Genomic DNA, 56,952 nt, shown 5'->3' on the forward strand with positions numbered 1-56,952 from the left:
CGGTCCGGCTGACCGACCTGGGCTCCGACGCCACAGCCGATCTCCAGTACGTCGGCAACCAGTCCATCGGCAACAACGCAGCCGGGAACCCGAACGTGCGCACGGTCGTCCTCGTCGTTCACGGCGACGGGCGGGACGCGGCAGGCTACGCCGACAGCACGCTCAAGGCGGCCGTGTCCGCGGGCAAGGTCGGAACCACCGCGGTGATCGCCCCCCACTTCCTCTCCGAAGCCGACGGCCACAGCGGGCGGATGTACTGGACCGACGGCGGGTGGAAGATCGGCGACCCGTCGCTCGACTCCAGCCGCCTCTCCTCGTTCGACGTGCTGGACCGGCTCATCGCGCGGGTACAGGACGGCCGGTTCCCGAACCTCGATCGCCTCGTCGTCGCCGGTCACTCCGCGGGCGGGCAGTTCGTCCAGCGGTTCGCGGCCGGGTCGGACGCCGCCGGAGTCGACGAATACGTGGTCGCGAACCCGTCGTCCTACCTCTTCCTGTCCTCCGCCCGGTGGTCGGGGTCGAGGCTGCGCGAGCTGACCAGCTCGGAGAAGTCCGCCTGCCGGGACTACAACGACTACAAGCACGGGCTCAACGCCCGAAACGCCTACATGGACCGCGTGCCGGCCGACGCTCTGAAGGCGCGCTATGCGTCCCACCCGGTGACCTACCTGCTCGGCACGTCCGACACCTCGCGTGTCGACAACCTGGACACCAGCTGCGCCGCCGACTGGCAGGGCAAGAACCGCCTCGAGCGCGGACGCAACTTCTTCTCCTACGAGAAGAGCGTCTGGGGCTCGACGCCGTCCGGGCACCGCAAGGTGGAGGTCCCGAACATCGGGCACTCCTGGGCGGGCATGGTGAAGTCCAGCCAGGGCACGCAGGCGCTCTTCGGCTGACGCGGGCGCCGGAGACGACCGGTGTCCGACATCCTTCGCGATGCGCAGCGGGGGCGGCTGCTCGGCCGTTCCCCGCTCCGCGTCGCAGACCGGAGACTCCCCATGCTTCCTCAAGAGACGGCCACCGCGGCCTGCGGGACCTTCGCCTCTCCCGCCACCGCCCGGAACCGGGCGATGCTCCCGGCCCGGGTAACGTCGATACACATGACGGAGCTCTCACCGACCGCCCCGCCCGCCTGCCCGGGTCGCGCCGCCCAGTCTCTCGCAGGCGCTGGAAGGAACGGTCGGTGACCGCTCGGATCCAGGACGAGCGGGTCTCCCCGCCGGTCACCTTGCCCGGTGTCGCGACGGTGCCTGCGAAGGCGGCCCCCTCGCGGCGGCGTCGGCAGGCGCCCGAGTGGCTGGTGACGCTGGGCGTCGGTCTGCTCGTGTGGCTGCTCGGCTGCATCCCGCAGTGGCGCGGCAGCTTCTTCTACTACAACGGCGACGCCAACGAGCAGGTCACTCCCCTGTGGCATGCGCTCGGCGACCGCCTTCGTGCCGGCGAGTGGGTGCTCATGGACCCCGCGAGCTGGATGGGCGGCAACTACGCCGGCGAGGCCCTGATCGGGCTGCTCAACCCGGTCGCCCTCGCCAACATGGTGCTCGTCTCCTTCTTCGACAACCTGTCGGTCGCCTCGTTCGTCGTGATGGTGGAGTTCCTCGGCCTGCTCGCGATGGGCGTCTACCTGCTCACCCGCAGCTACGGAGCGCGCCGCTGGGCCGCCGTCGCCCTGGCGGTCGCCATCCCGTTCTCCGGCTTCACCCTCTGGTACGACGCAGCCGGCTGGATCTACCACCTCATGGCCTTCACCTGGGTGGCGTGGTTCTGGTGGGCGTCGCACCGGCACACCCGCCGGCGCCTCACCCCGATCCTGCCCTTCGTGTTCGGCGCCCTCGCCATGACGACGGGCAGCCCCTTCGGCGCGCTCGGCGTCGTCGTCGTACTCGCCGCGCTCGGCGTGGAGCTGCTCGCCCACCGCCGCTACGGGCGACTCCTCCACCTCGTCGTGGTGGGGCTCGTCGTGGCCGCCGCGGCACTGCCCGTCTACCTGCCGCTGCTCGGCGCCGGAGACGTCACCTGGCGCGCCTCGCTGGCCGGGGTCTCCAACGACACGTTCCTCGTGCCCGACCTGGGCGACCTCGCCGGCGCCAGCTCCCCCACCTACCTGCCGTCGATGACGCAGTGGGCCGGTGCGATCGAGAACAAGCCGTCCGCCTACCTCGCGTGGTTCGCACTGCCGCTGCTGCCGTGGCTGCGCTGGGACCGCGTGCGCCGCCGGGGTCGCCTGCTGCTGAGCCCCCTCATCGTGGCCGGAGTCTTCCTGCTCGCCACGCTCGCGCCCTCGTCGCTGTGGCTGTTCCGCTGGCCGATGCGGATGATCGACTACCTCTACCTCGCGGTGGCCGTCCTCCTCGCCGTCGCCCTCTCCGCCGGCCTCGCCCGCACCGCGTGGCGCCGGAGGGCCCTGATCAGCGGGGCGATCGTCGCGGGAGGCGCCTACCTGTCCTGGGCGACCCGCCCCATCGAGGTGGGCTGGCTGCACCTGGTCGTGCTCCTGATCGTCGCGGCGCTCGTAGCCGCTGCCGTTCTCGCCGCCCGACGCAGCACGGCAGCGACAGGCGCCGTGCTCGTCGCCGGAACCGCGATCGTGCTCACCCTGCAGGCGTCCACATTCCCCTACTCCGCGAACCCGAACCCGGTGCGCCCGCCCTTCCGCGTGTCCGCCCTCGCCGAGGGCACTGCCTCCTTCGAGGGGACGGTCCTGCAACTCGCGAACGGGAAGGGTGTGACGACCGAGCAGTACCAGAGCGGCGAGATCCTCTTCGGCAATGTGCCGCGGGCCGCGGGGTACGAGTCACTCAGCAGCTACACGGGCATCGGGTTCAAGGAGTTCTCCGGCGAGCTCTGCATGGACTACCGCGGGGCGACCTGCTCGGGGGCCTTCGAGCGGCTGTGGCAGCGCACCGGCGGCGGCGTCACCGCGCCGCTCGCCGACACCCTGCGCGTCTCCACCCTGGTGCTGCAGCGGTCGCTGTTCGAGGACACCGGCATCGACGTGGAGTCGCCCCGTGCCGGCTGGCACGTCGCTGATGAGGACGACCGCCGTGTGGTGTGGGTGCGCGACGAGCCCCTCCTCGGCGAGGGCCGGGTGTCCTGGGCCTCCGACTCGGTGGCGGTCCTCGCCGACACGTCGGCTCCGGCGCTGGAGACGGTCCGCTACAGCGCGGCCGACGAGGGTCGCCTGCTCTTCGCACGACTCGCCTGGCCCGGCTACACCGCCACCGTCGACGGTGAGCAGGCGTTCGTGAAGGACGGCCCGGCCGGTCTGGTGTCCGTCGACGTGCCCGCCGGCGAGCACACCCTGACGCTGTCCTACTCGCCGCCCGGGCTGCGCACCGGTCTCCTCGCCGCCGCCGGCGGCGCCGCGATCGCGCTCGTGCAGGCGGGCATCTGGTGGTGGCAGCGCCGTCGGCACCGCCTGAGCTGATCCGCCCTCGCCGTTGGGAAGCGCTCGACTGCGGACCGAAAGGCGCGGGTCGTGTTCAGCAGGCAGCGGTGGAGTCCCAGCAGGCATGGCAGTCCCTGTTCCACCTGCCGAGCGGTGGATACTCCTGCTGCGCGGCGGTACGAGCACTCAGACGAAGCCGAGCACGGGCGGCCGCTGCGGTCGCGGCCTCGACCGCGTCCAGGTGAACCCGTACATCGCGACATGCCGGGCGCCGAGGAGCCCTGCCTGCTGCAGGTCGGCCACCGGGATGCTGAGCGGCGAGAACGCCGACGCGGCGCACTCGTACAGCACGGCCGGAACGGCGTGCCACTCGTTGGCGCAGAGCCCGGCGCCGGTGCGCTCCTTCGACATGCAGGAGGGACAGACGTAGCGCTCCCACCAGTCCTGAAGGACCGGCGTCATCATCTGGTTTCCGTCGTTCATCGCTGACCTCGTCGCCTGATCGACAGCAGTGTGGACCCGACCACCGACATCACCGGTGGAGACCGCGGCGGGTCGTGGAATGCGGTTCACCGCGGCGGGGCGGGGAGGGTGCGGCTCGCCGCATCCGCCCCAACTCGTCGGCGCACCGCTGTCAGAGCGGGCCGCGCCTAGGCTGACGGCGTGGTCGGCGCAGGGGGGCACGGCGGGCCGCCGAGGCCGTCTCGGCGGGCGTTCCTCGCAGCCGCCGCCCTCGGGCTCTCGGCCGTCGTCGCCGGCTGCGCCCCCGCGCCGCTCGGCCGCCGGACGGGGAAACCGGAGCGGCCGGAGAGCCTGCTGTCCCGCCCCAGCGAGCCCACTCAGCCCTTCCCCGGTGCCGGTACCCACCCGCTGCAGGTGACCGCCGATCGCGACGCGCTCCTGCACATCCCGCCCCTGCTCGAGGCCGGCCGGGCGGCACCGCTCGTGATCACCCTGCACGGCGCCGGCGGCGACTCGGAGGCGGGGCTGGGCCTGCTCCGCGCCCAGGCGGACGAGCGCGGCATCCTGCTGCTCGCGGCGGCCTCCCGCGAGTCGACGTGGGATGCCGTCGGCCGGGGCCGCTACGGCACCGACGTCCAGCTGCTCGACGAGGCGCTGAAGCGGACCTTCGATGTCGTCGGGGTCGACGAGGAGCGGATCGCCGTCGCCGGCTTCTCGGACGGCGCGTCCTACGCGCTGGGTCTCGGGCTCGCGAACGGCGGCCTGCTCCGCAGGATCGCCGCCTTCTCGCCGGGCTTCATCCCGCCGGGAGGTCGCGACGGCTCCCCCAGCGTCTTCCTCACCCACGGCACCGCTGACGAGGTCCTGCCGATCGACCGGACCAGCCGCAGGATCGTGTCCTCCTTGCGGGATGAGGGGCTCGACGTCGACTACCGGGAGTTCCCCGGAGGCCATTGGGTTCCCCCGGAGCTCGCGGAAGCGGCGGTGGACTGGCTGGATCGGGACGGTTCCGCAGGCTGATCGGCACTTGCCCGCCGTCGATCGGCGTCCGCCCGGCACGGCGCCACACCGGCCGCACCAGACGCACAGGTGCGAAGGAGATCCGTTCGCCACCGGGTTGCGGGTGTCATTCCCCGGACGCACTGGACCGTCCGGGCCGCCCCCTCGATAGGCTCCCCGAGTCGCCGAGCGGGGAGGTGCGCCCATGGGCGGGTTCGCGGGGAAGGTGGTCGTCGTCACCGGAGCGGGTTCCGGGATCGGCCGCGCCCTCGCCCTGGCTCTTGCCGAGCGCGGCGCGCGAGTGGCGATCGCCGACTGGTTCGAGGACGGTCTGCGGGAGACGGAGGCGCTGCTGCGGGAACTCGGCGCCGACCCCGTCGTCGGCGTCGCCGACGTCGCCGACCGCGCCTCTGTCTCGGCCTTCGCCGACCAGGTCGTGGAGCGCTTCGGGGTGGTCCACCAGGTCTACAACAACGCGGGGATCGCGGGCGGCGGCCCGACGATCGCCGAGACGGGGTACGAGGCGTTCGAGCAGGTGCTCGCGGTCAACCTGTGGGGCGTCATCAACGGCACCAAGGAGTTCCTGCCCCACCTGATCGCCTCCGGCGACGGCCACGTCGTCAACGTCTCGAGCCTCAACGGCTTCATGGCTCAGCCCCGGCTCGGGCCGTACATCACATCGAAGTTCGCAGTCCGCGGCTTCACCGAGGCCCTGCGCACGGAGATGCTGGCCGCCCGGCTTCCGGTCGCGGTCACGGTCGTGCACCCCGGCGGTGTCCGCACCGGCATCGCGCGGTCCGCGTACGGTCCGCAGCGTGAGCCGATCTCCGCCGAGCACCTCCAGCGAGTGCAGGTCTACGAGCGCAGGCTCTTCCGGACGTCCGCCGACGACGCCGCCCGCACGATCCTCCGCGGAGTGGAGCGCCGGAAGGGCCGTGTGCTCATCGCGCAGGCGAGGGCGATCGACCGGCTCGTCCGGCTGCTCCCGGAGTGGTATCCCCGCGTCGTGGTGTCGTGGGGACGCCGGATGTTCGGGGAGTGGTGACGCCCGTCGCCCGCCTCAATGTCCGCTGGCTCCCGAGCCGCGGGTCGCGACAACATCGAGTGCACCTCCACGCGCCGAGTGCACCCTGGGCACGGGGTGCACTCGGTGCTACGGGGCGCACTCGGCGGCTCGGGGCGCACTCGACGCGGCATGCCCCCATCTCGCAAGCGCCGCCCTACCCCCGCACTCCGGCCGCCTCCCACGCGAGCCACGTGAGCTCGGGGTGGGCGATGTCGCTGTGCGCGCCCGCGGGGCCCGCGAGCGTCGCGATCACCTTGCTGGCATCCACGTTGTAGAACCCGTGCGCCAGCCCGCGCTTCGGGAGGGCCCCCTCGGCGAGTGGGTCCAGCTCCTTCGCGCCGGCGCCCTGGATGCCGAACGCTCCCACCCCGCCGTACTTCGGCAGCTCGCCGAGCAGGTACTGCCGCGCACCCCGGACCGCGAGCGGGTAGAACCTGCCGACCGCGTAGTCCCAGCGCGAGCGGGTCGCGACGATCGGCCCGGACACGTAGCGGGGGTCGGCGAGGTCCGCGAAGTACCCGCGCCCGCCGCCCACCGACCGCGGCACGTCCGCCGAGAACGCCCACAGGGAGAGCGCGCCCTGCACGAGGAACAGCGACTGCACCGGCCGCACCGGCGGCCGCGGAGTCGCGCCCGGACCGCGCACGGTCCCGGCCACGACGATGGTGCCGAAGCTGTGGCCCACGAGGTGCACCCGCGCGCCGGGGGCCGCCTCCTGCACCTCCTGCAGGAGCCTCCGCCCGGCACCCTCGCCGAACTTCCGCGCCCGATCCTTCATGCTCCAGAACGTGAGCTGCCGCAGGGGTGTGAGCACCGCCTCCCGGAGCTTGCCCCAGAACCCGTCGCCGAGGAGTCCGTCGTCGCCTTCGCCGCCGTGCTCCGCCGCCTCCGCGAACGCGAGCTCAGGATCCCAGCCGTCACCGAGCAGCGGGTCGTCGCCGGCCGACACCTCCGCCTGGGCCGCGAGCATCCGGTAGGCCTCGACCACCTCGGGCGGAAGCGTGTCGCCTGCGCCCGCGTCCTGCTCGGGGTCGACGGATGCCGCGTGGTCGAGGATCACCGCGAGGGCCGCCCGCGCCTCCGGGGTGTCCGCCAGGGTGGCGGCGAACGCGTCGACCGCCTCGTCGACCGTGACGGTCCCGGCGCCGCCCGGGCCCGGATCCCCGAGGAGGCCGCTCGGCGCGGCGGCGAGGTCTCCGTCGCTCCAGGCCTTGCTCGGCCAGTGCAGCCCGATCACCAGTGGGCGGATGCCGTCGCCGGCTCGGTCGGGATTCGCGGCGCCCAGCCACGCGTCGTACTGCGCGATCGCGTCGCCGTGGTCGGACTGCCACCCGTGGCTCAGCACGAACACGTCGGTGACGGGGACACCCGGCTCCGCGAGCGCCGCGAGGGCGCTCGCGCTGGCCGTGCCGCCGTCCGGGTCCGGCAGCTCGTGCCCGTGCTTGTCGAATGCGATCAGGTGGTACGACTCGTTCCGCCCCGGGATGCGTCGCAGTGCCATGGATACTCCTCCTTGTGCGTGCCGTGCTGTCGATTCGCGTGCTCACGCCGACTTCGCGATGACCGAGAAGGTGCGCTCCTCGCGGCGGAGGAACCGAGCGAGGCCGCGGGCGGCCCCGGTCGCCTCCCACAGTGAGAAGAGCGGGAGCATCAGGACCAGCACCACGGGCTCCCACCACGCCCGCTCTCCCTCTCGCGACGCATCCGAGTTGACCTTCAGCCCCTGCCAGTAGAGCCAGACGCAGTAGGCGATGTTGAGCGACCAGACCGGGATGAGGATCGGCGACACCGGCCCCGAGCCGGCTCCCAGCAGGAGGGCGAGGGCGCCGACGAACACGGGACTCTGCAGGGGCGCGGTGACCCACACGCCGACGAGCGCGAGCAGCAGGGTCCGCCGCCGGAACGGGACCGCCGGATTGCTCACGAGAGTGAGCAGCCCCCAGGACCAGCGCTCGCGCTGGCGGAGGAAGTCTCCCACGGTCGCGGGCGAGACACCGTAGCTGCGGGCGGGGAACCAGCCCGTCCGTCCCGGGTACCGCGCGGTGAACTCGAGCGCGAACTGCGCGTCCTCGACGATCGCCGACGGCCCGAAGTCCCAGCCGATCTCCGACTCGACCGACGCGCGCACGAGGAGGAGCTCGCCGTGCAGCCCGATGCGCGGTGTGCCGCTGCCGGTCGTCGCCGAGAACAGGCTGAGGTCGCAGCCCGGCCGCACCGCGTCGGCCAGCCAGAGCAGGCGGTTCGCGGAGAGCTCGCGGGGGAAGCTGAGCACACCCTGCGCGAGATGGCGCGCCGCGCACCCGGCGGCTCCCTGTTCGCGGATGAACCCGGCGAGCGCGGCCACCGTGTCGGCTCCGACGCCGGTGTCGTCGTCCATGTGCAGGATCCAGACGTCGTCGCGCGCCTCGCCCTCGAGAACGCGGAGCTCGTGCGCGTAGTGGTTGGCACGCGCCTTGAATCGCGAGCCGGCCGCAGTGCGGTACCCCGAGGGGACCGTGACGATGCGGACCGGACCGGACGCCGCGAGCCGGTCCAGCTCGCGCCGGCACTCGCAGCCCTCCTCCACCACCACGTCGACCCGCAGATGACCGAAGGAGGGCGGGAGATGGCGCAGCAGGCTCCGGACGACCCGCTGCAGCGCGACCAGGGTGTCCTGCCGGGCGACGGTGGGCACGACGACGATGAGCAGTTCCGGCACGGGCGCCTGCGGCGAGCTCGGCGCATCCGGCCGCTGCTGCCCCGTCGCCCGCAGGATGCCGCGGAGGCCGAGCACGGAGACGAGCACCGGCAACGACCAGATGAGGGACGCGTACCAGTTCAGGGGGCCGGAGTGGCCGTCCGCCTGCTGCCACAGCAGCGCGGCGAGCCAGGTGTAGGCCGCGAACGTGACCAGGAAGCAGGCGAGCCCGGGCGGCGTCCGCCGCGGTCGAGCGTCATGCGGAGTCGTCATCGGCCTGCGCTCCCCGCTTCGCGTCGAGGGCGTACACCCGGTGGTCGAGGCTGCCGAAGTAGACGGTGTCGCCGGCGACCACCGGCGAGGAGTCGTCGACGGGGCCGTGGGTCGGATACGACCACCGCGGAGCGCCCGAGCCGGCGTCGGCGGCGTGCAGGCGGAAGTCGCCGCTTCCGACGTAGACGAGGCCCTCGAACGTGGTGGGCGACGAGCGGATGGCACCGCCCGTGTCGAGCCTCCAGCGCTGCCGCCCGGTGCTCCGGTCCACGCTGTAGAGGCGGCCGTCGGCGCTGCCCACGTAGACGGAGTCGCCGTCCACGTGCGGGCGCGAGATTACTCCGCCGCCCGTGCCGAACTTCCAGACCGCGACGCCGTCCCCGGTGCCGAGGGCCCAGAGGCTGTGGTCGTCGCTGCCGATCAGGACGAGGCCGTCGGCGACGGTGGGCGAGGAGTCCACCGTGCTGTCCGTGCTGGTCCGCCAGCGCGCGAACCCCTGGGCCACGTCGATGCAGTAGACGCTGTGGTCCCGCGAGCCGATGTAGAGGGCTCCGTCCACCACGGCCGGCGACGAGTTGAAGCCCGTGACGAGATCGGTGTGCGGGAGGCCGGCGAACGACCACCGCAGGTGCCCGGACACCGCGTCGAGGGCGTAGACGTGATTGTCGCGGCTGCCCACGAACACGGTCCCGTCGACCACCGTCGGGGACGAGTGGATGGGCGCCCCGGTGACGAAGGTCCAACTGAGCTGACCGGACTCGGCGTCGACCGCGTGCAGCCGGTTGTCGTTGCTGCCGACGTAGACGAGCCCGGCCGCGACCGCCGGCGACGACGTGACCGGGCCGGCCGTCTCGTACCGCCACTGCTCCCTCCCGGTGCGGGCGTCGAGCGCGTAGAGGTGCTGGTCCCGGCTGCCGACGTAGAGGGTGCGGTCGAACACCCTCGGCGTGGAGTAGACGGGGCCGTCCGTGGCGAACACCCAGCGCGGCGGCGGCGGACGGCCGAGGATCGACGCCGCCGCCCACGCTCCCCCGCCCACGACGGCGAGGCCGGCGGCGCCGACCGCTGCCCGCAGCAGCGTCCGCCGGCTGAAGCGCGCCGCCGCCGGCCGCTGCCCGCCGGACGCGGCCGTCGCGCGCTCCGTGCCATCGTCCTCGTCGGGCGGAGCCGAGGACGAGCCCGCCGGAGCCGAGGTGCCGACGGCCGGGGTCGGCGCCGCCCCCGCCGTCGCCGCACCGACCCCGGCCGCCGCGGTGCCCGGCGCGGCCGCCGCGGTGTCGACGTCGAAGATGCGGCCGTCCGTCGACCGGAGGTAGAGCACGGGCGTGGCCCACTCGATCGGGTTCGCCTCGTCGCGCACCGCGTTCCGTGCCTCGGCGACCGCCGCGTCGAGCGGATAGCCGTCCGCGATGGCCTCGTAGAGGCTGTGCGAGAAGGTGACGGCGGCCCGGTCCGTGATCTCGAACTGCATCGCCACCACGGCGGGGATGCCGTGGTAGACGAGGCTCTGCGCGGTGCCCGAGTACGGATCCTCGAGGCCGCCGCGGGCGCCCTCGCACGAGTTGAGGAGGGCGAGCCGCAGGCTCCGGTGGTCGTACAGGAGGGCGCCCAGGTCGCTGCCGTTGAAGGGCTGAGCGCGGCCGTCGGGACCCTCGAAGGCGAGCTGCCCGTCCTCCCCCTTCGGGTCGTACCGCCCGTGCCCGATGAAGTGGAACACGTGGTAGTCGGCACGGCGCAGCTCGCCGCGCAGGTCCGCGAGCGAGCCACCCGGCACCCGGTCCACCTGCACCCTCCCCGCCTCCTGCAGGTCGGCGAGCGCGTCACGGGTCTTCGCCCACTCGGCGTCCACGTCGAGGTGGGGGAAGTCGGTGGGGCTCGCGGCCATGACGAGCACGCGCAGCGGCGGCTTCACGGCGAGCGGACGCGGGCGGTCCGGGAGCTCGAGGTACCGGACCAGGGGCGTCCACTTGGACAGGGCGAGGTACCGGCGCTCGTCGGTGTCGTAGAGGTACTCCCAGGGCAGGTCGGCGAGGTGCGCGCTGCCGGAGAGCCGTAGCCGGAGCCGCAGGCCGACGTTGTCCTGGTGCTCGATCGCGTCGATGCTGCGCTGGAGGACGTCGCGCAGCTCGTCCGGGAAGACCGCCTCGAAGAGGCGCGAGCCGAAGGTCCGCACGGTCTCCGCCTCGGGCGAGCTGTCGCCGCGGGTGCCGCCCCGCCGGGGCCTGCCGACCTTGAGCAGGAAGTTCTCGATCTCGAGGTCGCTGAAGGGCACCTGGACCGGGAAGGACCGCGTCTCCCCCACCGGCGAGCCGAGCACCCGCGCCCGGTACCCGCCGGCGCCGTCCGCCTCCATCAGCAGATCGAAGTTCTGGTAGGTCGGTTCCCGCATCGCCACCGCCTAGGGAAGCGCCGGATGCACCCGGGTGTCCGGGTCGCAGTACACGCCGTAGAGGAGCCCGAGCGGGTTGCCGTGCTCGGCGAGGAACTGCCGGCGCACCGCGAGCACCGCGTCGCCCAGCCGCTCCCCCGCGAAGAACCGGTCGAAGAACGCCTTCGCCCACTCGCTCGCGAAGAAGCCGGGGGTCTTGCACTCGGTGCCGATCACCCCGCGCGCGCCCTTGCCGAGGAAATACGGAACGAAGCCGTCGTAGAAGTTGGGCGACAGGTCGCCGGACTCGCAGGCGTTGACGAACACGAGCGGGTGGCTCGCCAGCAGGTCCCGCGTCGGGGCGCTGGCGGACAGGATGCCGAGGGTCACCCGCTCGTCACCGCTCAGCACGAGGTGCGAGTCGTCCGGGTTCGTGTTCGAGGCGACCGCGTGGCAGTAGAGGTAGAGCACCTTGTCGCCGCTGCCCGGGGCGAGGGCGGTGCCGAGCAGATCGCGCGCGGTCGTGCCCTCCGTCAGCTGGAGGCCGCCCCTCGCGCCCCAGTAGGCGCGCTGCGCCGCGACGGGACGGGACGGCATCTGCGCGTCGATGCCGTCGTTGTAGAGCACCCGCACGGCGAGCGCCGGGGTGGAGTCCATGGTCACGGGCGGCGGCACGGCCCGGATCTCGCGCATCGGGATCTGCTCGACGACGTGCCGCATCCCGATGAAGTCGCCCCAGTCGAGCGCCGACTCGTCCCAGCGGTCGGCGAGGTAGACGAGAGCCCACGGCACAGGGAACCCGCTCGAGACGACCTGCAGGGTCGCGACGTCGGCGGAGAGGGTGCCGCGCAGCCAGGCGCCGACGTCGCGCAGCTGCGGCGGCGCGAACGGGCCCTCGAAGATGCGCTGGTAGAGGCGGTATCCGGCGAATGCGAGCTTCCGCAGGGCGGCGTCGCCGAGGTCGGCAGGGATGTCCATGCCGAGCGCGAAGGTCTCGTTCTTCACGATCGTGAGGAGCGCGGAGCGCACCTGCTCGATCGCGGCGGCGAGCTCGTCCGGAGTGATCTGCACGAACACCTCGTCGGCGGTGACCCCGGGGGCGAACAGCCGATAGCCGCCCGCCGCCGGCGTGAACCGGAGCGATGCCTGGCGGGGCTCGAGCACGGCGGCCGCGGCGGCCGGCCGCCCGAGGTTCGTCACGCCGACGTCGGCGGCGGGCGCGCCCGCCACGTCGAAGCGGAGCACCAGCTGCTGCACGAAGTTGCCCTGCACGTCGACCATCGCGGTGAGGACCGCTGGTCCCGCCTGCTTCGGCGTGATGGCGAAGAGGGCCCTGCCCACGGAGGTGCCGTCGCGGCGGACGCGGATGGGCTGCGGCAGCGGCGGCGTCTCGAACTCCGCGCTGAGCAGCCGGATCGTGAGGTCGAGGTGGTCGGCCTCCGGCGCGAACGTCAGCATGGCCGCGGCCGAGCCGAGGGCGCCGGTCCGCCGGGCGCCGAAGGACAGGGCGAGCGTGTACTCCTCGCCCACCTGCAGCGGCTGGGAGGTGTCGGTGTCGTCGAGCTCCGCGTTGAGCCATGTCGCAACGGTCTGGGGCGGGGGTGGCTCGGGTGGATCGGCGTCGGGCGCGGTCGGCGGCGGGGCCGGCGGCGGGACGAGCGGCCCGTCGTCCGCACCGCCCGGCGCATCCTCCCCTCCCAGGAGACCATCGCCGGCCCCGTCGTCCTCGCCCGGCCAGCCGCGGGTCGGCTCGTCGCCCCGGGACGGCGGGGCCGACTCGGGCTCATCGGGCCAGCCGCTGTCGGGCCAGCCTCGGACGGGCCCCGGATCCGGCGTCGGCGGTGCCTCCGGCCACCCGCCGCCGGGCTCTGCCACCGGGGGCTCGGCGCCCGCCGGGGCGCCCTCCTCGAGCAGGTCGCCGAGCCGAGCCAGTTCGCGCTCGAACTCCTCGTCGTCGCTCGCACCCAACCCGACTCGCCCCGCTCGGTCGTCTTCCTCCAGCGCCGCCCGCAGGGACGAATCCGTCTCGAGCACTCGGAGCACCGCGTACGCCCGCTCCGCCGCTCCCGGCGCCGCGGCCCAGTCCGGGTCGGCGGTCACCCGGTCGTAGACGCTCAGCACGGACGGCGGGAATCCGAGCTCGACGAGGAAGCTCCGGGGACGGTCGAACGCCCGGGCCAGCACGAGCGCGAGGGAGGTCAGCGCTGCCACATCCATGGCACCCCCGTCCGTCGGACGCCACGTCCGGGGAAAGGATGGCCCTCCGCGGGGGCGTTGTCCAGGGTCCCCCGCCTCAGCCGGCGGGTGCTGCGGTGCCGAGGGGCGACGGGCGGTCGAGGTCGAACTCGACCCAGAGCGGGTAGTGGTCCGAGATGCGCCAGGACTTGGCGGTGACGTCGAGCTCCGGGTAGACATGCGGCGCGAAGTCGAACCCGCCCGCGTGGCCGTGGTACCCGAGACCGTGCAGCAGGTCGCGCGCCGGAGCCCGCTCGACGTCCGTGAACCAGGCGATCTGGTCGTAGAAGTGGTGCTCCCGGTCGTCGTCGAACACGGTGCGGGGAACGGCGTTCAGCTCGGCCGGCGGCCACAGTCCGGTCGAGACGAACGCGGCGAAGAGCGGGTCGTCGAGCCGGTCGATGTTGAAGTCGCCGAGGGCGAGCAGGTTGCCGTTCCAGTCGTCGACCCGGTTCGCCCAGCCCCGCATCCAGTCGGCGAAGGCGGCGAGCTCCGCGAGGCGGTCGCTCGCTCGGTCGCCCCAGAGGACGTGCACGGTCGTGAGGATGAACTCGACGCCGGCGCGCACGAAGCTGGCCGCGTAGGGGGTGCGGGCGAACTGCTGGGCGGGGTGGTTCACGACCGCAGGCAGCACCACCTCGCCGACGAGCCCGGACGGCTCCACCCGGTCGGTGTCGAAGACGAAGGTGAGCCGCTCGTCGTTGCCCTTGTCGCCCTCCGTCACGTCCGAGGTGATGAAAGCCCAGCGCGGTCCGAGCAGCTCGAGCAGGAAGTGCAGCGCCGTCGTGTCGCGCCGCACCTCCTGGATCGCGGCGACATCGAAGCGCGAGACGACGGCGGCGATCAGCGCGACCGCCCGCCAGTCCCGCTTCGGGGTGTCCCGCTCGCCCGCCGTCCACTTGCGCGTCAGCCCGCCGAACGCCCGGATGTTCCAGGTGCCGATCAGGAGGTTCCCGTCCGCCTTCGCGGGCACCACCGCGGCCGCCGCGCTGCGGACACGTTCCGCCTCGGCGGCGACGTCCGCGGGAACCGACGCCATGACGTCAGAAGACCGTGGCGCGCGGCTCCGGCGTAGAGGCGGAGGGCCCTTGGGCCTGCACCGCTCCCGTTGCCGACGAGCCCCAGGCGATCTCTTGATGCTCCAGCTATATGGCGATCGACCGAGGGCCTCTATGCTTCTCGCTACGACGTGCCCACCCAGCCGTCGTGTGCTACCCGACCCGAAGGCAACCCGATGCCCACTTCGCTCTCCCTCCGCCTGCGCTCGTTGGCCGCCGCAACAGCGGCGCTCGTCGTCGCGGCCCTTCTCCACGCCGCGCCCGCGAGCGCCGACACCGCCCCGCAGAACGGCGCCGTCGCGACGGTGTCGGCGGACGCACTCGGTACCGTCCAGATCGACGGTGTCGTCTGGTCCACCCACATCGTGGGCAACACCGTCTACGTCGGCGGCAGCTTCGCCAACGCGCGGCCGGCAGGCTCCGCAGCCGGTACGAACCAGACCCCGCGCGCCAACCTCCTGGCCTTCAACCTCACCACCGGGGCGCTGATCACCGGCTTCGTCGCGAACACGAACGGAGTGGTGAACTCGGTCACCTCATCGCCGGACGGGACGCGCATCTACATCGGGGGCGCGTTCACCACGGTGAACGGAACGACGCGGAACCGCGTCGCCGCGCTCAACCCGACCACGGGGGCGGTGATCAGCGGCTTCGCGCCGTCCGTGAACAGCGCGGTCGAGGCCGTGGTGGCCACGAACTCGACGGTCTACATCGGCGGCAACTTCACCTCCGTCGCCGGTCAGTCGCGGAACCGGCTCGCCTCGCTGAACGCGACGAGCGGAGCCGTCAACCCCCTCAGCGTCCAGGTGGACGACCGCATCCTCGCGCTGGCGCTCTCGCCCGACGGCGGGAAGCTGGTGCTCGGCGGCTACTTCACGAACATCAACGGGTCCACCGATCCGGGCTTCGGCTTCGGCGCCGTCAACTCCTCCACCGGCCAGGTGATGGCCTGGAACATCAACAAGGAGGTCCGCCAGGCGGGCCGGACCGCGACCTCGAGCGCGGCGATCTACAGCCTCAAGTCCGACAGCACCGGCGTGTACGGCACGGCCTACATGTATCCCATCAGCGGCAAGACGCTCGAAGGCTCCTTCCGCGCCGAGTGGAGCAACGGCGACATCGTCTGGCTCAACACCTGCAAGGGTGACAGCTACGACGTGGCGATGACCTCGTCCGCTGTCTACCTCGCCGGGCACCCGCACGACTGCTCGACCGTGGTGGGAGGCTTCCGCGACGCCGCGACCGTCAACCCGAGGGTCTACAACCGCGGCATGGCCTGGAGCAAGGCGGCGACGTCCAACGTGGTGCTGAGCGGTGAGTTCGCGGGGAACCCCACCCCCGCCATCCTGAACTGGTGGCCGACCTTCAACTCGGGCACCTACACGGGGCAGAACCAGGGCCCGTGGTCCGTGGCCGCCACCGACAGCTACGTCGTCTACGCGGGCGAGTTCACCACGGTGAACAGCGTCGGCCAGCAGGGCATCGTGCGATTCGCGAGCAGGAGCATCGCTCCCAACGTGGAAGGGCCGCGCCTCAGCGGATCCAGCTATCTGCCCTCCGTCACGCCCGTCCGCTCCGGCACGGTGAGCGTGCGCTGGCCGGCGAACTGGGACCGCGACAACGAGCACCTCACCTACGAGCTGCTTCGCGACGGGTCGAGCACGACGCCGATCTACACCACGACGCAGGCGTCCCGCGCCCCCGTCTCGGACCGCCCGACGATGTCCTTTCTCGACAGCGGCCTCGCGCCCGGCAGCAGTCACAACTACCGGGTGCGGGTCCGCGACCCGCTCGGCAACACAGTCACCGGCAACGCGGTGACGGTGACGATCCCGTCGGCCGTCAACAGCGCGTACATGTCGAGCGTGCAGGGGAACTCGCCCACCGGGTACTGGCGGCTGGGCGAGAGCTCGGGCACCGCGTTCTCGGACGCCGCCGGTGTGAGCCGTGCGACCTTCGTGAGCGGCGTGACCCTCGGCCAGACGGGCGCGCTGGCGGGCGACAGGGACACCGCCGCTCGCTTCCCGGGGACCGTCGCCGGCGTCGCCAGCACGGGCGTCATGCCGACCGCACCGCAGTTCGCCTCCGAGGCCTGGTTCAGCACGACGAGCACGACGGGAGGCAACATCGTCACGCTCGGCAACAGCCCCCGACCCGACTCGACGGGCTCGCCCGCGCCGTCCTCGGACCGCAACGTCTACATCGACGGATCGGGCCGCCTCGCTTTCGCCGTGTCGAGCGGCCGTGAGGTCGTGACCCTGCAGACGGCGAGCGCCGGGTACAACGACGGGAAGTGGCATCACGTCGTCGCGTCCGTCGGCTCCGGCGGCATGGCCTTCTACGTCGACGGCGTGCTCGCCGGCACGAACAGCTCGGTCACCTCGGTGCGCAGCGGCTACGGCTACTGGCGGATCGGCGGCGACGTTCCGAAGGTGTCCGGCGCTCCGTCCTACTTCTCCGGAGCCGTCGACGAGGTCGCCGTCTACGCGGCGCCTCTCACCGCCGCTCAGGTGCAGGAGCGCTACAAGCTGGCCGGCGGGGCGCCCACCACGAACGCCGCCCCCGCGGCGTCGTTCACCAGCACGGTCAGCGGCCTCACCGCGAGCGTCGATGGGACCGGCTCCACCGACTCGGACGGCACCATCGCGTCCTACAGCTGGAACTGGGGCGACGGCACGGCGGCGGGCTCCGGCGCGACGGCGAGCCACACGTACGCTGCGGCCGGAACCTACACGGTGACTCTGACCGTGACCGACGACAAGGGCGCAACCGACACCGAGACGGCGCAGGTCACGGTGGCCTCGTCTCCGCCGCCCACCGGGACCTCCGCCCGTGACGATTTCGCCCGGACCGTGACCGGCGGCTGGGGCGATGCGCCGACGGGTGGGACCTGGACGCGGAGCAGCAGCACCACGTCGGCCTACTCGGTCGACGGGGCGGTGGCCCGGCTCACGTCGACCTCGGCCGGGCAGACCCGGGAGAGCTACCTGATAGGGGTGACGGGCACGAACGCCGACGTCCAGTCCACGGTGGCGATCAGCCCCGTGAACGCCGGCGGCAGCGTGTTCGCCTCGGTGATCGGTCGGCGGATCTCCGCCGGCGTCGACTATCGGGCGCGAGCGGTCGTGGCCTCCAGCGGGGCCGTCAGCCTGCAGCTGCAGCGCTCCGGGACCACCCTGGTCCAGACCAGCGTGAGCGGGCTGACGTACGCCGCCGGGGATCAGCTGCGCGTGCGGCTTCAGGTGACGGGCACCAACCCCACCACCATCCAGGCGAAGGTATGGAAGGTGGGCACGGCCGAGCCGGCGGCCTGGCAGCTGAGCACGACGGACACCACCGCCGAGCTGCAGACCGGCGGACACGTCGGGCTCGGCAGCTACGTGGGCAGCACCCTCACCTCGCTGCCGCAGACCGTGGCGTTCGACGACTTCGCCGTCACGCAGCCCTGAGGTCGGGGAGAACGGCACCGCCCCCTGCATCCGGTGGTGCCGTTCTCCCGCGTCGCCTTCTGAGGCGCCCTACACCGTCTCCACGAGCTTCGCGAAGACGACCCGATTGTCGTCGTAGCGCCGGGCCTCCTTGACGTACCCGTCGCACGTGATGAGCCGCAGCTCGGAGCCGGGGACCGGGAAGTAGACGTCCTGCGTGGGGAACTCGGCCTTCACGAAACTCTCGTTGCGATACACCTCGAACACAGCCGTCCGTCCGTCCTGACGCGTGACCGAGACGCGGTCGCCCGGCACCAGGTCGCGAAGGCGGTAGAAGACACCGCTCGCGTCGGTCAGCGAGTTGACGTGGCCGAGGAGGATCGCCGGGCCGGCGGAACCGGGGGTGGACGAGCCGTCGTACCAGCTCGCGGGCGACCCGTCGTCGCCGGGCGGAACATCGAGGGTGCCGTCCTCGCGCAGCCCGGTGTGCAGCAGATCGGACTCCACGCCGAGCGCGGGGATGCTGAGGTGCACCGGCGCAGACGGCTCCAAGGCGAGCGCCACTTCGGGCGGCTGGACCACCTCGGGTTCCGGCGCGGGAGTCGCGGATGGAGTGGCCGAGGGCGGAGCAGCGGGGATCGACGCCGCCGGCCGAGGCGCGGCGGGGTCCGAGCCGGCCGCCGAGCAGCCGGTCCCGAGGACGAGGAGGGCCGCCACCCCCGCCGTGAGGCGAAGGTGGCGGCCCGTTCCGGAGAACTCCATCGGAGGTGTGCGCTGCCTAGCGGCCGGCCGTCGCGGAACGGCGCACGAGGAGCGCACCGCCGCCTACCGCGGCCGCCGCGAGCACGCCACCCAGGGCGAGCATGCCCATGTCGGAGCCACCGGTGGTCTCCGCGGTGGTCACGCCGGTGGCGGCACCACCGGCGGGCATCACGTCGAGCGAGCCGCACAGGGCGGGCGAGGTCGCCGCGAGCGGCAGCTCCGGGACGAGGTCACTCGGCGAGGAGGTGCCGGCCTCAGGCTGGGTCGCCGGGTCGAGGCCGTGCACCACGACGACGGCCGTTCCGGCCTCGAGCGCGTCCTGGGTCTCCTGGTTCAGCTCGAACGTCTCCTTGTACTGGGTGGTGGAGCCGGACGGGGCGACCGTGAGGTCGACGCCCGTCTCGGGGCCCTTACCCGCGTCGCCGAGGGACAGCGTGGTGCCGATGCCCCCGTAGAACGGTGCGCCCTCCGTGGTGCTGATGATGCCGTCGCCGTTGGTGTCCGCGGACATGTCAGGGCATGTGCCCTGAGCTCCGACGTGGATGTGCTGCACGTGGGGGTACGGGCTGCCGTTGAACGTCTCCGCGAGGCCGGACGCGTTGAGGGTGACGGTCGCCATGGTGCCGTCGACCTCGACCCACACCTCGCCGGACGCACCGCTGTTGTTGATCGCGTCGAGGCTCGTGCCATAGGAGCCCGAGGCGTGATCCGCCATCGCCGGCCCGGCCGACAGTGCGACGAGTCCGAGAGCGAGGGCGGGCGAGAAAAGCAGGATCTTCTTGTTCATGAGGGATGCCTCCAATGGCATTTCTCCGAGCCCGGGGCGGACTCTCAGTGGGTCGATGCGCAGGATTCGGAGCTTCGGGAACAGGCGCTTGGTCACGCGGTGGATTCCCAGGAAAGGGGTCTCAGCCAATCCTTCGGCCGCGCGCCGCCGAATCCGTCGCAAGCACCGGAGGCCGAACGGGCCGGAACAGGAGACCGCGAATGGACGCCAGGGGATCTTTCGCGGCGGTCGCCGTCGTCGCCTCGCTGCTGCTGACCGGTTGCAGCACCGCGGTCGCCCAGGGGGCGGAAGCGCCGATGCCGTCGCACACCATGCCGGGCGGCGGCGTGATGCCCGGCTCGCAGCATGGCGCGCACTCCCCCACCGACGATGCCGGCGCGGCGCGGGGGCCTTCGGAGGCGGCGCTGATGGTCTGCGACGGCCAGGTGCAGGAGTCGATGGGCGCCATCCTCGGCACAGGTCGGCAGCCGGACCCCGACTGGGGATGGGACGACCCGGAGTTCCGCTGCACGTATCGCGTCGACGGCCTCCCCCTGATCCTGTCCGTCCACGACGTCACGGACACCGCCGAGGGTGAGGCCTACTTCGCCGAGCTTCGGCGAAGCCTTCCGGGAGCGGCCGAGATCGAGGGGCTGGCGGCGCTCGGGATGCCGTCCTTCTGGACGCAGGACGGGATCGTCGCCTTCCTGCGCGACGGGAAGACCCTGACGGTCGATGCCACCGCCCTGCCGAACGGCCTGGGTCCGGGTGGCGACCGAACCCCGCAGCAGATCGCGTACGCGGTCGCCTCGGCCGTGCTGGTCTGCTGGACCGAGCACGACTGAGCGACGATTCCTCCGTCGCCGGCCGGTGGACGCGCGAGTCGAACGCCTACCGCCGTCTGCCCCGGTGCAGCCGGCGGCTCGCGGACGTGCTCGCGCCGCCTGCCGGCCTTCCGCGAGGGATCCGGCGTGGCGGCGCCACAGCCGGAGCGGCGACGGCGAGCAGCGCCATGAGCACTCCCTGGAACACCAGGCGGGGCCAGAACGGCACGGCAAGCCGGCCGAACACGTCGGGATGCCGGGCGGCGTAGGCGTTGGCTGGAAAGACGGCTCCGAGGAACACGATCAGGCTGAGCGCCGCAGGAGAGGCCAGGGCCGGCACGAGCAGGCCGACGCCGCCGGCGACCTCGCACGCCCCGGTGAAGGGGACGAGCCGCATCGGCGTCCGCGGGTCCCGTCCGCGCAGACGGGGCGGGATCATCCGCGCCATCGTCCGCGCCGGCCCCGGCCGGAAGTGGGCCACCCCCATGAACAGGAACATCCCGGCGAGCGTCGCTCGCAGTCCGGTCCGTCTGCGCACCTCTCGCCCTCTCCCCCTCCGGGCGCTGAGAGCCCCGACGCCCGCGGTGCTGCGGCCTAAGCGCGCCCCTGCAGGATGAGGTGCCAGTAGACCCAGGGCAGCACGTACCGGTCGATCAGCCAGGTGCTTCTCCGTTCGCGAGCGAGCCCGGGCCAGAACGGGACCGTCGGCTTCGGGCGGTACTCGTCGTCGAACTCGGCGAAGACCATCGTCCGGCGCGAGACGGTGAACGGGCAGACCGAGTACCCGTCGTAGCGCTCGTCCGGCTCGCGACCCTTGAGCGTCGCCACCAGGTTGAGCGCGAGCACCTTGGTCTGCTTGCGCAGCGCTCCGCCCGACTTCGAGTTCGTCGTCGCTGCGGCGTCGCCGAGCGACCAGACGTTGGCGTAGCGGCGATGGCGGAGGGTGCGCGGGTCGACCTCGACGAAGCCGCCGGGATCGTCGGCAGCGGCGAGCGGACTCCCCTTCAGGAAGTCGGGCGCCGACTGCGGCGGAACCACGTGCAGATAGTCGTACGCGATCCGCTCGGTGCGATCCCCGGAGACGGATCCGATCAGGACGCTCGTCGCATCGACCTCGACCAGACGCGCCTCATGCCGCACCTCGATGCCGTACTCCTCGACCTTGCGCTCGAGCTCCTCGTCGATGGCGGGCATCCCGAACATCGTCGGCGTCGGCACGACGAAGACGACGCGGATGTCCGGCAGCACGCCGGTCGCCCGCCAGTAGTCGCAGGCGAGGTACATCGGCTTCTGCGCAGCGCCCGCGCAGCTCGCGGGTCCTGGCGGCTGCGTGAACACCACCGTGCCGGAACGCAGATCCCGCAGGCGGCGGGACGCGGTGGCGACGAGCTCGAACTCGTAGTGCGACGACGCCGACCCGGTGCGTATCGCCTCCTCCAGACCCGGGATGCTGTGGAAGTCGTTCTGGATGCCCGGGCAGACGATCAGGTGCTCATACGTGATTGCGTCCCCGGAGTCGAGCCGGACCGTGTCGGTCTCCGGATCGATCTCCGTGACCGCGGCCTGAATCCACTGCACACCGCGCGGGATGACATCGGCCTGCCGGCGCTCGGCCTGGCTCGCTCTCGCCGTGCCTCCTGCGACGTGGGAGAAGATCGGCTGGTACCGGTGGTGCTCCCGCGGTTCGATCACGACGATGTCGTCGACGCCGTAGCGGGCGAGCCGGCCGGCGACCGAGAGGCCGGCGTTGCCGCCGCCGACCACCACGACGCGGTGCGCGGTCACGGAATCGGCCGGAAGATGGCTGGAGTGTCCATCGCCACAGGCTACGGACATCCGGAAGCCTTCGCCGCCCCCTCCAGCCATTCGTTGGCGCCGGCGAGGACGCGGACAGCCGGAGCCCGGCGACGCGACTCAGCGGCGCACGGCGAGCTGCTCGGCGATCACCTCGTCGACGCCGGCGAGCCCCGGTGCGCGTGCGATCTCCGCGGAGAGCCGAGCGGCCGCGTCCCGGTAGGAGCGCTGCGTGAGGACCCGGCGGACCGCATCGCGCAGCCGTTCCGGCCGTGGCGTGTTGGTCCGCAGGTTGACTCCGGCACCCGACCACGCCACTCGCGCTCCGACTTCCAGCTTGTCCTCGGTGGCACCGGCGACGACGAGGGGCACGCCGTGCGCGAGCGCGCGGTGGACGCCGCCGTAACCGCCGTTAGTCACCATCACCGACGTGCGCGGCAGGAGGAGGTCGTGGGGAAGGTACTCGGCCACCCGGACATTGGCCGGAAGCGGTCCGGGAAGCTCGCCGGCGCCACGCCCGCCCATGCTGACGACGACGAGCAGCTCGTCCCGGTCCTCCAATGCGGCGATCGCGGGCTCGATGAGCTGGCGGCGGTCCTTGTTGGCGACGGTGCCCTGGGTGACGTGCACGACGCGTCGCCCGCCATCGAGGTCGCCCCACCAGTCGGGAAGCGGCACTTCCACCTGTGGGGCGGGAAGGGGACCCACGAACCGGACGGTGCCCGGCAGGTGCCGCCGTGGGTACTCGAACCCGGGAACAGTGAACTGGAGGTACGCATCGGGCAGGACGACGGGGGCATCCAGCAGGCTGAGGTCGACGGCCGCACCCGTCGCCCGGAACAGCCGGTGGAGCTCCTCGCGTGCCTGGGCGAAGACGAGGCGGTCGACCGCAGCGTTGAGCACTCGGTTGCGAGGGCGGTTGAGGGGCCCGGCCAGAGGCGGCAGCCCCATCCCGGGCGGCGCGGTGTCGGGGCTCGGCAGGGCGAGCGGGAAGATCCCGAGAGTGACCACCGCCGGCCGCTGATCCGAGGAGCGCGCCGCGAGGAGGACGGCACCGACGAAGCTGGCCTCCGCGAGGACGACGTCGGCGGGCTCCGCAGCGAGCGCCTCGTCGATCGCGGCCAACTGGTGAGGACCGGGACGCAGGAAGATGTTCTCGATGTCGAACCGCGCCGCGGCGAGGCCCGTCAGTCCCACTCGCTCGGGGAAGGAGGCGTTCGGATCGTCGATGCTCGGCCCTGCTTCCGGGGTCAGCGGAACGAATTCGACTCCGTCCGCCCTCGCCACGGCCTCCTCGTAGGGCTTCCCCGTCAGGAAGCGCACCCGGTGACCGGACGCCGCGAGATGCCGGGCGACGGCGAGCGCGGAGTGGACGTGCGCGTACACCGTGTTGCTGCAGACGAGGATCGACGCCATCGGTCCGCCCTCCTTCAGGAAACAGGCTCAGTCTCGCGACGTCGGTCGGGGCTCTGAGGGACCAACGTCCTGACGCCGCCGGTTCCGGACCGGAACCGAGCAGCCGGCATCCGCGGGTCGATCGCCTCTGCCGCCGGCGGTCGCGCCACGGATTGACTGCACGCCGATGACGGGAGGGTGAGATGAAAGTCCACCGGGACGACGTCGCCGAACAGCTCCGCGCCATGGGCCGCGACGCCGAAGCCGAGCGTGCGCTTCAGGAGCTGCCCGAGTGGGTGGACGTGAAGCGCCACCACGACGAGCTGAGCGCATACGGGCTGGGGCCGCAGGCGTTCGACCAGCCGAGCCGCTACCGCGGCTGGGTGGCGGGCGGGTGAGGCGCCGGACGAATGCGGAGGTGGGCATCACCACCGGTAGATGGTCAGTCCGTGCTCGTTCCCGGAGGCGATGCGTTGGCCCGTGCCTCCCGGTACATTCAGGCCGCATTCGTCCGCCGCCGACGGGCAGCGCTGCTCCACCCCGAGTTCACTCGGTTCCGAGTGCCCTGATCCTCGCTTCGGCGATCTCGACGAGTTTCTGCCCTTCGAACGCATCCAGGCGCTTCGCCTTGACGAGCGCGTTCACCTGGGCGATGAAGGCCCTGTACGCCGAGATGGCCCGTCGCGGGTCTCCCTCATCGGCGGCGTCCTGCGCCCGGTCTAGTGTCGATGTCAGCGAGCTGCCGGCCGCAGCGCTGAGCGCGCCGCCTGCGACCAGAGCCTGGACTGCCTCCTGGCCTCCGCAGGTGAAGTCGACGGTCTGTGACCCGATGAGCACGTCGTCATCGTCTTCGAACGGATTCGTCAGAGAGTCGCCGTCGACGTCCAGGTAGGCCGTGATGGTCAGGGGATAGGCCCACGCTGGCGGCGCCGCAGAACCAGACGCGTCCCCGTTGGCGTCGGTCACCAATCCGACCTGCCGGTTGTACACCGAATCGGGCTGCGTCCCAACAACCCAGACGAAAACGAGTCCAGTCTCGGGTGTGGCGTCAGTCACCTCGTACTCGATCAACTGGCGGAGCTGCCCGAACTGCACCTCGCAGGAGCCCGTCGTCAGGGAGAACGTCCCGGCCGCGGCCGCTGCCGGTGGCGTGGCGAGGACCGGCAGCGCTACAGCCCCGGCGAGCGCAGCCGCAGCCGCAGGCATCTTCTTCATCTCTCGGACCTCCTGCCTCGGTCGGCGCCAGGCGACTCGACGGCGCGTTAGGAGAGACATACGCCGCCGAACGCAGGCCGGTCAGGGCCGAAGGGCCGAAGAGTGCCCCGACATTGACGTGGAAGTCGGGCCCAGCCAAGAAGGCACCAAGATCAGTTGCGACCGGGGTTCTGCGGTGGGCCCTGAGGGACTCGAACCCCCGACATCCACGGTGCAAAGTGCCGAAACGCCTGGCTGGGTGGACATTCGTGGACGGAACCGCGAGAAATCGGCGCTCTTCCGTCTACCCCTATCCAGCCAGCCCGCCGCCGTAGGCTCCTTCAGAAGGGGCCGGGGCGTCGGCCGCAGTCGCCGAACGTGAAAGGTCCATGGACCTGGCGCGAGCGGGGGTGCAGCATCGGCGCGGCGGCGCGAGAGGTCGAGGTCTCGCGCACGTCGGGGAACAACTGGGCAAGCGGCTACAAGACCTACCGCGGGGGCGAGCAGGGACCTTCGCCCCTGCAGGTCACTTGGGCACTTCCCTAGCTTCCGGGAAGTGGAGAAGACGCCGGCACCCGGCGAAGCGCGGAGGCGCGGGCGCGCGTCCCGGAAAGCTCCGGGGGCCGCACCGTGAGCGACACCGCTTCCAGCAGCCGTGTCCGGATCCGCACACCGGACCAGCGGTTGCGGGTGTTCGTCAGCTCCACACTCGGCGAGTTGGCGGCGGAGCGGAAGGCCGCACGACGCGCGATCGAGCGGTTATCCGCCGCCGCGGTGATGTTCGAACTCGGTGCGAGACCGCACCCGCCCCGTTCCCTCTACCGCGCCTACCTTGAGCAGAGCGACATCTTCGTCGGCATCTACTGGCAGAAGTACGGCTGGGTAGCCCCCGGGGAGACGGTCTCCGGTCTCGAAGACGAGTACAACCTCGCCCCCAGCAGGATGCCGAAACTGATGTATGTCAAAGCGGGCGACGGGCCACGCGAGCCGGGCCTGGAGAGGTTGCTGGACCGCATTCGAGACGACGACACAGCGTCCTACAAGCACTTCCGCGACGCCCGAGAACTTTCGCGACTCCTGGTCACCGACCTCGCCGTCCTGCTGGCCGAACGCTTCGATGACAGCCGCGTCCCCGCCGCTTCGTCCTCGCCCGCTCCCCCTGTTCAGGGTCGAGAGACACCCGTGACGTCATTGCCGACGCCCCTGACCGAGCTTTTCGGCCGAGAGCAGGACGTGGACGGCGTGGCCGAGATGCTCCGCTCGCCCGACATGCGACTCGTCACCCTCACCGGCCCCGGAGGCATTGGCAAGACGCGACTCGCCATCGAAGCAGCTCGCGCGCTTGCCGCCGAGGTCGGCGAAGTGGCATTCGTTCCCCTGGCTGCCGTTGACGACGCCACCCAGGTTCCGAACGCGATGGCTCATGCCCTGGGCGTCCTCGATACCGGCGATGCCCCCCTGGGGCAGAAGCTCGCGCTCTCACTGGGTAGCCGGCACATGCTGATGGTGCTCGACAACTTCGAGCAGGTTGTCGGCGCGGCACCGTTGGTGTCGCGCCTCCTCGCCGCCGCCCCTCAGCTCAAGGTCATCGTCACCAGCCGAGTGCTCCTCAGAATCGGCGGCGAGCACACCTACCAGGTGAATCCGCTCGGGCTGCCCGGTGAGGATCGCGAAGCGGACAGCCCCGCGCAGGTCCAGGCGCCCAGCGTCGACCTGTTCATCGAGCGCGCACGATCTGTCAAGCCGGACCTGGAGCTCACGGCTGAGAACTTGACTGCGATAAAGCAGATCGTCAGGCGGCTCGAGGGCGTACCGCTGGCCATCGAACTGGCCGCGGCTCGCACCAGCCTGCTGGCTCCCCCCACCCTGCTCGACCGGCTTCAACATCAGCTGCCCGTGCTGGCTGGCGGCCAGAGGGACGCTCCGGTGCGACAGCAAACGGTGCGGGACACGATCGAGTGGAGCACCCGGCTGCTGGGTGAACACGAACAGAACTTGCTCTGGCGCCTCGGTGTGTTCACCGGCCGGTTCTCGCTAAACGGCGCTGAAGCCGTCGCCGAATCCGGCGTCACGCCGTTCGACCTACTCGAAAGCCTGGTCGACGCCAGCCTGATTCGCCAGCAGGAGCGCAAGGGCGCCACATTCTTCCAACTCTTGGCGACAGTTCGCGAGTATGCCACCGAACGACTTGAGCGTCAGGGGCATCAGGCGGAGGTGCGCGACCTCCACGCCCGTTATTACGCGAACTGGGCTCTGGCCCTCGCGCCTGATCTGACCGGGCCGCGGCAGCTGCAGACGATCACCGCCCTGTCCGACGAACAAGAGAACCTCCGGACGGCGTTGCGTCACCTCCTCGACACTCACCAGTGGGATCTCGCAACCGAGTTGGCCGTCCGGCTCTACACCTATTGGTGGATCGCCGGCCTGCTCGGGGAAGCCCGGTCTTGGGTCAACGAGGTGATCGCCGCCGGTGAGGCGGCGTCGAAGCACAGCCGCGCCGCGGCCCTGTGGATCCGGTCGTTCCTTGGGCTCATGCTCGGGGCGGGCGAGGAAGTGGTTCGCGACCTTGACGAGAGTCTGCAGCTGCTGACCGCTTCTGGAGACAGGGACCGCCAGGCCTCCGTGCTCTCACTTCTCGGCTTCGCTTATGCGCTTTCCCACCCTGCCGAGGTGCAAAGCGGGCAGGAACTCATTCGCCAAGGGATGAGCATGATGTCCGAGGCCGGCAACACACGCCCGCCCGGCGATCTCTGGACCCAAGCCTTCAGCCCGCTGATCCCGCTCGGCCGGATCGAGCTCGCCCGGGGCAACTTCGAGGCAGCATCGGAGCTATTCGAGCAAGCTCTGCGCTTCTCCAACCAGGTAGAGGACGACTTCGCTCGCACCTTTCCTCTGAACCACCTCGGCTGGACGCGCCTGCTCGCGGGACGAGTCGCCGAGGCTGCGCCGTTGATGGAACGGCAACTGGACCTCTCGCTCGGCCTTGGCCATGAGCAGGGGGTCGCGTACGGGCTCGAGTGCTTCGTCGGCGTCGCTCACGCGCTCGGGCAAACTGAGAACGCCGGTTTGCTCTACGGAGCCGTAAGAGCCATCCGGGACCGTCTCGGGCTCGCGAACGTCAATGACGAGGCGGTTCTCCCCATCGTCGACAGCATTCGCAACAGCCCTTCGGGACCGGAGTTCGAACGGGCCGTTCAACGCGGGCGTGTCCTACCACGCGGAGAAGTCATCGCCCTGGCGCGCAAGGTGAGCTCGGCCGCAGCCGCGATGGCTCCGGCCCCCGCAGCCTCGACCTAGGTAGGAGAGCCGTACAAGGAGAGCCTGTGCGCGCGGTAGAGCCGCTGACCTCTTACAAGCCAGAAGAGCTTGAGCGGTGCAGGCAGGACCTCTCGTTGGAACTTCCGACGCATCTCCGGGGGCTGGCTGTCGAGGACGTGTCCGAGATAGATCAGCTGAGTTCTCACCGGCAGCGCCTTCCCAAGGATCTTCTGCGCATAGGCACCGGCAGCGTCCCACTCCTTCTGCGTCCACGTCCGTTCGATCTCGGGGAAGATCTGTTCCTCCTCCTGTCCGAGGTGAGCACCCAATGCCCCGCCGATCGCGTTCACAACTTCAGATAAGCGCTCCGTCGCCTGGTGGTCCGGCGAGGACTGCCACGATGCGACAGCGTCATCCTGCCGGTCCAGCATCTGGGCAATCTGCCGATGCTGGGCCTTCATCTGCCCGACGTGCACAGCGCAAGCGGGCACGCGGGACTCGAGCTTGTGCCAAATGGTGTCGTCTTCCGCCTGGTGGTGGTGATGGAGCATCACGGCGACCGTCGACAGGTGCGTCGCCACCGCAGCGGTCCTCATGCCGTCCTCGCTCGCACCACGAACCAAACGGGGCGCCTCACGATATAGGTGCCTGAAGGTGTTGTGGATCACCAGGACGTCGGAGGTGTCACAGCCGATCTCGGACGCCGATGGCCGGGAGCCTGTGCTGGGAAGCTTCTCAACCATTCGATGCCTCCGTCGTCTGTTCCGCGGGCTCCGAAGTCTGCCGGAGTGCCTCGTACCGCGGGCAGGACGTAGGTCCCGGCGGCGGTATGAGCCTGCCGAAGGAGCGGGTCGACACCTCGCTGTTTCTCGTCGAGCTCCTCCTCTTCGAGCTCGCCGGTGTGGCCCTCGAAGACAATGCCGATCGGGTAACACCCGCGGGGTCCTCGGGATGCTCTCCGAGCAGGTCGGCGAAGGCGAAAAAGCAGGTCAGACTGGACATCCACCATGCCGTCGAGAATGTAGTCGACGTCATCCCCGTCGTCGTCTGCCTCACCCCCCCCCAGGAGGACTTGGCCAGCGCGCCTTCGCTCGCTTATCCAATCTCGCGATCGCCGAGGACGCGAAGCCCGACGTAGGTGTTGACGACGGCCGCCTGGGCAGAGCCGAGGAAGTCGCCAGTGGCTCCGTGCGCGTGGCGGCGCTGTCTCCTGTGGGCCCTGAGGGACTCGAACCCCCGACATCCACGGTGTAAACGTGGCGCTCTAACCAACTGAGCTAAGAGCCCGGCACGCCGTCCGGCGCCTGCCCATGCTACCGACCCGCGGGCCCGCCCCTCCCGCCCGTTCCTCTCCCCCTCAACAGGCAGAAATCCCGCCAACAGGCATCCTTCGGCTGTTTCCGCCTGTTGACGGCAGAAATGCCTGTTGAGGGACAGGGAAGCCGGCGGCGCGATGGGAAGAGCCGAGGAATGACGGCACCACCCGCCCGGTTGGCCCCTGCATGGACCTCCACGACATCCCCGTCCGGACCATCGACGGCACCGAGACGACCCTCGCCCCCTTCGCGGACAAGGTGAAGCTGATCGTCAACGTCGCCTCCCGCTGCGGCCTCACTCCGCAGTACGAGAAGCTCGAGGAGCTGCAGCGCAGCTACGGCGAGCGGGGGTTCACCGTGCTCGGCTTCCCGAGCAACCAGTTCCTGCAGGAGCTCGGCACCGAGGAGGCCATCGCCGAGTACTGCTCGACCACCTGGGGCGTCACGTTCCCGATGTTCGAGAAGGTCAAGGTCAACGGCCGCAACCGGCACCCCCTCTACGAAGTGCTCACCAAGACGCCGGATGCGAGCGGCACCGCCGGCCGCGTGATGTGGAACTTCGAGAAGTTCCTCGTGACACCGGACGGCCGCGTCTCCCGCTTCCGCCCGACCACCGAGCCGGACGCGCCCGAGATCGTCGAGCTCATCGAGGCCTCCCTGCCGAGCAGCTGACCCGGCCGGCAGCAGCAGCCCGAAAACCAGAACGCCCCGGCCGGGAGACCCGGCCAGAGCGTTCACGGTGACGGCGGAACTTACTGAATGGTCCAGATCGCGTCGTCGTAGAGGAAGCCGGGCGACGACTGGAAGGTGATGTCGGCGGGGTCGGCGACCGAGAAGGCCTCCTGCCAGGTGATCGACTGGCCGGGCAGGATCGTCGCGGTCGGCGCGAGGCCGATGTTGTTCGCCGAGTCGAAGATCGCCGTCGCCTCGGCGCCGCCGGAGGTCACCTGCGAGAACGACAGCGGCTCGAGCGGCTCCTCGCTGTTGTTGGTGAGCGTCAGGTCGAAGAGCACGGCGCTCTGGCCCGGCTCCGCCGACGCGGTCTCGCTCGGGGTGAACGGGACGGGCGCGCTGACCGTCATCTCGACGCCGTCGCTCCACGCCATCGTCTCGCCGAGGCCGAGCACCAGCGTGTCGGCGGACCCGTCCGCGGCCTCGTCGTCGGTCGCGGCCTCATCCTCGGCCGGGCCCTGGACGCTCGGGGCTGCCGACTCGATGGCATCGTTCACCGAGTTGACGATGGCCGTCGTGTAGACGATCGAGAGCACGATCGAGAGGATCAGCGCGACACCGGAGACGATGAGGCCCGCGATCGCGATGCCCTTCCTGCGGCCCTTGAGCACGAGGGCGATGATCCCGAGCACGACGCCGACGAACGCGAGGAAGGCGCCGAAGTAGCTGACGAACGGGATGACGCCGAAGACGAGGGCGACGATCCCGACGATGAGGGCGGCGATGCCGAGGCCGTTGGTGCGGGGTCCGGACGCATCCGGCTGACCCGGCGCCTTGCCGTACACCGGCTGCGGCGGAGTCTGCGCGTACGCCGGCTCGGCCGGCGGGGGGAACGCGGAGGTCGGCACCGCGGCGGACGGCGGGGTCGGCGGGACAGGCGGCTGCGAATCAGTCATGATGCGGCGAGTCTCCCAGACCCTGTGAAACCGCCGAGAACCGCCACGGTCCCCAGATGTGGGGCCAGCGGACGGGGCGGGGCGGGATGCGGGGCCGGCTCAGGGCCGGCGCGCGAGCCGGAGCGCGGCGAGCGCCTCCCGGTAGGCGGCGAAGGGCCGCGCCTCGACGGGCGACGAGGAGAACACCGATCGCACCACACCCTCCTCGCAGAGCAGGACGGTCGTCCGCGAGGCGACGCCGGTGTCCGGTCGGAAGGCGCCGTACGAGCGCGCTACGCCGCCGTGCGGCCAGAAGTCGGAGAGGAGCGGCATCTCGTAGCCCTCGGCGTCGGCCCAGGCGCGGAGGGTGTGCTTCGAGTCCACGGAGACGCCGAGCACCTCGACGCCGGCCTCCGTGAAGAGCGCCCGGTTCTCCTGCAGCTCGCGCAGCTCCTCGGCGCAGGTGCGCGAGAAGGCGAGCGGGAAGAACACGAGCGCGACCGCCCGATCGCCCCGGAAGGACGAGAGCCGCACGGGCTCGCCGAACTGGCTCGGCAGCTCGAAGTCGGGCGCGGGCGCGCCGATGGCGATGGTCACCCCGCCATCGTGCCGCATCGGGGCGACGCCGTCGGCGAACCCCCGCCGAACCGTCCGCCGTCCCCAGACGGAGACAGTAGGCTCGATGCTCGGCCGGGGTGGTGTCGCGACCCGACAGGATCCGGGCTCCGATAAGACAGGTGCAGCCGGCTCCGGCACCCGGACCGGTCCCGCGAAGAGAGGTCGACGTTGACAGTCAACGACCAGGACCCGTACTCGGTGAACAACACCGACTCAGACCCCGGCGAGACCGCCGAATGGCTGGAGTCCCTCGACTCCCTCGTCGAGGCGAACGGTCACGAGCGCGGGCGCGAGATGATGCTCCGGCTGCTGAAGCGGTCGAAGCAGCTGCACCTCGGCGTGCCGATGGTCCCGACCACGGACTACATCAACACCATCTCGCCGGAGAACGAGGCCGAGTTCCCGGGTGATGAGGATGTGGAGCGCCGCTATCGCGCCTGGCTGCGCTGGAACGCGGCCGTCATGGTGCACCGCGCCCAGCGTCCCGACGTCGCCGTCGGCGGCCACATCTCCACCTACGCGTCCTCCGCGACGCTCTACGAGGTCGGCTACAACCACTTCTTCCGCGCCCAGGACCACCCGGGCGGCGGCGACCAGATCTTCTTCCAGGGCCACGCCTCCCCCGGCATGTACTCCCGCGCGTTCCTCGAGGGCCGGCTCACCGAGCACCAGCTCGACGGCTTCCGCCAGGAGAAGTCGTTCTCCGGCGGCGGGCTCTCGTCCTACCCGCACCCGCGGCTCATGCCCGACTTCTGGCAGTTCCCGACCGTGTCGATGGGTCTCGGCCCGATCAACGCGATCTATCAGGCGCAGGCCAACAAGTACCTCACCAACCGCGGCATCAAGGACGCCTCCGACCAGCACGTCTGGGCATTCCTCGGCGACGGCGAGATGGACGAGGTCGAGAGCCGCGGCCAGCTCCAGGTCGCCGCGAACGAGGGCCTCGACAACCTGACCTTCGTCATCAACTGCAACCTGCAGCGCCTCGACGGCCCCGTCCGCGGCAACGGCAAGATCATCCAGGAGCTCGAGAGCTTCTTCCGCGGCGCCGGCTGGAACGTCATCAAGGTCATCTGGGGCCGCGAATGGGACGACCTGCTCGCCCGCGACACCGAGGGCGCGCTCATCGACCTGATGAACCGCACGCCCGACGGCGACTACCAGACCTTCAAGACCGAGAACGGCGCGTTCGTCCGCGAGAACTTCTTCGGCCGCGACCCGCGGACCCTCGAGCTCGTGAAGGACCTCACCGACGACCAGGTGTGGGCGCTCAAGCGCGGCGGCCACGACTACCGCAAGGTCTACGCGGCGTACAAGGCCGCGATGGAGCACAAGGGTCAGCCGACCGTCATCCTCGCGAAGACGATCAAGGGCTACGGCCTGGGCAAGACCTTCGAGGGCCGCAACGCGACCCACCAGATGAAGAAGCTCACGCTGAACGACCTCAAGCTGTTCCGCGACGAGATGCGCATCCCGGTCTCCGACGCGGTGCTCGAGGAGAACCCGTACCAGCCGCCGTACTACCACCCCGGCCAGGACGACGAGGCGATCCAGTACCTGCAGGAGCGCCGCCGCGCGCTCGGCGGCTACCTGCCGGAGCGCCGGTCGACGCACACGCCGATCACCCTCCCCGACGACTCCGCCTACGCGATCGCCAAGAAGGGCTCCGGCCAGCAGCCGGTCGCCACGACCATGGCCTTCGTGCGCATCCTCAAGGAGATCATGCGCACGAAGAACTTCGGGAACCGGATCGTGCCGATCATCCCGGACGAGGCGCGCACGTTCGGCATGGACGCGTTCTTCCCGAACGCGAAGATCTACAACCCGCACGGCCAGCACTACACGTCGGTCGACCGCGACCTGCTGCTCGCCTACAAGGAGAGCCCGCAGGGCCAGATCGTCCACGTCGGCATCAACGAGGCGGGGGCCCTCGCGGCGTTCACCGCCACGGGGACGTCGTACTCGACGCAGGGCGAGCCGCTCATCCCGGTCTACGTCTTCTACTCGATGTTCGGCTTCCAGCGCACCGGCGACGCCCTCTGGGCGGCCGGCGACCAGATGGCACGCGGCTTCCTGATCGGCGCCACCGCGGGCCGGACCACGCTGACGGGCGAGGGCCTGCAGCACGCGGACGGCCACTCCCCCGTGCTCGCCAACACGAACCCCGCCGTCGTGACCTACGACGCCGCGTACGGCTACGAGCTCGGGCACATCGTGCAGGCCGGTCTCGAGCGGATGTACGGGGGCAGTCACCCGGACCCGAACGTCATGTACTACCTCACCGTGTACAACGAGCCGATGCCGCAGCCGGCGGAGCCCGAGGGCCTCGACGTCGACGGCGTGCTGAAGGGCATGTACCTGCTGAAGCGGGCCGAGAACGAGGGACCGCGCACGCAGATCCTCGCCTCCGGCGTCGCCGTGCCGTGGGCGCTCGAGGCGCAGAAGCTGCTCGCCGAGGACTGGGGCGTCGCCGCCGACGTGTGGAGCGTCACCTCCTGGTCGGAGCTGCGCCGCGACGGACTCGACGCGGAGCGCTCCTACTTCGTCGACCCGGACGCCGAGCCGCGCCAGGCCTACGTCACGGCGAAGCTCGCGGGTGCCGAGGGCCCGGTCGTCGCGGTGAGCGACTACTCGCACGCGGTGCCGGACATGATCCGCCAGTTCGTGCCAGGGCAGTACTTCACGCTCGGCGCCGACGGCTTCGGCTTCTCGGACACCCGTGCGGCGGCCCGCCGGTTCTTCCTCATCGACGGCCCCTCGGTCGTGGTGCGGACGCTCGAGGCGCTCGCGGGCCAGGGGAAGGTGGACCGCTCGCTCGCCCGCCAGGCGATCGACAAGTACCGCCTGCTCGACGTGACGGCGGGCACCACCGGCACCGCCGGCGGCGAGAGCTGATCCGACCTCCGGGCGTGGCACGGACGAAGGCCGAGACTCTCGCGTGGCTGCGGACGGTCTCGGGTGAGCTCGCGACGGCGACGCTCAAGCGACTGGAGGACACCCTTCCCTGGTATCGGGACATGCCGCCCGGCCGCCGCTCGGCGGTCGGGCTGGTCGCCCAGGCCGGCATCACCTCGTTCATCAGCTGGTACGACGACCCGAAGTCGGCGCCGTGGATCGCCGCCGACGTGTTCGGGGCCGCCCCTCGGGAGCTGCTCCGCTCGGTGAGCCTGCAGCAGACGCTGCAGCTCATCCGCGTGACCGTCGAGGTCGTCGAGGACCGCGTGAAGGACGGCGGCGACGGCCTCCGCGAGGCGATCCTGCTGTACTCCCGCGAGATCGCCTTCGCCGCGGCCGACGTCTACGCCCGCGCCGCCGAGGCGCGCGGGCTCTGGGACTCCCGGCTCGAGGCGCTCGTCGTCGACTCGATCCTCTCCGGCGAGGCGGAGAACGAGCTGCCGAGCAGGATCGCGGCGCTCGGCTGGCACGGGCACGGCGAGGTCTGCGTGCTCGTCGGCACCGCTCCCCCGATGCTCGACGTCGACCAGCTCCGGCGCACGGCGCGGCACGTCGAGGCCGACGTGCTGATCGGCGTTCAGGGCAGCCGGCTCGTGCTCGTGATCGGGCGGGCGCTTCCCTCTCCCCAGGAGGGCGAGGAGGGCTCCGCCCAGACGCCCCCGCTCAGCTTCCTCGAGATCGCCCGGCGCCTCGAGCCGGGGTTCGGCTCGGGCCACCTCGTGCTCGGGAACGAGGTGCCGGACCTCGTGCAGGCGCACCGCAGCGCGCGCGCCGCCCTGGCCGGCTTCGCCGTCGCGCGTGCCTGGCGGAACGCCCCCCGGCCGGTGCTCGCCGACGACCTGCTGCCCGAGCGAGCCCTCGCCGGCGACCCGCTCGCCCGGTCGACCCTGGTCGGCCGCATCTACCGGCCCCTGCAGGACCACTCCACCGAGCTGCTCGGCACCCTCTGGTGCTACCTCGACAACGGCCGCTCGCTGGAGGCCACGGCACGCGAGCTGTTCGTGCACCCGAACACGGTCCGGTACCGGCTGAAGCGCATCTCCGAGGTCATCGGATATGACGCCACCGGGGCCCGGGAGGCCGTGATCCTGCAGTCGGCGCTCATCCTCGGCGCCATCGCGGAGCCCGCCGCCGCTCCGCGGCGCCGCTGACGCCGCCCCGTCCGAGGGCGTGTGACGGGGATGTCCCTCCCGCGACCACTTCCAGCAGGCACGGAGGCCGCTCAGCAGGCAAACGAGCCCCGGTGCTACCTGCTGAACGCGGTCTATGCCTGCTGAAGGTGCCTCGCGAAGCGCAACGATCCGAAGTCGAGGCATTCGCAAGGAATGGACGGACGGCCCTTCCGTGACGACCTTCAGCAGACAGAGACGCCGTTCAGCAGGCGAATTCACCCCAGTTCTACCTGCTGAGCGCGGTTGGTGCCTGCTGAAGGCGACGGGGAGGCAACCGCAATGTGCAGACCCCGACGAGCTCGCGTCACCGGCACAGCGACCCGCACAACTCGGGCCCGTGCACGGCTTCCACAAGCATTGGGGCGATCTTTCGTGCAGGATCTGCCGATCGGGTCCCGGGTGATTGGCAGGATGGACCAGTGATCATCGTCGTCGCGCCCGGACAGGGCTCGCAGACCCCCGGCTTCCTCTCCCCCTGGCTGGAGGATACGTCCGCCTGGGAGACCCTGAGCCGCCTCTCGGAGCACGCCGAGCTCGACCTCGTGCTGCACGCGACGCTGTCGGACGCCGACACGATCCGCGACACGCGCATCGCCCAGCCGCTGATCGTCGCGGCCGGGATCCTCACGCTCGAGGCCCTGCTGGCCGGCGGACGCAGGCTGTCCGGCATCGCCGGCCACTCCGTCGGCGAGATAACCGCCGCCGCAGGCGCCGGCATCCTCACCTCCGAGGAGGCGATCCGCCTCGTCGCCGAGCGCGGCCGCGCGATGGCCGAGGCCGCGGCCCAGGTCGAGACCGGCATGAGCGCTGTGGTCGGCGGCGACGAGGCCGTCGTGCTCGACACGATCGCGTCGCACGGCGTGTTCCCCGCCAACTACAACGGCGGCGGCCAGCTCGTCGTCGCGGGTCCCCGTCCCGCCCTCGCGGAGCTCGGCGCCAACCCGCCCGCCGGCAGCCGCGTCATCCCGCTGCAGGTCGCGGGCGCCTTCCACACCGAGTACATGGCGCCCGCCGTCGACCGGATGCGCGCCGTCGCCGGCACCCTGACGCCGCGCGACCCCGCCACCCGGATCTGGACGAACAAGGACGGCAGCGAGGTCACCTCGGGCGCCGAGTTCCTCGACCTCCTCGTCGGCCAGGTGTCCTCGCCGGTGCGCTGGGACCGCTGCATGGAGTCGTTCGCCGCCGCCGGCGTCACCGGGATCATCGAGCTCGCCCCGGCCGGCGCGCTCACCGGGCTCGCCAAGCGCGCCCTGCGCGGCATCCCGACCGTGGCCGTGAAGACCCCCGCCGACCTCGAGGCGGCGCACGCGCTGCTGGACGGAGACAAGTGACCGAGCTCAGGCAGGCGACCGGCCCGCAGTACACCCGCATCCTCGGACTGGGCGCCGCCCGCGGCGACCTCGTCGTGCCGAACGACGACCTGGTCGGCCCTATCAACTCCTCGGACGAGTGGATCCGCCAGCGCACCGGCATCGAGACCCGCACGCGCGCGTCCGCCGCGGTCAGCGCCCTGGACCTCGCCACCACAGCGGGCAAGGACGCGATCGCCGCCGCCGGGGTCTCCCCCGAGCAGGTCGACCTCGTTCTGGTGGCGACCATCAGCAACGTCCAGCAGACGCCGTCGCTGTCCGCCGTTCTCGCCGACCGCGTCGGCGCCAACCCGGCAGCCGCCTACGACGTCAACGCCGCCTGCGCCGGCTACACCTACGCTGTCGCGCAGGCCGACGCCCTCATCCGCGCCGGTATCGGCACCTACGCCCTCGTCGTCGGCGCCGAGAAGCTGTCCGACGTCGTCGACCCGACCGACCGCAGCATCTCGTTCCTCCTCGGCGACGGGGCCGGCGCCGCCGTCATCGGGCCGAGCGACACCCCCGGCATCTCGAAGACCGTGTGGGGCTCGGACGGCTCGAAGGCCGACGCTGTCGGCATGAACGCGACCCTGACCGAGTTCCGCGACGGCTCCGCCGCCTGGCCGACGCTGCGGCAGGAGGGCCCCACGGTCTTCCGCTGGGCCGTCTGGGAGATGGTCAAGGTCGCCCGCCAGGCCATCGAGGAGGCGGGCATCACCCCCGACCAGCTCGCGGCGTTCATCCCGCACCAGGCCAACATGCGCATCATCGACGAGTTCGCGAAGCAGCTCGGCCTGCCGGACACGGTCGCGATCGGCCGCGACATCGCCACCACCGGCAACACGTCAGCCGCCTCGATCCCCCTCGCGACGCACCGGCTGCTCGAGGAGCACCCGGAGCTCTCCGGCGGTCTCGCCCTCCAGATCGGCTTCGGCGCAGGCCTGGTCTACGGCGCGCAGGTCGTCGTCCTGCCCTGACCGGCCGCCGAAACCTCCCCCGATAAGCTCGAAATCCCGCCTCTACCGAACACCTCAAGGAGACATGAACATGGCCCAGTCCACTGAAGAAGTCCTCGCCGGCCTCGCCGAGCTCGTCAGCGACGAGACGGGCATCGCGACCGACACGGTCGAGATGGACAAGTCCTTCACGGACGACCTCGACATCGACTCCATCTCGATGATGACCATCGTGGTCAACGCCGAGGAGAAGTTCGACGTGAAGATCCCGGACGAAGAGGTCAAGAACCTCAAGACCGTCGGCGACGCCGTCAACTACATCGTCAAGGCCCAGGGCTGATCCAGCCTTTTCCCTGACCTCAGGAGCACCACCTCATGCCGAAGAAGATCGTCGTCACCGGGATCGGCGCCACGTCGCCGCTCGGTGCCACAGCGCGCGAGTCCTGGGATGCGCTGCTCGCCGGTGAGTCCGGCGCGCGCACTCTGACCGAGGAGTGGGTCGGGCGGCTCGAGCTGCCCGTCACGTTCGCTGCTTCGGCCAAGGTGGAGCAGGCCGAGCAGCTGGAGCGGGTCGAGGCCAAGCGCCTCGACCCGGGCAGCCAGTTCGCCCTCATCGCCGCCCGCGAGGCCTGGGCCGACTCCGGCATCACCGACATCGAGCCCGAGCGGCTCGGCGTCGACTGGTCGACCGGCATCGGCGGCGTGTGGACCCTCCTCGACGCGTGGGACACCCTGCGCGAGAAGGGCCCGCGCCGGGTCCTGCCGATGACCGTCCCGATGCTGATGCCGAACGCCCCGGCCGCGGCGATCGAGATGAACCTCGGGGCGCGTGCCTTCGCGCGGACCGTGGTGTCGGCGTGCGCCTCGAGCACCGAGTCGATCGCGAACGCGTACGAGCACCTGCAGCTCGGGTACGCCGACGTCGTCATCGCGGGCGGCAGCGAGGCGGCCATCCACCCGCTGCCGCTCGCGTCCTTCGCGTCGATGCAGGCGCTGTCCAAGCGCAACGACGACCCGGCCACGGCGTCCCGCCCGTACGACGTGACCCGCGACGGGTTCGTCCTCGGGGAGGGCGGCGCGGCCCTGGTCGTCGAGACCGAGGAGCACGCCGTCGCCCGCGGCGCCCGCATCTACGCGGAGCTGGTCGGCGGCGCGGTGACGAGCGACTCGTACCACATCACCGCTCCCGACCCCGAGGGGTCGGCCGCCGCTCGCGCGATGATCGCCGCCATCGAGTCCTTCGGCTACAGCCGCTCGGACGTTCGGCACGTCAACGCGCACGCCACCAGCACCCCCGTCGGTGACGTCGCCGAGTACCGCGCGCTCCGCCACGTGTTCGGCGACGGCCTCGCCGACATCGCGGTGTCGGCGACCAAGGCGTCCACAGGGCACCTGCTGGGCGGCGCCGGCGGCATCGAGGCGATCTTCACCGTCCTCGCGCTGCACGAGCGCACCGCTCCCCCGACCATCAACCTCAAGGAGATGGACCCGGAGATCGACCTCGACGTCGTCCGGGAGCCGCGCACGCTGCCGCAGGGCGACCTGCTCGCGCTCAGCAACTCGTTCGGCTTCGGCGGGCACAACGCCGTGGTGGCGTTCGCCACCGCCTGATCCGGCAGCACTCGCGACGAACGGCAACCGGGAACGGTTGCCGTTCGTCGTTCCGGTTCCCGCAACCCCCTGATGCTCGTTCCGCCCGGCTGGTTGGCTGATCCGGGAGGCAGGGATGAGCGACGAGCGCCGTCAGGAGCTGGGCGAGGGAGACGCCCCCGTCGAGGGCGAGATCGAGGAGTCGTTCGACGCGATCGTCGACGAGGGCGCGCAGCGGCTGCACCGCACCTTCGCCTCCATGCTCATCACCGGGCTGTTCGGGGGCCTCGATGTCGGGGTGGGCATCATGGGCTACCTCGCCGTCCTCGAGCAGACCGACAGCCATCTTCTCGCGGGGATCGCGTTCGGCATCGGATTCGTCGCTCTGCTTCTCGCCCACAGCGAGCTGTTCACCGAGAACTTCCTGGTCCCCGTCGCCGCGGTAGCCGCACGCGAGGCGTCGCTGCGGCGGCTCGGCATGCTGTGGGGCGTCACCCTGCTCGCGAACCTCGTGGGCGGCTGGGCGTTCATGTGGCTGCTGATCACCGCCTTCCCGCAGTGGGGGCCGCTGCTCGACGAGGCCGCGCACCACTTCACCGACCCGGGACTCACCCTGCAGACCGCAGTCCTCGCGATCCTCGCCGGCAGCACCATCACGCTGATGACGCGCATGCAGCAGGGCACGAAGTCGGACGTCGGCAAGATGATCGCCGCGATCGCGGGCGGCTTCCTGCTCGCCGGACTCCAGCTGCACCACTCGGTGCTCGACTCGCTGCTGATCTTCGGCGCCATCCAGTCCGGGTCGGGTGTCGGCTATCTCGACTGGCTCCTCTGGTTCGTCCCGACCGTGCTCTTCAACCTGGTGGGCGGAGTCGGGCTGGTGACGGCGCTCCGGCTGGTGCGCACCAAGCCGCTGCTGCAGCAGCGCCGCCGCGAGGCCCCGGCAGACCCGGACGCCCCGCGGTCCGGTGCCGGCCACGGAGATTGAGGAGGCCGCGAAGCGGCCGTCTCGAAATCACGCGACGTGTCCTTGGACTTCAGCCCCTTCGCGTGGTGCGGTCCGGAGACGAGGTTGCGTGATTTCGAGACGCGGCCCTTCGGGCCGCTCCTCAATCACCGGGGTGGCCGGACACGGGCGCAGAAAAGGTGAAGAGCCCCTGACTGGTACCCATCCGGTCAGGGGCTCTTCTGTCGCTTTCGCTAAGTTCGAGGGCCGCTACCCATACGACCCGAACGGGTTGGAGCGCGATGCGAACAAGTCCAGACTAGGTGCGCCACGCCGCGTTCACGCGACTTAACGGCGGCGTGTCGGGGAAGACTCAGCCTGCTCGATGCAACCAGACGACCGGGCTCTTCTCGCCGGCGGTGCGGAACGGCTCGAGCTCGTCGTCCCAGGACTGGCCGAGGGCGAGCCGGAGCTCCTTGTGCAGCTCGAGCGCGTTCACGCCTGCGGCCTCCATGGCGTAGCGGATGCGGTCCTCGGGGACGACCACATTGCCCGCGGTGTCCGTCTGGGCGTAGAAGATGCCGAGGTCGGGCGTGTGCATCCAGCGGGCGCCGTCGGCGCCGAAGCCGGCGTCCTCCGTCACCTCGTAGCGGAGGTGCTCCCAGCCCCTCAGCGCCGACGCGATGGCAGCACCGGTGCCCTGCGGACCCTCCCAGAAGAAGTCGGTGCGCAGGGTGTTCTTCAGCACGGGCTGCTCGATCCACGTGAAGTTGACGGCGCGCCCGAGTGCGCGACCGGCCGCCCACTCGACATGGGGGCAGAGCGCGCGCGGGGAGGAGTGCACATAGAGCGCACCCCGAGCGAGTGGTGCAGCCATGGTTCTTTCTCCGTTCGACTAGGTACGTCTTCCCCTACGACCTGGTGAACGGTTCACCTGTTGCACCGTTATGAAATTAACATTCCGGCCTTGCCGGCCCTTGCATTATGCAGGACGACACGCCGGACTTACAACAGTGTAAGAGACCGTCGGAATGGCTGCCCGGAGTGTCGCTGAGCGTTCGATATGAGCTCAGTGCAGGAGGGAACCGTCTTTGGCGAGCACGTTCTTCTCCCCCGCCTCGACGGGGAACGGGAACCGGTTCTGCTTGGGCGGCATCGGGCAGTTGAAGTTGTAGCTGAACGCGCACGGCGGCAGGACCGCGGTGTTGAAGTCGAGCGTGATCGTGCCGTCAGGGTTCGGCGCGGTGAAGAGGAACCGGCCGACGCTGTACGTGCTGTCGCCGCTCGTCGCGTCCGCGAACACGAGCTGAAGCGCCCGGCCTTCCTTGAACGCCAGGATGCTGTACTCGGTTCCGTCGTGTTCGAAGGTGATCTCGCCGGGGATGACCATCTCGCGCGACTCGCCCTCGTCCTTGATGTGGGCGAAGCCGGCGGTGGTGCCCTCGGGGTTCGGCGTGAAGGTGCCGCGGACCACCCAGGCCGGGTCGTACGGGAACGCGTCGATGCCGCCGAAGTTCTCGATGGCCTCCGCCTGCGAGTCCCAGACCCGCAGCGCGAAGCTGGCGCCGTCGTGGCCGGCGATGATCGTGCCGGTCGTGTGATCGTCGAAGGAGATGTCGCTGGGGGTCGCCGAGTTCTTGGGCGACAGGAGCGCCTCACCGTCGACGAGCTCGCCGTTCACCCGGATGCCGTCGGCGGCGGTCGCGGTCAGCAGGAGGCCCGGCTCACCGTCCGGGCGCGGCGCCCAGGTGCCGGGCACGCCCCACACCGGCTGCGCGGAGTCGATCCACTGGGTGTTGACGAGCGCGAGGAAGCCGCGCGGCTGCACCACCGCCTCCTCCCGGCGCGAGTGGAACCGGGCGTACCGCTCCTCTGCGGTCAGCGGAGCGGCGGGGGCGGTGGTCTCGGTCATCCGTTCATCCTTCCTTCTGCTGTCGTGCAACGCGGTCCGACACGGCGTTATTCGCCCGCGCGCCAGAGCTCGAGCGCGGGCACGTCGGCCGGCTCGAAGCCGAACACCTGGCCGTAGAACGAGAGCGCTGCCTCGCGGGCGCGGATGCGGGTCTCGATCTTCCGGAACCCGTGCGACTCGCCCTCGAAGGCGAGGTACGCGTGCGGGATGCCCTTGCGCACGAGCCCGTCGCGGAAGCGCTCCGACTGGGCAGGCGGTACGACGGGGTCGTCGAGGCCCTGCAGGAGCAGCACCGGGCAGTCGAGCCCGTCGACGTGGTTGAGGGGCGAGCGCTCGTCGTACACCGCCTGCGCCTCCGGCAGCGGGCCGACGAGCCCGTCGGTGTACCGGGCCTCGAAGTCGTGCGTGTCCTCGGCGAGGGCCGTGAGGTCGGCGACCCCGTACAGCGAGACGCCGCAGGCGAACACGTCGGTCTTGGTGAGCGCGGAGAGCACCGTCCAGCCGCCGGCGGAGCCGCCCTCGATCCCGAGCCGCGCCGGATCGGCGAGCCCGGCGTCGGCGAGCCCACGGACCGCGGTGACGACGTCCTCGACGTCCACGACGCCCCACTGACCCTTGAGCCGCTCGCGGTACTCGCGGCCGTAGCCGGTGGAGCCGCCGTAGTTGACGTCCACCACGCCGATCCCCCGGCTCGTGTAGTACGCGAACACGAGGTTCACCGATGCGGTGGTACGGGTCGTGGGGCCGCCGTGCACGAACGCGACGAAGGGCGGCAGCTCACCGTCCGGAGCGCTGAAGTGCGGGTTGCGGGGCGGATAGACGACGGCGTGGACCTCCCGCTCGCCGGAGAAGGTGCGCTCCTCGGCGCGCGGCAGCAGGCCGGCCTCGGGCAGGGCGTCGTAGTCGAGGCGGACGTCGCGCAGTTCCCCGGTGGCGAGGTCGAGCTCCCGGGCGCCGCCGACGAGCGCCGCGCTGCCTCCGTCGAGGAGCAGGCGGCCCGGTGCCGCGTCGAGCAGCTCGATCGTGGTGAGCGGAAGGTCGAGGACGCGCGGCTCTTCCCCGCCGGCGGGCAGCACCTCGAGCCGGTCCGCGCCGAGCGTCGACACCAGGGCGAGGTCGCCGCCCGGCAGGGGCAGGTACCAGTCGCGGCCCAGGTTCCAGAGGGGGCCGCCCGTCTCCCGCGCCTGCTCGAGCAGCGGTGTGACGGCGCCGCCGTCGAGGTCGACCCGGACGGGGTTCCACCAGCCGCTGCGATCGGTGACGGCGTACAGCGCTCGGTCGCCGTCCCACTCGGGCTGGAGCACCGACTCGTCGGGGCCGCCGAGAAGGGTCCGCCACTCGGCCACGCGCTCGCCGTCGAGCTCGCCGACCCGCAGCTCGGTGCCGTCCCACGGCATCTGCGGGTGGTTCCAGGCGATCCAGGCGAGGCGCCGGCCGTCCGGGGAGAATCGCGGATAGGCGAGGAAATCGCTGCCGGCGACGACCGACACGATCGCCTCCGGATCGGACGCCGCGCGTCCGTCGAGCGGGACGAGCACGATGTCGCGGCTGACCGCGCCGTCCTCGTGCCGCTCGCGCACCGCGACGACCCGGTCGCCCCGAACACGGAGGTCGCCGAAGCGGTCACGCGCATCCTCGGGCGTGAGCGGCGCGGGCTCCGCACCGGGACGGAGCACGTGGATGCGCTGATCGGAGAACTGGACGAACACCAGGTCGCCGTCGTCGGTCGCCGTCCAGGCGCCGCCGCCGTACTCGTGCACGCGGCTGCGGGCGTTCCAGGGTGCGGGCAGCACCGGCTCCGGCTCGCCGTCGCGCCCGGCGCGGAAGATGCCGTATCGGCCCCCCTCGGCGGCACGCAGCTCGGCCCACCACACCTCGCCGCCGACGTAGCGGGCTCCCGACACGGGGTGGGAGCCGGCGGCGACGTCCGCCGCGGTGAGGGGCGAGGCCCAGGTGCCGAAGGGGGCGACGGTGCGGTCGGTCATCGTTCCAGCGTATGGGCGGGGCCGGTCAAGCCTGGCCGTAGTCGTCGACCACGGCGACGTCGAGCGGGAAGTCGACGGGGAACCCGCCGAACATCAGCCGGCCCGCGGCGCCCGCCGCCTCCCGGACGGCAGTGGCCACGTCGGCCGCGAGGGGCGCCGGCGTGTGCACGAGCACCTCGTCGTGCAGGAAGTAGACCAGCTCGGGGCGCCGGCCGGCGACGGGCTCGAGCGCCGTCAGGCGGCGGCGCAGCTCGGCAAGCCAGCACAGAGCCCACTCCGCCGCGGTCCCCTGCACGACGAAGTTGCGGGAGAACCGGCCCCGCTCGCGAGCCTGCGCCCGGGCGCGGCGCTCCTCGTTCGGCGACGCATCCGCGTCGGACGCCGCCGACTGAGCCGCACGCCAGGACGCGCCCGCGACGCCGGAGCTCCGCCCGAGCCGGGTGGTGACGGCCTCGCCCCGCTCCCCCGAGCGCGCGGCCTCCTCGACGAGCCCGATGGCGCGCGGGAAGGCGCGCGCGAGGCGCGGCAGCAGCCGGCCGCCCTGCCCTGCCGTGGCGCCGTAGATCGCGCCGAGCATCGCGTACTTCGCCGAGTTCCGGTCCGGCACCGCCCCGGTGGCGACGATGCCCTCGTACAGGTCGCCCGCACGTCCGGCGCGGGCCATGTCGGTGTCTCCGGCGAGAGCCGCGAGCACGCGCGGCTCCAGCTGCGCCGCGTCGGCGACGACGAGCTTCCAGCCGGGGTCGGCCACGACGGCGGAGCGCAGCTGCTTGGGCAGCTGCAGCGCCCCGCCTCCGCGTGCGGCCCAGCGTCCGCTCGGCACGCCGCCGGGCAAGAAGTCGGCCCGGAAGCGGCCGTCCACCACCCAGGTGTCGAGCCACGCCCAGCCGTTGGCGCCCAGCAGGCGCGCCCGCTTCTTGTAGTCGAGCAGCGGCCCGATCGCGGGATGCTCGAGCCGGCGCAGCTCGGCGGACCGGGTGGTGCTCACGACGAGCCCCGCGGCGCGGAGCGCGCCGAGCACCTCCTGCGGCGAGTCCGGGTTGAGCATCGGCGCCCCGAGCGCGCTTCGGATCTCGCGCGCGAGCTCCTCCAGCCGCCGCGGGCGCATCCCCGCCGGCACCCGCGGGCCCAGCAGATCGGCGAGGAGCGCCTCGTGCCGCTCCGCGCTCCAGGGCAGCCCCGCATGCCGCATCTCCGCGGCGGCCAGCGCGCCAGCGGACTCCGCGGCGAGCAGGAGGCGGATGCGGCCCGGCTCGGCGGCGCCTGCGACGGCGTCGAGCTGGAGCCGCAGCTCGGCGAGAGGGTCGACCTCGGAGGCGGCCGGCGCGACGTCGAACAGCGTCTGCGCCGACTCGGGGCCGTGCAGCGGCGACTCACCGTCGAGGGCGTCGAGGGGCGCGCGGGCGAGCGCGCTGCCGCTCGTCAACGTCGAGCCGCGCAGGATCGCACGGCAGAGGCGCAGGTCGTGGCACCGCTCGACGCGGATGCCTGCCCGAAGCAGCGGCGGGTAGGAGACGGCGGTGTCCTGCCACACCCAGCGGACGCCGGCCTGAGCGGGATCCGCCACGAAGGCGGCGTACTCGTCGTCCGTCAGCTCGACCGGATCCGCGAGCGCCGTGCCCGCATCGTCGGTGCGGGTGACGAGCACCCCGCCCGAGGAGGGCGCCACGACGACGAGCATCGACTCAGTCTGCCTCCTGCGTCCGACGTCCCCCCGTCGGACGCACGACGTGCGGCCGGCTCGGGTGGTGCTCCGAAGCGCCGCCCGAGCCGGATCACACGGACGGGACTAGTCCCGCTTGTTGGCGCGGACCGCAGCCTCGTGGCGGCCGATGCGCTGGCCGTCGTCGTTCTTGCCACCGGAATCGCCGCCGGCGTCGCCCGAGCTGCGGGCGGCCTCCTCACGGATCTTGCGACCCTCCGCGACGTCCTTCTCCTCCTTGTCCGCGTTCTTCGCGGACTTCTTCGCATCCCGCGGCGGGAGCTGGATGTCCTCCTCGGCCGCGATGCCGCCGCGCAGCTGGCGGCCGCGCTCGAGCTCCGCGTCGAGCTCCGCGCCGAACAGCAGCGCGAGGTTCGCGATCCAGAGCCAGAGAAGGAAGATCACGACGCCGGCGAGCGAGCCGTAGTTCTTCGCGTAGTTGGAGAAGGTGGTCACGTAGAAGGCGAAGCCGACCGACGCGATCACGAGGACCAGCAGCGCGACCAGCGCGCCGACGCTCATCCAGCGGAACTTCGGCTGCTTCACGTTCGGCGTCGCGTAGTAGAGGATCGCGACCATCAGCACGAGGATCAGGGCGATGACCGGCCACTTGGCGATCTCCCACACCGTCTGCACGGCGCCGCCGAGCCCGATCGCGTTGCCGATCGCTTCGGTGACCGGTCCCGAGATGACGAGCATCAGGACGACGATCAGGATCATTACGATGCCGATCACGGTCACCAGCAGCTGCATCGGCTTGAGCTTCAGGAAGGTGCGGCCCTCGTCGATCTCGTAGATGCGGTTCATCGCGCGGGTGAACGCGCCGACGTAGCCGGACGCCGACCAGATTGCGAGCACGATGCCGGAGATGAGGGCGAAGCCCGAGGCGGGGGAGTTCACGAAGCCCTGGATGGGTCCCTCGAGCACGCGCAGGGCGTCGGGCGGCGCGACGCTGCCGAGCACGCCCATCAGCGCGTCGACCGACTGCTGGCCCTGGCCGAAGACGCCGAGGAGCGAGATCAGGGCGATCAGCGCGGGGAAGATCGAGAGGACCGAGTAGTAGGTCAGCGCGGCGGCGATGTCAGTGCACTGGTCCGACGTGAACTCGCGCAGCGTCTTGCGGAGGGTGTACTTCCAGCCGGACGCGCCCATCTCCTTGAGGGAGTCGGGCTTCCGGGGGTCTTCAGGTGACGGCGCGTTCTGCAGACGCTCTGCGGCGCCGATGTTGTCCGACATGGGTTCTCGTGCCTCTCTGCTGTGCTGGTGCGGCGGGCTGTGCTCGCGAAGGGAATGCGTGAGGGGCCGCTGGCGGATGCCGGCGGCCCCTCACTGGAACCTCGCTACGCGTTCTGGACGTTGTCCTTCGCGCTCGTGGCGGTGTCCTTGACGTCCTGCGCAGAGCCCTGCGCCTCGGACTTGACCGTGCCGGCCGCGTCCTGCGCGGTCGACTTGACGGACTCGGCACCCTGCTGAGCGGTGCCCTTGACGGCGTTGACGGCCTCCTGGGCCGGCTCCTTGAGGTTGCCGGCGACCTCCTTGGCGGCGTCCTGCACCTTCCCGACGAGCGGCTGCGCAGCGTCCTTCGCCTGGGAGGCGAGCTCCTTCTCCTTCTGGCTCGCCGGGATCAGCGACGAGGCGAGCCAGCCGACGCCGAAGGCGATGAGGCCGACGGCGAGGGGGTTGCCCTGCGCCTTGTCGACGACCGCCCGCGGAGCGTCGCCTACGGCGTGCGCCGCGTTGCCGAGGGCGTCCTTGGCGCCGGACGTGGCGTCGGAGGCGGTGCCACTGACGCGGTGCTTCGCGTCGGAGGCGGTGCCCATGACGCTCGACTTGGCGCTCGAGGCCTTGCCCATGACGCGGTCCTTGACGGATCCGAGCTTGCTCTTCACCTTGTCGGCCTGGCGGTCGACGATCTTGGAGGGCGTCACCTTGTCGGCGAGGGCGTCGACGTCCGAGCTGAGCGACTGGCGGGTGGCCTCGATGTTCGCTCGGATGACGGCCGGGTCGTCGCTGTTGGTGGCCCCGTAGGTGCCAGCGGCATCAGTCATCGGTTCTCCTCATTCCTCTTGAACGTTTCCGGGAGCTTCTTGACGGAGTCGGCGGTGCGCGGCAGGCCCTGGACTTCCTTCAGCCGCTTGCGGCCGATCACGTACAGGATGGCCGCGATGATGGCCCAGATCACGGCCACGATGACCGCCGCCCAGCCGACGCTCTCGATGAGATCGGCGAGACCCCACCAGAGGGCGCAGGACAGGAAGAAGACCGCCATGAGACCGGCGTAGCCGGCGCCGCCCAGCAGTCCGGCGCCTGCACCGGCGCGGGAGGCCGACTGCTTCAGCTCCGCCTTGGCGAGCTCGACCTCCTGCCGGATGAGCGTCGACATGTCCTTCGTGACCTGGCCGAAGAGCTCACCGAAGGACGTGCTCGCGGCCCGCCTCTCGGACGGCGTCGGCTCGTCGGACTCCGGAACGGGCACTGCGCCCGCCGGCTGCGAGTAGGGGTCAGTCATGGGCGCACATCCCCGGTAGCCGAGCCGCCGAGGCCCGTGCCGTACTCGTTCTCGCCGTAGACGCCGCCCGTCGTGGTGCCGGTGCCGCCCGTGCCGCCGGTTCCCGTGTACGCGTCACTGACCGGGGTGGTCGTCGTGTAGGAGTCGATCGGGGTGTACGTGGTCGTGCCCGCCTGGTCGGAGGTGAGGGCCTCCTCCTCCTTCTCGTCCTGAACGGCGCCGACGACGCCGCGCGTGAGGCGCCCGGCGAGGATGCCGGCGATCGCCGCTGCGGCGATGAAGGTGCCCGGGCGGCGGGCGGCGAAGTCCTTGACCTCCTGAAGAAGGTCGCCCGGCTCGCGCTGATCCAGCCAGTCGGCCACGCCCTGGAGGCGCGTCGAGGCCTGGTTGACGAGGTCGAGGGCGATTCCGCTCTCCGGGACGTTGCCCGAGGCGAGACCCTGCAGGTGCTCGCTGATCGTGCGGACGCCCGTCGCCGCCTTCTTCTGCTGGCTCGACGCCTGCTCGCGGACCTGGCTGCCGGCCTGGTTGATCAGGTCGCGCGCCTGGTACTTCGTCTCGGACGCGACCTGCTTCACCTGGCTCTTCGCCTCGGACGCGACGTTCGCGGCCTCGTCCTTCGCGACGCCCGCCACGTGCTTGCCCGCATCCGCCGCGCCGCTGGCGACCTGGCCGGCCTGCTCCTTGGCGACATCCGTCTTTCCGGAGGTCCCTCCGGTCGACTCCGTGCCGTAGGTCTCCACACCCACGACGGTGTCCGTCCGGATGATGGCATCGTCGTCGGGAAGCCCCGACGACGGGGGGTTCACTGGGTAACTGTTCGACATTGTCATCCCTTCCAGTGCCGGTGCGCCGGGGACCGTCCCGCGACGCATCGTTCGGTGTATCGACGTTCCCACCGCCGAGGATTTGCCTTCAACCCGTCGCGGAGGGGGCACGTGAGGGTTATAGTTACCGACCCTTCTCCGAGGAGGGCCCAGCCGTCTTCTGGTATCGGCCAGTGGATCCACCGGGGTGGGCGTGCGCCCGTGCGGCCCGTCGGCTCGATCAGGTCGGACACGCAGAAACCCCGCCGTTCCGGAGAACGACGGGGTTTCGGAGCCTCCGAGGCGGAGGACGTTCAGGGGTGGGCGGGAGCCTCGTCCGGAGCCGGCTCCGGGATGAGCTGCAGGCCTCCGGTGCTGTTGGCGGAGAGGAGCAGCGCCTCGATCCATGCTCGGTTCAGGACGGGCTGGCGGCTGCCGTCGAACTTGAAGCGGATCGGGATGGAGGGGTGGATCCAGATCGTGCTGCGGCCACCGCCGCCCTCGACACCGTGCTGCCACGAGAACGTGAACTTCTCGTCCCGGCGGAGCTTGGCGATGATGGCCATCTTGACGTGGGCGAGGAGCCGGTCGTCCATGTCGATGCCGAGGTCATCGTCGCCGTAATAGAGCTTTCCCATGCCCGCCTAACTGCAGAAAATCGAATCAGTCTCATCCTAGCCCGGGAACGCCCCAGGCAGGGGGCGCAGTTTCGCGCGTGCCTGTGAACGCGCGCGCGGGCGGATCACGCATGGCGCCGTTCTGGGCCGGTCGACGTCGCCGGTCACTGCCAGGATGATGCCATGTGCGGTCGCTACGTCGTGACGAAGGCGGTCTCCGACCTCCTGCCCGACCTCCTCGGGGACTTCGGTCCCCTGCCCGACGACTACAACGTCGCGCCCACCGAGGACGTGCCGATCCTCCGAGCGCGCCACGGCGAGCGGCAGCTGGTGCCCGCCTCGTGGGGTTTCAAGGCGGCGTGGATGGGTGAGAAGCAGAAGCGGCCGATCAACGCGCGCATCGAGACCGTCGCCACCTCGGGCATGTGGCGGAAGGCGTTCGCGCAGGCCCGATGCATCGTCCCGGCCCTCGGCTACTACGAGTGGACCGTCACCCCGACCGGGAAGCAGCCGCACTTCATCCACGACCCGGACCACGCGCTCGCGATGGCCGGCGTCGTGGGCGTCTGGCCGGACCCCACCAAGCCGGAGGACGCGCCGGATCGCTGGCGGCTGTCCATGGCGATCGTCACGCGCGACGCCCACGTCGCGCCGGGCGAGGTCCACGACCGCATGCCGGCCTGCCTGACGCCGGACGCGTACGACGACTGGCTCGGCGACGACCTCTCCCCCGACGATCTCGTGCACCTGCTCGACGACTCGTCGCTCAGAGTCGCCGGCGAGCTGACGCACTACGAGGTGTCCCGGGCCGTCAACTCGGTGCGGAACGACGGACCGGAGCTCATCCAGCCCCTCTAGCCCGGGTCGGCTCGAGTGGCTCCCTCAGCCGGTGCGGTGCCGAGCGATCTCCACGACCAGCGCGTGGATCAGATCCGGCGTCAGGTCCTGGTCGTCGCGCGCGGCCTGCCGCAGCGTCGTCATCAAGTCGCGGAACTCCATGTCGAAGCGATCGGCGGCAGCGGCGTCGTGCGGACGCAGGCGCCGATCCTGGGCGAGCTCGACGATCAGCTCGAGAGTCGGTCCGAGCGTCGTCGGCGGCCGGGTCTGCGACCGGCGCTCGTACAGCAGCGCCTCAGCCACGCCCGCTCGTTCCCCGCAGCATCTCTGATTCAGCCATCCCTGCCCCCTCGGCTCTGATTGCCGGGAACGCTAGAGCAGGCGAAGCGCCGACACGCAAGAGACATGCCGTGGGAATCCACCCCGAAACACGATGGCAACCTGGGAGCGCGACCGCCGATTGCGCTTCTACGCCCGTTCTCCGTCGCAAGTCGAGCCCCAAACGCGCCCCCGAGTGCCCTCGCTAGCGTCGATCGGGTGGCCGCCGCTCCCCGGTGGCGGCTGACGACGATCAAGTGAAGGAGCAACACATGATTGGCACGGAGAACATCGATCGGCTGAACGGCGCCACCGTCTACGGAGCTGACGGGGACAAGATCGGCACCGTCGGCCAGGTCTTCGTCGATGCCAACGACGGTCACCCCAGCTGGGTGACGGTGCGCACCGGACTGTTCGGCAGCAAGGAGACCTTCGTTCCGCTGGACGACGCGACCGCGCAGGGTGACGACCTGCGCATCACCTACGACAAGGCGTTCGTCAAGGACGCCCCGCGGATCGACACCGACAGCGCCCTCACTCCTGAGGAGGAGAACGAGCTGTACCGCTACTACAACCTCTCCGGAGGCACGAGCGGCTACACCGACACCAGCGCCGGCACCACCGGCTACACCGACACCAGTGCCGGCACCACCGGCTATGCGGACACCGCCACGACCACCGGCGCCACCGGTTACTCGGACACGAGCCGCACCGACTACTCGGACACCGAGACGGGCGGCCCGGGCCGCGACACCTCCGGCCCCAACACAGACAGCGCCATGACCCGCTCGGAGGAGCAGCTCAAGGTCGGCACCGAGCGCGTGGAGACGGGGCGTGCGCGCCTGCGCAAGTACGTCGTCACGGAGAACCAGACGGTCACCGTCCCGGTGGAGCGCGAGGAGGTGCGGCTCGAGCGCGAGCCCATCACCGATGCCAACCGCGGCGCGGCCTACGACGGCCCCGCGATCAGCGAGGAGGAGCACGAGGTGACCCTCTCCGAGGAGCGCCCCGTGATCGAGAAGGAGGCCGTCCCGGTCGAGCGCGTCCGCCTCGACACCGAGACCGTCACCGAGAACCGCCAGGTGAGCGAGGACGTCCGCAAGGAGCAGATCGACCTCGACGGGGACGCCGACACCACCCGTCGCTGACCCGCAGCCTGCGAGATGCGGCCGTCGCCTTCGGGCGGCGGCCGCATCCGCGTTGTCGCGGCGTCTGGAGCTGACCCGCGCCACGAGCTGTGGCACGACCTCAGCAGGCACTCCCGATCTGAGCAGGCACGCGGCCCCTTCAGCAGGCGTTCGCGGCCCCGATCCTCCTGCTGGAGGACACGGGCACCTGCTGAGTCGATCGGGTCCGGCGCTAGAGGACGAGCAGGCCGACGGCCTGCAGCGCGATCGTGACGACGGCGGCGCAGCCGCCCAGCGCCGCGAGCGCGCGCTCGCGGCGCGGAACCTCGTAGGTGGAGCGCCGCATCGCCCTGCCGCCTCGGGTGGCCGACGTGCGGCCGGCGGAAGCACCGGGGAACCGCGGGGACAGGACCGACGTGCCCAGCCCACCCGACAGCGCGACACCGGCGGGAACAGGCTGAGTGAGGTGCAGATCCTGGATCATCGGAGTCCTTCCTGGGCGGGTGTGGGAAGCGTACGTTCGCCCGGGAATGACACCTCGGGGATTGACAGACCGGCCGCCGGATGTACCGACGGCCGGTCCGGGCTGCTCAGGGAGCGGGCGGGACCGACCGGTCAGGATCCGTCGGTGGGCTCGTCCGGGTCGTAGTCCTCGATGCCCGCCTCGCCGACCCGCGCGACGAGGGGCGAGCGGATGGCGGCCGACCGGCGGCGGATGTCGGCGAGGAACTCCTCGGCGGGGATGTCGGCGGTCCGATTGTCGGTCTCGAGCACAGTGAGTTGGCTCGCCGGACCGATCAGCAGCTGGACCTCTCCGACGTGTCCATCCTCGTAGAGCGCCGGGACGTCGACGGTGTCGGCCAGATGACTGCGCCCGAGGTCCCGGGCGTAGCTCAGCACCTCGCCGGCGATCTCATCGGTCGTGACGATGTGCTCCTCCGCATACGAGATCACTTTCATGGGGAAAGCCTCGTCCGGGGCACCGCGGAAGCGTAGCCGTTGCGACCCGAAGCACGATCGGCTAGGTGCCGAGCACCGCCGCGTGAAGAGGGCACGCGCGCGTGCGCGCGGTGGACGGCGGAGGGGCTCTCAAGTCGAGGGCGTACTATCGCGGGGTCGACCGGGGCGTTCCGCCCGTCGACGTGCGGCCCGCCTCGCTGGCCCTCCGGGCGACGTGCGCCCCTCACCGCTCCGCGGTGATCAGGAAGGACCTTCCCATGAACGATTCCGCCATGCCCACGCCCGAGCGGGTGCAGTACTCGCGGGCGCCCGGCTGGCGGCTGCCGCCGGGGACCATCCTCGTCTCCGGCCCGACCCGATGGGCCAACCCGTTCCTCGTCGGCGAGGACGGCTCCACCAACCGCGAGCGTGCCGTCGCCGAGTTCCGCACGGCACTCGAGGAGGGCCGCCTCGAGGTGAGCGTCGACGACGTGCGCCACCAGCTGAAGGGCCAGAACCTCGGCTGCTGGTGCCCCCTCGACCGCCCCTGCCACGCGGACGTGCTGCTCGAGGTCGCGAACCGGGACGCCGGCACCTCCTGAGCGCCCTGCGGCTACTCCGTTCGCGAGGGAACGTCAAGGTCGTCCGGCCCGCGCACCCGCCTCGCGATACTGAGGGCAACGAGAGGCGGGAACCATGGACGCAGGCCTGATCTGGACGATCGTCATCGTCATCGTCGTCGTACTCATCGTCGCGGCGGTCGCACTCTTCCTGTATCGCAAGCGCGGCGGCGCGCACCGCGTGCAGGCCGGACGCCAGAAGGCGGCGCAGATCCGCGAGGAGGCCCAGCAGCACGACCTCACCGCCCGGGAGCGCGAGGCGGAGGCGCTCCGCGTGCAGGCGGACGCCCAGCGCGCGAAGGCCGAGGCTCAGCAGGCGCAGGTCAACGCGGAGCGGCTGGCTCAGCAGAGCAGGGAGAAGGAGTCGGCGGCTCAGGAGGTCCGCTCGAAGGCCGACGACCACTTCCGCCGCGCCGACGAGGTCGACCCGGACGTCGACACGAAGAAGGACAAGCGCTAGCGCTTCCCCTCCACCTCGGCGCTTGAGGAGCGCCCGCAGGGCGCGTCGAAACCACGCGACCCCGTCTCTGGACTGAGCCGCGGCCGGTTCCCTTCGGAGGGACTCGGGTGATCTCGAGACGGCCGCTGCGCGGCCTCCTCGATCACCGGAAGAGGCCGCCGCCACCATCACCTCGGTGGTTGAGGAGCGCCCGCAGGGCGCGTCTCGAAACCACGCGACCTTGTCTCACGAACTCAGCCACGCCCGGTTCCCTTTGGAGGGACTCGGGTGATTTCGAGACGGCCGCTGCGCGGCCTCCTCAATCGCCGGGTACGACTCAGCCGCCGCCGGGCCACCCCGGCGGTTGAGGAGCGCCCGAAGGGCGCGTCTCGAAACCACGCGACCTCGTCTGAGGAACTCAGCCACGGCCGGTTCCCCTCGAAGGGACTCGGGTGATCTCGAGACGGCCGTTGCGCGGCCTCCTCGATCACCGGGGGCGGGTGGGGTCAGGAGGACTGGAGCTGGCCCCGCACGATGGAGTCGCCCGAGTGGGTCGGGTCGCCGTCGAAGGGCTCCTCCGAGACGTCCACGAGGTCGTACCGGGACGTGTCGATGCCGGCCGGCACCGAGAACGTTCCCGACGTGCCGTCGAGGACGCCGAGGCTCACCAGCTCCGTCGCATCGGAGGTGATGAGCCACACCTCGCGGTAGCCCTCGTCAGTCCCGGGCGCCTCGAGTGTCACCTGGACCTGGCGCGCGCCGGTTCGGGTCTCCTCCAGCTCGGCGGTGCCGGCCGCGCCGCTCCAACCCGGGAACGGGTCGAGCTCCGCCGTAGCGAGCACCGCCGCGGGCGCAGGCCGCAGCAGCTGCCAGACGGTCACCCCTCCACCGATGACGAGCAGCACCACGGCCACGGCCGCCAAGGCGAGCATCCACGCGCGGCGCGGTCGTGCGGTCGGACGCTGCCTCGGGGCGGCATCGGCGGCGGGGCGCTCCGCGGGCACCGAAGCGACGGGCGCCTCAGGCGGAGTCGCCGACGCCGCTGCCGCGGGCACTCCCGGCAGCGTCGCATCCTGCAGCTCGAGCTCCTCCGCAATCCGGGTCCAGACCCGGGCCGGAGCGGGCAGGAGGTCGCCGGCGCCGAGGGCGCTGCGGCCGACCGTCGCCGTGCGACGGAGGTTCGCGAGCTCCGCCCGGCAGGCGGCGCAGTCGGCGACGTGCGCCCGCTCCTCGGGTGACGCGACGTCCTCGCCGAGCGCGAGCAGCGCGAGGACGTCAGGGTCGACGTGCGGCATCGGTCACCTCCAGTCGGGAGCGCAGGCGCTGCAGGCTGCGGCGGATGTGGCTCTTCACCGTGCCGAGGGGCATGCCGAGCCGTGTCGCGATCTCCGCGTGCGTGAGGTCGTCGAAGAATGCCAGGTGCATCACCTTCTGTGCGTCCGGCTCGAGCCGGGAGATCTCGTCGGCGAGGAGCAGGGAGTCGGCCAGATCCACCGGCTCCTCGGCGTACTCCTCGGTGCGCCCGGTCGCCGCCAGCTGCTCCTGCAGGCGGCGGATCTTCGCTCGCGCGTCGTGGGTGTCGGCGATCTTGTTCTTGGCGATGCCGACGAGCCAGGCGGAGATCCGGGCCCGGTCGGGGTCGAAGCCGGCGCGGCCGGTCCAGGCGGCCACGAACGTCTTCTGGGTCACGTCCTCAGCATCGCCCACGTCGCCGAGGGATCGGACCGCGAGGGTGTAGACGAGCGACGACCAGCGGGCATACACGGCTGCGAGGGCCTGCTCGTCGCCGGCACGGAACGCCGCTTCGACGGCGCGCTCGTCTGCGTCGTCGTCGCTCATGAGGTTCTCCTCGGGCGATACGTCATCGTCGTCGCCTCACTCCACCGGGACCGCGGTCACCAGGACGTTGTCAGAGTAGCGGAGGGCTTCGCGGTCGAACTGCCCGCCGCACGTGATGAGGACGAGCCGCTCCGGGCCCGCGCGGTCGAAGATCTGATTTACCGGCAGGTCCTCCTTGCGGACGCTGCTCACGCCTTCGATGGCGTAGCGGTGCTCGGCGCCGTCCACCGTGGTGACGACGATCTCGGCCCCCGCGGCCGCGCCCTTCAGGCGGGCGAAGGGACCGAGTCCGTACTCCAGGGAGTCGACGTGGGCGGCGATCACCGTGGTGCCCGCACCGGTGGTGGGGTCGGAGCCGTAGCGGTACCACCCGGCGACGGAGACGTCCTCCGGCAGCTCCATGAGGGTGTCCTTCCGGACTCCGACGGGGATGACGTCGACCTCCACGTCGACCGATGGCACGCGGACCCGCACCGGCGGGACAGGGGCGTCCGGGCTCGGCAGCCGCGTGCTGAAGATGGGGACCTCGCCCGCGGCCGTCGGCCGCGGCGCCGGCGTGACCGTCGGCTCGCGGTCGATGGCGGGGGCGGGCTCCGCGGCGGGCACCGGGGTCGAAGGAGCGACCCCGGTGCAGCCGGAGAGGAGGAGCAGGGAGCTCAGCACGACGGCTGTCCGGATGCTCATCACCGCTCCTCCTCCCCCTTGTCCTGTCCTTTGCTCCGTCAGCGGCCGTTGGAGGCGACGGCGCGGCGACGGATCAGCACGGCGCCGGACGCCGCACCGAGGAGCAGGACGAGCGCGGCCGCGGTGGTCCAGCCGGCGATCGACGGGTCAGGGTCGGCG

Annotated in this window: 51 protein-coding genes and 1 tRNA gene (2 of these 52 running past the window's edge); 20 read left to right on the plus strand and 32 right to left on the minus strand. The window is 71.2% G+C overall.

Features of this window, described 5'->3' with window-relative positions; genetic code table 11:
• On the plus strand, positions 1–896 hold the 3' portion of the coding sequence (locus tag J3P36_RS03720; RefSeq protein WP_210505893.1) for a hypothetical protein. 145 nt of this gene lie to the left of the window's left edge; only the last 896 of its 1,041 coding nucleotides appear in the window; its start codon lies beyond the left edge, outside the window; it ends in the stop codon at positions 894–896.
• A 287-nt stretch (positions 897–1,183) separates the two neighbouring features.
• Complete coding sequence (locus tag J3P36_RS03725; protein ID WP_210505894.1) at positions 1,184–3,427, plus strand: YfhO family protein; 2,244 nt, start codon at positions 1,184–1,186, stop codon at positions 3,425–3,427.
• A gap of 147 nt (positions 3,428–3,574) precedes the next feature.
• Here the strand turns inward: J3P36_RS03725 and J3P36_RS03730 are convergent, their stop codons facing one another.
• Positions 3,575–3,871: a hypothetical protein gene (locus J3P36_RS03730; protein WP_210505895.1), complete on the minus strand. Its 297-nt coding sequence runs from the start codon at positions 3,869–3,871 to the stop codon at positions 3,575–3,577.
• 180 nt (positions 3,872–4,051) lie between these two features.
• Between J3P36_RS03730 and J3P36_RS16725 the strand changes: the two genes are divergently transcribed.
• Positions 4,052–4,870 carry an alpha/beta hydrolase gene (locus J3P36_RS16725; RefSeq protein ID WP_210505896.1) on the plus strand — a complete coding sequence of 273 codons (819 nt, stop codon included), beginning with the start codon at positions 4,052–4,054 and terminating at the stop codon, positions 4,868–4,870.
• Positions 4,871–5,054: 184 nt separating this feature from the next.
• Positions 5,055–5,894, plus strand: a complete 840-nt coding sequence (locus J3P36_RS03740) for an SDR family oxidoreductase (protein WP_210505897.1) — start codon at positions 5,055–5,057, stop codon at positions 5,892–5,894.
• Positions 5,895–6,069: 175 nt separating this feature from the next.
• Here the strand turns inward: J3P36_RS03740 and J3P36_RS03745 are convergent, their stop codons facing one another.
• From J3P36_RS03745 to J3P36_RS03765, 5 genes are all read right to left on the minus strand, one after another.
• Positions 6,070–7,416: a hypothetical protein gene (locus J3P36_RS03745; protein ID WP_210505898.1), complete on the minus strand. Its 1,347-nt coding sequence runs from the start codon at positions 7,414–7,416 to the stop codon at positions 6,070–6,072.
• A 42-nt stretch (positions 7,417–7,458) separates the two neighbouring features.
• Complete coding sequence (locus J3P36_RS03750) at positions 7,459–8,865, minus strand: glycosyltransferase family 2 protein (protein WP_210505899.1); 1,407 nt, start codon at positions 8,863–8,865, stop codon at positions 7,459–7,461.
• Positions 8,849–11,254 carry a PQQ-binding-like beta-propeller repeat protein gene (locus tag J3P36_RS03755; protein ID WP_210505900.1) on the minus strand — a complete coding sequence of 802 codons (2,406 nt, stop codon included), beginning with the start codon at positions 11,252–11,254 and terminating at the stop codon, positions 8,849–8,851. Before J3P36_RS03755 ends, J3P36_RS03750 begins: the two co-directional genes overlap by 17 nt.
• A gap of 9 nt (positions 11,255–11,263) precedes the next feature.
• The gene (locus J3P36_RS03760) at positions 11,264–13,450 is read right to left on the minus strand and encodes a CHAT domain-containing protein (RefSeq protein ID WP_210505901.1); all 2,187 of its coding nucleotides are present in this window, start codon (positions 13,448–13,450) and stop codon (positions 11,264–11,266) included.
• A 76-nt stretch (positions 13,451–13,526) separates the two neighbouring features.
• Entirely contained in the window at positions 13,527–14,507 is a 981-nt protein-coding gene (locus tag J3P36_RS03765) for an endonuclease/exonuclease/phosphatase family protein (RefSeq protein WP_210505902.1), read from the minus strand.
• 195 nt (positions 14,508–14,702) lie between these two features.
• Here J3P36_RS03765 and J3P36_RS03770 point away from each other — a divergent pair, with 195 nt between their 5' ends.
• Positions 14,703–17,975 carry a PKD domain-containing protein gene (locus J3P36_RS03770; protein WP_210505903.1) on the plus strand — a complete coding sequence of 1,091 codons (3,273 nt, stop codon included), beginning with the start codon at positions 14,703–14,705 and terminating at the stop codon, positions 17,973–17,975.
• 69 nt (positions 17,976–18,044) lie between these two features.
• On the opposite strand, the gene J3P36_RS03775 is transcribed toward J3P36_RS03770, so the two are convergent.
• Both J3P36_RS03775 and J3P36_RS03780 read right to left on the minus strand, forming a co-directional pair.
• Complete coding sequence (locus tag J3P36_RS03775; protein WP_307806939.1) at positions 18,045–18,536, minus strand: class F sortase; 492 nt, start codon at positions 18,534–18,536, stop codon at positions 18,045–18,047.
• A gap of 196 nt (positions 18,537–18,732) precedes the next feature.
• Positions 18,733–19,503 (minus strand): hypothetical protein, encoded by a 771-nt coding sequence (locus J3P36_RS03780; RefSeq protein ID WP_210505905.1) that lies wholly within the window; start codon positions 19,501–19,503, stop codon positions 18,733–18,735.
• Positions 19,504–19,703: 200 nt separating this feature from the next.
• On the opposite strand from J3P36_RS03780, the gene J3P36_RS03785 reads away from it, so the two are divergent.
• On the plus strand, positions 19,704–20,327 hold the full coding sequence (locus tag J3P36_RS03785) for a hypothetical protein (protein WP_210505906.1): 624 nt from the start codon (positions 19,704–19,706) through the stop codon (positions 20,325–20,327).
• A 46-nt stretch (positions 20,328–20,373) separates the two neighbouring features.
• Here the strand turns inward: J3P36_RS03785 and J3P36_RS03790 are convergent, their stop codons facing one another.
• From J3P36_RS03790 to J3P36_RS03800, 3 genes are all read right to left on the minus strand, one after another.
• Positions 20,374–20,844 carry a DoxX family membrane protein gene (locus tag J3P36_RS03790; protein WP_307806940.1) on the minus strand — a complete coding sequence of 157 codons (471 nt, stop codon included), beginning with the start codon at positions 20,842–20,844 and terminating at the stop codon, positions 20,374–20,376.
• Positions 20,845–20,900: 56 nt separating this feature from the next.
• Positions 20,901–22,142, minus strand: a complete 1,242-nt coding sequence (locus J3P36_RS03795; protein WP_210505907.1) for an NAD(P)/FAD-dependent oxidoreductase — start codon at positions 22,140–22,142, stop codon at positions 20,901–20,903.
• 78 nt (positions 22,143–22,220) lie between these two features.
• The gene (locus J3P36_RS03800; RefSeq protein WP_210505908.1) at positions 22,221–23,516 is read right to left on the minus strand and encodes a glycosyltransferase; all 1,296 of its coding nucleotides are present in this window, start codon (positions 23,514–23,516) and stop codon (positions 22,221–22,223) included.
• 182 nt (positions 23,517–23,698) lie between these two features.
• Between J3P36_RS03800 and J3P36_RS03805 the strand changes: the two genes are divergently transcribed.
• Positions 23,699–23,893 (plus strand): hypothetical protein, encoded by a 195-nt coding sequence (locus tag J3P36_RS03805; RefSeq protein ID WP_210505909.1) that lies wholly within the window; start codon positions 23,699–23,701, stop codon positions 23,891–23,893.
• 148 nt (positions 23,894–24,041) lie between these two features.
• On the opposite strand, the gene J3P36_RS03810 is transcribed toward J3P36_RS03805, so the two are convergent.
• Positions 24,042–24,710: a hypothetical protein gene (locus tag J3P36_RS03810; protein WP_210505910.1), complete on the minus strand. Its 669-nt coding sequence runs from the start codon at positions 24,708–24,710 to the stop codon at positions 24,042–24,044.
• Between the two features lie 609 nt (positions 24,711–25,319).
• Here J3P36_RS03810 and J3P36_RS03815 point away from each other — a divergent pair.
• Positions 25,320–27,986: a DUF4062 domain-containing protein gene (locus J3P36_RS03815; RefSeq protein ID WP_210505911.1), complete on the plus strand. Its 2,667-nt coding sequence runs from the start codon at positions 25,320–25,322 to the stop codon at positions 27,984–27,986.
• On the opposite strand, the gene J3P36_RS03820 is transcribed toward J3P36_RS03815, so the two are convergent.
• Together J3P36_RS03820 and J3P36_RS03825 are read right to left on the minus strand one after the other, a co-directional pair.
• A complete protein-coding gene (locus J3P36_RS03820) occupies positions 27,983–28,690 on the minus strand; it encodes a hemerythrin domain-containing protein (protein ID WP_210505912.1) in 708 nt (235 codons plus the stop codon). The two genes, J3P36_RS03815 and J3P36_RS03820, sit on opposite strands and share 4 nt — an antisense overlap.
• Before the next feature lie 470 nt (positions 28,691–29,160).
• Positions 29,161–29,234 (minus strand) — tRNA-Val (locus tag J3P36_RS03825).
• A 215-nt stretch (positions 29,235–29,449) separates the two neighbouring features.
• On the opposite strand from J3P36_RS03825, the gene J3P36_RS03830 reads away from it, so the two are divergent.
• Positions 29,450–29,935: a glutathione peroxidase gene (locus tag J3P36_RS03830; protein WP_210505913.1), complete on the plus strand. Its 486-nt coding sequence runs from the start codon at positions 29,450–29,452 to the stop codon at positions 29,933–29,935.
• 80 nt (positions 29,936–30,015) lie between these two features.
• Here J3P36_RS03830 and J3P36_RS03835 read toward each other — a convergent pair whose 3' ends face one another.
• Together J3P36_RS03835 and J3P36_RS03840 are read right to left on the minus strand one after the other, a co-directional pair.
• Positions 30,016–30,891, minus strand: coding sequence for a DUF4190 domain-containing protein (locus tag J3P36_RS03835; protein WP_210505914.1), 876 nt, complete (start codon positions 30,889–30,891; stop codon positions 30,016–30,018).
• Positions 30,892–30,990: 99 nt separating this feature from the next.
• Entirely contained in the window at positions 30,991–31,467 is a 477-nt protein-coding gene (locus J3P36_RS03840; protein WP_307806941.1) for a peroxiredoxin, read from the minus strand.
• Positions 31,468–31,656: 189 nt separating this feature from the next.
• On the opposite strand from J3P36_RS03840, the gene aceE reads away from it, so the two are divergent.
• The 7 genes from aceE (at position 31,657) to J3P36_RS03875 (ending at position 40,501) form a co-directional block, all read left to right on the plus strand.
• Positions 31,657–34,383: a pyruvate dehydrogenase (acetyl-transferring), homodimeric type gene (aceE, locus tag J3P36_RS03845; protein WP_210505916.1), complete on the plus strand. Its 2,727-nt coding sequence runs from the start codon at positions 31,657–31,659 to the stop codon at positions 34,381–34,383.
• 14 nt (positions 34,384–34,397) lie between these two features.
• On the plus strand, positions 34,398–35,594 hold the full coding sequence (locus tag J3P36_RS03850) for a CdaR family transcriptional regulator (protein WP_210505917.1): 1,197 nt from the start codon (positions 34,398–34,400) through the stop codon (positions 35,592–35,594).
• Between the two features lie 440 nt (positions 35,595–36,034).
• Positions 36,035–36,949, plus strand: coding sequence for an ACP S-malonyltransferase (locus J3P36_RS03855; protein WP_210505918.1), 915 nt, complete (start codon positions 36,035–36,037; stop codon positions 36,947–36,949).
• Complete coding sequence (locus J3P36_RS03860; RefSeq protein WP_210505919.1) at positions 36,946–37,944, plus strand: beta-ketoacyl-ACP synthase III; 999 nt, start codon at positions 36,946–36,948, stop codon at positions 37,942–37,944. Before J3P36_RS03855 ends, J3P36_RS03860 begins: the two co-directional genes overlap by 4 nt.
• Positions 37,945–38,014: 70 nt before the next feature.
• Positions 38,015–38,263, plus strand: a complete 249-nt coding sequence (locus J3P36_RS03865; RefSeq protein WP_210505920.1) for an acyl carrier protein — start codon at positions 38,015–38,017, stop codon at positions 38,261–38,263.
• 35 nt (positions 38,264–38,298) lie between these two features.
• Entirely contained in the window at positions 38,299–39,534 is a 1,236-nt protein-coding gene (locus tag J3P36_RS03870; RefSeq protein WP_210505921.1) for a beta-ketoacyl synthase, read from the plus strand.
• Positions 39,535–39,649: 115 nt separating this feature from the next.
• Positions 39,650–40,501: a formate/nitrite transporter family protein gene (locus J3P36_RS03875; RefSeq protein ID WP_210505922.1), complete on the plus strand. Its 852-nt coding sequence runs from the start codon at positions 39,650–39,652 to the stop codon at positions 40,499–40,501.
• Between the two features lie 331 nt (positions 40,502–40,832).
• Here the strand turns inward: J3P36_RS03875 and J3P36_RS03880 are convergent, their stop codons facing one another.
• The 9 genes from J3P36_RS03880 to J3P36_RS03920 all read right to left on the minus strand — a co-directional run bounded on the left by J3P36_RS03880 (position 40,833) and on the right by J3P36_RS03920 (position 50,011).
• Positions 40,833–41,336 carry a DUF3145 domain-containing protein gene (locus J3P36_RS03880; protein ID WP_210505923.1) on the minus strand — a complete coding sequence of 168 codons (504 nt, stop codon included), beginning with the start codon at positions 41,334–41,336 and terminating at the stop codon, positions 40,833–40,835.
• A 192-nt stretch (positions 41,337–41,528) separates the two neighbouring features.
• A complete protein-coding gene (locus tag J3P36_RS03885; protein WP_210505924.1) occupies positions 41,529–42,371 on the minus strand; it encodes a DUF1684 domain-containing protein in 843 nt (280 codons plus the stop codon).
• Between the two features lie 47 nt (positions 42,372–42,418).
• Entirely contained in the window at positions 42,419–44,356 is a 1,938-nt protein-coding gene (locus J3P36_RS03890) for a prolyl oligopeptidase family serine peptidase (protein WP_210505925.1), read from the minus strand.
• A 25-nt stretch (positions 44,357–44,381) separates the two neighbouring features.
• Positions 44,382–46,037 carry a bifunctional 3'-5' exonuclease/DNA polymerase gene (locus tag J3P36_RS03895; RefSeq protein ID WP_210505926.1) on the minus strand — a complete coding sequence of 552 codons (1,656 nt, stop codon included), beginning with the start codon at positions 46,035–46,037 and terminating at the stop codon, positions 44,382–44,384.
• Between the two features lie 108 nt (positions 46,038–46,145).
• Entirely contained in the window at positions 46,146–47,294 is a 1,149-nt protein-coding gene (locus tag J3P36_RS03900) for a YihY/virulence factor BrkB family protein (protein ID WP_210505927.1), read from the minus strand.
• A gap of 104 nt (positions 47,295–47,398) precedes the next feature.
• The gene (locus tag J3P36_RS03905; protein WP_210505928.1) at positions 47,399–48,106 is read right to left on the minus strand and encodes a DUF3618 domain-containing protein; all 708 of its coding nucleotides are present in this window, start codon (positions 48,104–48,106) and stop codon (positions 47,399–47,401) included.
• A complete protein-coding gene (locus tag J3P36_RS03910; protein WP_210505929.1) occupies positions 48,103–48,567 on the minus strand; it encodes a phage holin family protein in 465 nt (154 codons plus the stop codon). The genes J3P36_RS03905 and J3P36_RS03910 overlap by 4 nt, the downstream gene beginning before the upstream one ends.
• Positions 48,564–49,376 (minus strand): hypothetical protein, encoded by an 813-nt coding sequence (locus J3P36_RS03915; RefSeq protein ID WP_210505930.1) that lies wholly within the window; start codon positions 49,374–49,376, stop codon positions 48,564–48,566. The genes J3P36_RS03910 and J3P36_RS03915 overlap by 4 nt, the downstream gene beginning before the upstream one ends.
• Before the next feature lie 311 nt (positions 49,377–49,687).
• A complete protein-coding gene (locus J3P36_RS03920) occupies positions 49,688–50,011 on the minus strand; it encodes a hypothetical protein (RefSeq protein ID WP_210505931.1) in 324 nt (107 codons plus the stop codon).
• A 162-nt stretch (positions 50,012–50,173) separates the two neighbouring features.
• Here J3P36_RS03920 and J3P36_RS03925 point away from each other — a divergent pair, with 162 nt between their 5' ends.
• A complete protein-coding gene (locus tag J3P36_RS03925) occupies positions 50,174–50,848 on the plus strand; it encodes an SOS response-associated peptidase (protein WP_210505932.1) in 675 nt (224 codons plus the stop codon).
• Between the two features lie 24 nt (positions 50,849–50,872).
• Here J3P36_RS03925 and J3P36_RS03930 read toward each other — a convergent pair whose 3' ends face one another.
• Complete coding sequence (locus tag J3P36_RS03930) at positions 50,873–51,130, minus strand: hypothetical protein (RefSeq protein WP_210505933.1); 258 nt, start codon at positions 51,128–51,130, stop codon at positions 50,873–50,875.
• A gap of 287 nt (positions 51,131–51,417) precedes the next feature.
• Between J3P36_RS03930 and J3P36_RS03935 the strand changes: the two genes are divergently transcribed.
• Complete coding sequence (locus J3P36_RS03935) at positions 51,418–52,293, plus strand: DUF2382 domain-containing protein (RefSeq protein ID WP_210505934.1); 876 nt, start codon at positions 51,418–51,420, stop codon at positions 52,291–52,293.
• Between the two features lie 211 nt (positions 52,294–52,504).
• Here the strand turns inward: J3P36_RS03935 and J3P36_RS03940 are convergent, their stop codons facing one another.
• On the minus strand, positions 52,505–52,756 hold the full coding sequence (locus J3P36_RS03940) for a hypothetical protein (RefSeq protein WP_210505935.1): 252 nt from the start codon (positions 52,754–52,756) through the stop codon (positions 52,505–52,507).
• Positions 52,757–52,887: 131 nt separating this feature from the next.
• Positions 52,888–53,232, minus strand: a complete 345-nt coding sequence (locus J3P36_RS03945; protein WP_210505936.1) for a hypothetical protein — start codon at positions 53,230–53,232, stop codon at positions 52,888–52,890.
• A gap of 257 nt (positions 53,233–53,489) precedes the next feature.
• On the opposite strand from J3P36_RS03945, the gene J3P36_RS03950 reads away from it, so the two are divergent.
• Both J3P36_RS03950 and J3P36_RS03955 read left to right on the plus strand, forming a co-directional pair.
• Positions 53,490–53,813, plus strand: a complete 324-nt coding sequence (locus J3P36_RS03950; RefSeq protein WP_210505937.1) for a DUF4326 domain-containing protein — start codon at positions 53,490–53,492, stop codon at positions 53,811–53,813.
• Between the two features lie 94 nt (positions 53,814–53,907).
• Positions 53,908–54,291 (plus strand): hypothetical protein, encoded by a 384-nt coding sequence (locus J3P36_RS03955; RefSeq protein WP_210505938.1) that lies wholly within the window; start codon positions 53,908–53,910, stop codon positions 54,289–54,291.
• Between the two features lie 485 nt (positions 54,292–54,776).
• On the opposite strand, the gene J3P36_RS03960 is transcribed toward J3P36_RS03955, so the two are convergent.
• The 4 genes in view from J3P36_RS03960 to J3P36_RS03975 are tightly spaced (at most 38 nt apart) and all read right to left on the minus strand, a layout consistent with a single transcriptional unit that may run on beyond the window.
• Complete coding sequence (locus J3P36_RS03960) at positions 54,777–55,565, minus strand: anti-sigma factor (RefSeq protein WP_210505939.1); 789 nt, start codon at positions 55,563–55,565, stop codon at positions 54,777–54,779.
• Positions 55,546–56,109, minus strand: a complete 564-nt coding sequence (locus tag J3P36_RS03965; RefSeq protein WP_210505940.1) for an RNA polymerase sigma factor — start codon at positions 56,107–56,109, stop codon at positions 55,546–55,548. The genes J3P36_RS03960 and J3P36_RS03965 overlap by 20 nt, the downstream gene beginning before the upstream one ends.
• A 36-nt stretch (positions 56,110–56,145) precedes the next feature.
• Positions 56,146–56,793, minus strand: coding sequence for a class F sortase (locus J3P36_RS03970; RefSeq protein ID WP_210505941.1), 648 nt, complete (start codon positions 56,791–56,793; stop codon positions 56,146–56,148).
• A 38-nt stretch (positions 56,794–56,831) separates the two neighbouring features.
• A protein-coding gene (locus J3P36_RS03975; RefSeq protein WP_210505942.1) for a DUF4397 domain-containing protein crosses the window boundary here: on the minus strand, positions 56,832–56,952 show its final stretch. It continues 713 nt past the right edge of the window; 121 of the gene's 834 nt are visible here — the last part of the coding sequence; the start codon falls outside the window, past its right edge; its stop codon occupies positions 56,832–56,834.

The sequence above is a fragment of the Naasia sp. SYSU D00057 genome, assembly GCF_017916505.1.
Lineage (GTDB): Bacteria > Actinomycetota > Actinomycetes > Actinomycetales > Microbacteriaceae > Naasia.

Bases quoted from the DNA above. Each gene is read 5' to 3' on its own strand.
- J3P36_RS03730 (WP_210505895.1), bottom strand. From the start codon at position 3,871: ATGAACGACGGAAACCAGATGATGACGCCGGTCCTTCAGGACTGGTGG.
- J3P36_RS03740 (WP_210505897.1), top strand. From the start codon at position 5,055: ATGGGCGGGTTCGCGGGGAAGGTGGTCGTCGTCACCGGAGCGGGTTCC.
- J3P36_RS03745 (WP_210505898.1), bottom strand. From the start codon at position 7,416: ATGGCACTGCGACGCATCCCGGGGCGGAACGAGTCGTACCACCTGATC.
- J3P36_RS03750 (WP_210505899.1), bottom strand. From the start codon at position 8,865: ATGACGACTCCGCATGACGCTCGACCGCGGCGGACGCCGCCCGGGCTC.
- J3P36_RS03755 (WP_210505900.1), bottom strand. From the start codon at position 11,254: ATGCGGGAACCGACCTACCAGAACTTCGATCTGCTGATGGAGGCGGAC.
- J3P36_RS03760 (WP_210505901.1), bottom strand. From the start codon at position 13,450: ATGGATGTGGCAGCGCTGACCTCCCTCGCGCTCGTGCTGGCCCGGGCG.
- J3P36_RS03765 (WP_210505902.1), bottom strand. From the start codon at position 14,507: ATGGCGTCGGTTCCCGCGGACGTCGCCGCCGAGGCGGAACGTGTCCGC.
- J3P36_RS03770 (WP_210505903.1), top strand. From the start codon at position 14,703: ATGCCCACTTCGCTCTCCCTCCGCCTGCGCTCGTTGGCCGCCGCAACA.
- J3P36_RS03780 (WP_210505905.1), bottom strand. From the start codon at position 19,503: ATGAACAAGAAGATCCTGCTTTTCTCGCCCGCCCTCGCTCTCGGACTC.
- J3P36_RS03785 (WP_210505906.1), top strand. From the start codon at position 19,704: ATGGACGCCAGGGGATCTTTCGCGGCGGTCGCCGTCGTCGCCTCGCTG.
- J3P36_RS03795 (WP_210505907.1), bottom strand. From the start codon at position 22,142: ATGTCCGTAGCCTGTGGCGATGGACACTCCAGCCATCTTCCGGCCGAT.
- J3P36_RS03800 (WP_210505908.1), bottom strand. From the start codon at position 23,516: ATGGCGTCGATCCTCGTCTGCAGCAACACGGTGTACGCGCACGTCCAC.
- J3P36_RS03805 (WP_210505909.1), top strand. From the start codon at position 23,699: ATGAAAGTCCACCGGGACGACGTCGCCGAACAGCTCCGCGCCATGGGC.
- J3P36_RS03810 (WP_210505910.1), bottom strand. From the start codon at position 24,710: ATGAAGAAGATGCCTGCGGCTGCGGCTGCGCTCGCCGGGGCTGTAGCG.
- J3P36_RS03820 (WP_210505912.1), bottom strand. From the start codon at position 28,690: ATGGTTGAGAAGCTTCCCAGCACAGGCTCCCGGCCATCGGCGTCCGAG.
- J3P36_RS03830 (WP_210505913.1), top strand. From the start codon at position 29,450: ATGGACCTCCACGACATCCCCGTCCGGACCATCGACGGCACCGAGACG.
- J3P36_RS03835 (WP_210505914.1), bottom strand. From the start codon at position 30,891: ATGACTGATTCGCAGCCGCCTGTCCCGCCGACCCCGCCGTCCGCCGCG.
- J3P36_RS03865 (WP_210505920.1), top strand. From the start codon at position 38,015: ATGGCCCAGTCCACTGAAGAAGTCCTCGCCGGCCTCGCCGAGCTCGTC.
- J3P36_RS03870 (WP_210505921.1), top strand. From the start codon at position 38,299: ATGCCGAAGAAGATCGTCGTCACCGGGATCGGCGCCACGTCGCCGCTC.
- J3P36_RS03875 (WP_210505922.1), top strand. From the start codon at position 39,650: ATGAGCGACGAGCGCCGTCAGGAGCTGGGCGAGGGAGACGCCCCCGTC.
- J3P36_RS03880 (WP_210505923.1), bottom strand. From the start codon at position 41,336: ATGGCTGCACCACTCGCTCGGGGTGCGCTCTATGTGCACTCCTCCCCG.
- J3P36_RS03885 (WP_210505924.1), bottom strand. From the start codon at position 42,371: ATGACCGAGACCACCGCCCCCGCCGCTCCGCTGACCGCAGAGGAGCGG.
- J3P36_RS03890 (WP_210505925.1), bottom strand. From the start codon at position 44,356: ATGACCGACCGCACCGTCGCCCCCTTCGGCACCTGGGCCTCGCCCCTC.
- J3P36_RS03895 (WP_210505926.1), bottom strand. From the start codon at position 46,037: ATGCTCGTCGTCGTGGCGCCCTCCTCGGGCGGGGTGCTCGTCACCCGC.
- J3P36_RS03900 (WP_210505927.1), bottom strand. From the start codon at position 47,294: ATGTCGGACAACATCGGCGCCGCAGAGCGTCTGCAGAACGCGCCGTCA.
- J3P36_RS03905 (WP_210505928.1), bottom strand. From the start codon at position 48,106: ATGACTGATGCCGCTGGCACCTACGGGGCCACCAACAGCGACGACCCG.
- J3P36_RS03910 (WP_210505929.1), bottom strand. From the start codon at position 48,567: ATGACTGACCCCTACTCGCAGCCGGCGGGCGCAGTGCCCGTTCCGGAG.
- J3P36_RS03920 (WP_210505931.1), bottom strand. From the start codon at position 50,011: ATGGGAAAGCTCTATTACGGCGACGATGACCTCGGCATCGACATGGAC.
- J3P36_RS03925 (WP_210505932.1), top strand. From the start codon at position 50,174: ATGTGCGGTCGCTACGTCGTGACGAAGGCGGTCTCCGACCTCCTGCCC.
- J3P36_RS03935 (WP_210505934.1), top strand. From the start codon at position 51,418: ATGATTGGCACGGAGAACATCGATCGGCTGAACGGCGCCACCGTCTAC.
- J3P36_RS03940 (WP_210505935.1), bottom strand. From the start codon at position 52,756: ATGATCCAGGATCTGCACCTCACTCAGCCTGTTCCCGCCGGTGTCGCG.
- J3P36_RS03945 (WP_210505936.1), bottom strand. From the start codon at position 53,232: ATGAAAGTGATCTCGTATGCGGAGGAGCACATCGTCACGACCGATGAG.
- J3P36_RS03950 (WP_210505937.1), top strand. From the start codon at position 53,490: ATGAACGATTCCGCCATGCCCACGCCCGAGCGGGTGCAGTACTCGCGG.
- J3P36_RS03955 (WP_210505938.1), top strand. From the start codon at position 53,908: ATGGACGCAGGCCTGATCTGGACGATCGTCATCGTCATCGTCGTCGTA.
- J3P36_RS03960 (WP_210505939.1), bottom strand. From the start codon at position 55,565: ATGCCGCACGTCGACCCTGACGTCCTCGCGCTGCTCGCGCTCGGCGAG.
- J3P36_RS03965 (WP_210505940.1), bottom strand. From the start codon at position 56,109: ATGAGCGACGACGACGCAGACGAGCGCGCCGTCGAAGCGGCGTTCCGT.
- J3P36_RS03970 (WP_210505941.1), bottom strand. From the start codon at position 56,793: ATGAGCATCCGGACAGCCGTCGTGCTGAGCTCCCTGCTCCTCCTCTCC.